This window comes from Saccharicrinis sp. GN24d3, from assembly GCF_052400645.1.
In the GTDB taxonomy this organism is placed as follows: domain Bacteria; phylum Bacteroidota; class Bacteroidia; order Bacteroidales; family Marinilabiliaceae; genus Saccharicrinis.
On sequence record NZ_JBQTGI010000009.1, the window covers coordinates 1 to 57,671 of the forward strand.

Sequence of the window (57,671 nt, forward strand, 5' to 3'; positions counted from 1 at the left end):
CAAAGTAAAACAAAATAAACGAAAGCGGAGAAATAGAGCTATAATTGAAACGTTTGAAAATAAGTCTCAAGTTTTTTAATGGAGTGAGTTCTTCTTAAGGCGCAGGTAACGAGTTGGATATATGTGTTTGTTGTTTTTGTTTCATTTTTTTTACCAACTCACGCAGCATTTAAGTTAATAACTACGTCTTGGGGGGTACAATCAATTTAACATGAGTTGATAATTCAGCATATTAGTGTTTGTTTTTCTAGGGGACAGCAAGGATATGGCGAGTTTCATTTTCTTCTAACAACAAAATATGAACACATCAAACCGGTGTAATTGGACATGGAATAGTAGTTTGTTCTGATTTTTAAGGTTTACTAATTTTTAGACTTATGAAAAATAATATATCATACGTAGGCTTAATTTTGTTATTTGGACTTTTGGCATGTAACAATAATGACGATAATAATAATCCGGAGCCTGAAATAGATTCGCAGTTAAAGTTTGCCACTACCCCACCAACTGCAGCAAATGTAAATGCTGTAGATTTTACTTTAACCAATGTAGGAGTATATGACAACTATCTTTTTTCCAACATTGAATATGTTGGAGGTAATAAATCGCATGAATTTTCTGTTACATGGAATGGTGAGGTTGGAACCGAAGAAGAAAATAAGATGATTAGATTGGATATTTACCATTTAACTAGTGATGATGATGGTACGAGAAATGTTGAAGACTCATTATATATAAGTCTGGACGATTTAAATATACCAGAGGATTTATTGACTGATGAAAACTTATACTTTGATGTAGTAAATACTACCAATACGGATAATCACTTTGTAGTAAAAGGATATGAGGAAGAAGTGGTTGTGCCTTTTGAGGAACCACAAACTTACATTCACTATTATAACTACGAACTTAAAGTTGTAGATGCAGAATGTAGTGAGATTGGTAAATGGAATAACAAATGGTTAAAGAGTGCTTCAAGCGATTCGATACAGTATTTTATACCTGTAGAAATTGATGAAGAAATAACCTATGAAGCCAAAGTTGATGACTTGGTAAAAGTGAAGTTGCAATATTTGTCTATTGATGACATTGGAGGAGGCCATACTTGTGATTTTATTACCGATGAAAATGTAATAGCCATTAAGATAAAGGAAATAGAACAAATAAAAGAGTAAACAAATCCATTTACTATAAGGTGCCTTTATACGAAAGCTCAGATATAAAAAAGTTAAAAAAACTACTTAAAAGATGCTCCAAGGGTAATAAAAACGCCCAGGAGCATCTTTATCGTATCTATTATGGGTATGCGATGAGCATTGCTTTGCGCTATTCTAAATCACGCATTGAGGCAGAAGAGATATGTAATGACGCATTTTTTAAATGGTTCACAAAAAAGGGACAATGCTCCAATGTCGAAAGCTTCAAACCATGGTTTCGTAGGATTATTATTAACACTGCTATTGATAGTTATCGTTCCAAAGTAAATCAAAACCATCTTGTATTGCTCGAACAAATTGAAGTTGTTGATCAAGCTAAATTTGATTTTAAGGCCATTGAAGCCGAAGAAATTATTGCGTTAATGCAAAGTTTAACTCCTATGTACAGAATGGTTTTTAACTTATATGTTATTGAGGGATTTAATCATGAAGAAATTGCCGAAAAGTTAAATATTACAGCGAGTACATCACGCTCTAACCTTACCCGTGCTAAGCAAAAATTACGTGAACTTATAAATGATTATTATTATGAGCAGGCCAGGTGAAGATCGTTTAACAGATATGATCAAGCATAATCTTGATGGTTATGAGCCGGCCTATAATCCTGAGGCCTGGAACAAACTGAATGCAAGACTGAATAGTCATGTAACACCGGTTCCTTTAATCTATAAACCCTGGTTTTTAGGTTTTGCTTCGGGAATAATATTTATGGTGGTAGTTTATTATTTTTGGAGGGATTACGGTGGTATAAGACATACAAACGATAACAATTATGTAACAGAAGAGCTAGAGCGTTTAAAGCATGAAATTCATCAATTAAAAGAAAATGATTCCATTCATTATCATCAGAGTGTCCGGAGAGCAATGGAATCAAGAATGTCTGAGGTTTATGCAAAAAAAGAAAGTGGCTTTTATGAACCAATGATTACAAAGAGGTATGTTTTTATAGACACTCAAAATAAGGAAAGTGGAAATAAAAGTATGTATGAAAAGGAAGGTGATTTATTGCAAAAATTGCCATCTATTCCATCGTATTCAAATATTCTATATATACTGTTACAAGATAGTCTGCCACTTCATCAAGATGATTTTTTAAGTGAGAGAAAGAAAACTAAACACAAGAAAACCTTTCATATCAATTGGCCTACTATCAGTTTTAAACAGGATGCCTACGAAAAATTTACCGGACCAGACCGGATTTATATGTCATCATCATTGGAAACGGAAAGTAACATAAATGGAATTAAAGGTCTCTCTAAATCAGTAGGAATAGGTTTGTCAGGGAAGATTAGCCAGCAAATGAGTATTCACGGAGGTATTAATTTCGGTCTTAATTCAGGAAGTAAGAAAGAAGCATTGTGGTACAGTCAAATCATAGAAAAACCTGATACATCCTATTTACAACTTGTTTCTGATACAACGGTTGTAGATAGCCATAAATGGAATTATTTGGATATACCAATAGGGATTAACTATCAAGTACTATCAAATGATAATCATAGTTTAGATGTCTCATTATCTGCACTGTCGCGTATTTTTCTGAGCGAGAAATACACTCATATTCTTGATATAACCAATAAACCCAATGTGGAGACAGAAAAGAAGATTGATGCAGGTGAAAATAGTCATTTGTTTGCAAAACTTCGCTTAGGATTTAAATATACTTATCACATGAACGATAGGTGGAGTATTGCTGCTCATCCTTATTATTCAATGCCACTGCAAAAGTACAGTTACCTCAAAGTCAAAAATTCCGGATGGGGAGCAAACGTTAATCTGGTGTACAAACTGAATAAAAATAAGGATTAACCGATCGGCTTTATACCAGGTGCTATTTTTTGGTTCAGACGGCATAGGAATGAATTGTTGTAAATAATTCTATTTGTTTTGTCGGGTTATCGAAGAAGTTACTATATTCTAAATGGTTATTTACCGCAAAAAATTGAGGGAACTTTAATTTTATTCGTATTATTTTAAGGTTATCATGTATTTGCACGCCAATTTTTGATATTTTGTACTCAGTATAAAATATTATAGTTAAATGAATTTCATATTATATCTTAACCTGTTAATAATTAATATTGTGGCATGGCTAGCGATTAGCTATTTCTGGAGTTTCTGGAATTTTAAACTTTTTAAACCTTACCAGTGGTTAGAGTTGGTAAAAAAGAAAAAAGTACCTAAAGTCATCGTACAAACGGAGCGTAAGTTTAAGGACCGAAACCGTTTTTATAGTTTTTGGTTTGTTTTGGAGGGATTAAAAAACAAGAAAATTGATGGAGACATAGCTGAAGTAGGTGTTTTTAAAGGAGAAACGGCAAAAATTATTCACCATTTAATGCCGGATAGAAGGTTGTATTTGTTTGATAGTTTTTCCGGTTTGCCTACCCAGGTAATCAGAGAAGATTGCGATGGAACAGTGCGGCCACAGACGGTAAATTTTGAACAAACCAGTAAAGATGAAGTCGAGAAATATATCAAGGGAAATCATCAGATAGATATAAGGGAGGGGATTTTTCCTGACACGGCCAAGGGTTTGGAAAACAATGTGTTTTCCTTTGTGCACTTGGATGCTGATTTATATCAATCGACACTGGACGGATTGCAGTTTTTTTATCCAAGGTTATCTCCAGGGGGTTCTATTTTGATACACGATTATAACCATAACTGGGAGGGAGTTAGAAAGGCTGTTGACGATTTTGAACTAACGGTGCCCGAACAATTTGTGGAGCTATATGATATGTATGGATCTGTTTTGCTGACCAAAAACAAATCATAAAACGATAACCATGCTTAAATCAGTTAGCCTCATTACCATTATCGTTTTTACAGCTGTTGCCGCATTTGCCCAGGAGGTTTTTACGGAGGATGATAGGCCGAAGATAGGCCTTGTCCTGAGTGGTGGCGGAGCAAAAGGGATGGCGCATATTGGTGTGTTAAAGGTTTTGGAGGAACTGAATATCAGACCAGACTATATTGCGGGAACCAGCATGGGAAGTATCATGGGGGGGTTATATGCGATAGGTTATTCCGCGCACGAACTGGATTCAATCATTCGTTTGATGGACTGGAACACCATGCTGAGCGATAGGATCCCCTTATCGGAAGTCGTACCCGAGGAAAAGCATGATTACAATCGATTTCTATTTCAGTTTGACCTTACCCCCAAAGGGCCGAAATTACCTAGTGCCGTTGTTGAGGGGCAAGGTATTTCCGAGCAAATGAACTATCTGACCTGGCATGTAGCCGGAGTCGAAGATTTTGACGATTTCGAAATTCCTTTCCGCTGCGTGGCATCCGATTTAATATCAGGAGAACCATATGTTTTCGAGTCGGGCAACCTGGTGACAGCAATGCGCGCCAGTATGGCCATACCATCAGTTTTTTCGCCGGTGCGATTAGATACCATGTTATTGGTTGATGGAGGTGTTTTGGATAATATCCCGGTGGTTACCTGTCGCGAAATGGGAGCCGATATTATTATCACGGTCAACGTTGGTTTCCGGGAAAAACCGAATTTCGATGATTTTAAGTCGATAGGAGATATCCTGATGGGCTCTGCCATGATTAGAAGCAATTATGAAGCAATAAATTCATTGAAAGAAACTGATATTCTTATTGCACCCGATTTGACGGGTTACAGTTCGGCCAGTTTTTTTGATGGTGAAGCCATTATTGAGTTGGGGGAAATTGCTGCCAGAGAGCGGTATGACGAACTGGCTTCGCTTGCAGACTTTCTGAGTCTGTACCCGAAGAAACCGGTGTCGAAGCCAGAATTGCTGGATAAGATTTATATTGAGGACATTAAGGTAGGAGAGCTTAAATATTTGGATAAGACCTTTGTTCTGGGGAAATCCGGACTTGAAAAAGGCAAGTGGTATACAAAGGATGAAATTAACAGTGGCCTGCATCAACTTATGGGAACCCGATATGTGCAAAACATTAACTATACCCTCGCGCAAGGAAAAACCGGCTATGTGCTTACCCTCCTGCCTAAAGAAGCCTATAGAAGCAAATATAATTTCTCGGTCCAATATGATAATATTTATAAGGCCGGTGCCATTTTTAATGTGGCGTTCCGAAATAAGTTAATAAAGGGATCTAAATTTGCCATGAGCCTTAACTTTTCGGAGTATCCCATATTTAATGCCGAGTTTTTGGATTACAGAGGCCAGAGACAGAAGATGGGTAATTATCTTAAAACCAGGTGGGAATTTAATTCTGTGCCTTTCTTTGCCGATGATGGTGATGAAGTTGGCAGAATAAAACAAAATTACCTGAATGTGGAAGGCGGTTTTTTTTATGCACCCAATACCAAGAGTATTGTCAGGGGAGGTGTTTATTTCAGAAGGCAGTTGAGTAATTCCGGGAAAGGTCTTTTAGACCTGTTCACGGATGATGTGGATAAGTTAGGTAATAATTGGTGGGGGTTGACCTTGAATTACAACAGGAATTCTTTTAACGACCAGTTTTTTGCCACTAAAGGGAGCAAGCTGGATATCCGGTTGGCACATCCACTGGGGTTTGGTACCATATATAAGGGCTCCGATAGTTCATATGTTACTTTCGATGATCTTTTGGATATTCCGAAAGAAAGCTATCTGAAAGCTAAGGTAACCTTTGAACATATTATACCTGTAAATTCCAGGTTTAACATTGCATATTCATTGGCTGCAGGTGGGGCTACAGAGCGATTAGGCAGCGCTCAAAGTTTTTATTTAGGGGGATTAGAATCGACTTCGCGCAGTGGAGATATCCCTTTTCCGGGAATGATTTCGAAAGAAGTTTCGGCCCGGCAATTTGTAATGGGATACATCAATCTTCAATACCAGGCTTTTAATAATTTTTACGCCAAGCTATCAGGCGGAGCCATGGATTACAGAAACGAATTTGAAAACCTGAGTTTTATCCCTGTTCAAAGCCTTGTTTCGGAAGGCGTGGTTTTTGGGGTAAATTTAATTTTTGCTTATAATTCCATCATTGGGCCCATTGAGTTTGGCTATGGCAGGTCGAGTTTGCACAACAAAAGCCGATATCATTTTACCGTAGGGTTCCCGTTCTGATAAACTTTTAAGGGGATATCTTGTTTAACGCTTATCTAACAAATAGTCATGAAAAGAGATCTATCACATATAAGGAGTGATTATACCAGGAAAAAATTATTAGCCAATCAGTTAGACGTTGACCCAATTAACCAGATTAAAGCATGGCTAAGTGAAGCTATCGGTAAACGAGAGCTCGAGCCTACGGCTATGACTTTATCAACTGTTTCGGGAAGTGGTATGCCTTCTTCGCGTATGGTGCTTCTTAAAAATATAGATAAAAATGGAGGTCTGTGGTTTTTTACCAATTACAACAGTAAAAAAGGAAGCGATTTAAAAGAAAACAACAATGCCGCGGTCAACTTTTTTTGGCCGGGTCTCGAACGTCAAATTAGAGTAACTGGTGTGGTTGAAAAAATATCTGAAGTTGAAAGTGAAGCTTACTTCAACTCACGCCCTTTTGATAGCCAGGTGAGTGCAATCGCCTCTCCTCAGAGCCGGGTGGTGGAAAGTAGAGAACAGTTGGAGCATTGGTTTAAGGAAGCCAAAGCCCAGGAAATAAAAAGGCCTGTGAATTGGGGCGGATATGCTTTGTTACCTGCCGAAATTGAATTTTGGCAGGGACGGCCGGGGCGCTTGCACGATAGAATCAGGTATCGATTGATAAAGGACGAGTGGGTCAGAGAAAGGTTGGCACCCTAATTAACGGGTTAGGGGTGCGACTGTTTGTAAGCTGTAAATGCCTCGCTCCCATTTGTAATGGCAAAGCAATGTTGACCAATGTGCGATGTTACTTTACCTTCGTCAACTCCCTAAACACATCTTCCATACTTTTTTGGTCTTGTGTGAGTGTGATAATTTTTTGGTTATTGGCTACTGCGCAGTCAAAAATTTCCGGCCTGATATCTGAGGATGCGGAGATATGATATTTATTGACGGTCAGGTTTTTAATCTCAATTAAACCTTCGATGTTATCGAAAATGCTTTTTTCAACAGGGTTTAAGAATTCACAGGTAAACTCAAAGTTGTTTTTTAATGAAGTATTGGTCAGGTCGCTGGCTTTTTCGTTGGCAACAATATTTCCTTTGTTAATGATGATTACCCTTTCGCATATGGCCTGAACCTCTTGCATGATATGGGTGGACAACATGACTGTTTTTTGTTGGCCCACTTTCTTTATCAGATCCCTAACTTCTATAATTTGATTGGGATCTAGTCCAGTAGTCGGTTCGTCCAGGATAAGAACTTCAGGATCAGGTAAAAGTGCCTGGGCCAATCCTACCCTTTGGCGATAACCTTTCGATAAAGCTGAAATTCTTTTGGTTCTTTCAGGGGAGAGACCCGTCATATCTATAATTTCTTCTACCCGTTTTTTGGTGTTCTTGCCAAGCTTATAAATACCTGCAATGTGCGTCAAATACTCCTTCACATACATATCTAAGTAAAGCGGGTTGTGTTCGGGTAGGTATCCAATCTTGGTCCTATACTCCAATGTGTTATCAGTAACATCCAGTCCGCAAACCATTACCTTGCCTGTTGTTTGTGGAAGGTATCCGGTAATAATCTTCATCATGGTAGATTTGCCGGCTCCATTAGGTCCTAAAAATCCTACCACCTCACCCGAGGCAATTTCAAACGATACGTTATTTAGGGCTTTTTGAGTTCCAAACTCCCTTGTTACTTGCGATACTGATATAGACATGCTTGTATTTTAATTGGACGGGTAAAGTTAATGGAATACCTATTACAATTCAAAATATCCTTATTCTTTAATGACTTTAATTACAACTGTATCACCGTTAGAAGCTTGTATTCGAACAAAGTAGATTCCTTTGGGTCCAACCATATTAATACTCAAATGATTTTGGTTATTAAATGTATAATTGCTTAGCGTTTTGCCCGCTATATTTATAATCTCCACTTTTAGCAAAGCATAATTTCGTTCTAACTCTATGTTAAAACATCCTTCTGTAGGATTTGGGTAAGCACTAAAATCAATCGATGCTTCATCACCTACTGAACTATCATCATCCTTTTCATCAGTATTCCTTACTGCTCTCACGTAATTATTTACATAGCGAATGTCACCCTGAGGTCCAAAGTAGTCTGGATAAGTGTCACTTCCCATTTCTTTGGGATCGTTTCTTGAGGCTCCTGCTCCATGGGTATCGTATATAGCCGCTACATTGGTGGGGGGGAAGGACATTTGACCTTGCGCTTCTCCAAAACACATATAAACAGCATCTGTATATGGCGTAGGGCCATCCATCAAGGGTGAGCTGGTCCAATAGTACCCATAGTTGGCATCTCCATCCGGATTATTAAATGATGAACAAGAAAACAGAGGATCTATAGCTGGCGAATTGGTCACATCAGGACAACGTGTGTAATCCAAAATACTATGCAGTTCTTTGGCATTGGGTAATCGCCAATCCGAATGTCCACCATGTGTTAAGTCTTCGCAATATTGTAGGGCATCTTCCCAGTTTCGAGCAGTTCCATCATCTCCTTGCTGCCACATTAAGCCTGTTGCTAAATCCGTTATGGTGCCATCTCCATTATCCACAAAATTATTAATACCATAATCCTCATTACCCCTTACCATTCTAAAATACATGGTATTTGCCTCTCCTGTAGACTTCACATATTTTGGATAACCTTTTAAACGTCCATCCACAAAATTATAACCAAATACAGCCGTGTCACCTCTCATAATTAAACCAGTATACTGCGTACTCGACCATGTTTGGGCATCAATTTCACGTTCGCCAATAGACGTATCCCCAATGGGATGATTGAAATAATCGGTATCAATAAATAAATCTACTGCATTATCACCAAAACATCGACCCGTAAACTGAGCCAATGAATACAATTCTTTGATGGTAGGTACCCGCCAGTCACTATAACCGCCCAGGGTTGAATTTTTTGCTTTCACAAATGCATCCGCATAGGATATCTTTTCTCCCATGTCCTGTTCCCACATCAATCCGGTTACATTATCCGTAATCGTACCATCTCCATTGTTGGTGTAAGAGGGTTGATTGCCACTATAATGTGCATCCTGACCGCAAAATGGCTCACCACTAACCGGGGTTGAAATAATAGAATTATTATCGTAAAAATCGCTTACTCCCGTATCTACTATGTTATATTTATTTGTTGGAATACTCGTGCCATCATCCGAATCTTCATCCTCAAATGATATCCCATTTATGGCTAACATTTGTTGCTCTAAATCCAATTTCGCACTCAGTTGATCCGTAGTTAATTCACTTAATAATAAGTTGTTCGTTTCATACGGGTCAGCGCTTAAATCGAAAAATTCTTTATTTCCTTTTACATCATAAATAATTTTGTATTGCGCATTCCTTATTGTATATACATCCGTTGAAACGGTTTGGTTAGCCCCCAGTTCCATGTAATTATAAGTTCGTTTTGGTTCTGAACTATTGCTTAACAGGTGCTTAAAACTATAACTGTCGTTTACTTGATTTGTAGGATATGCATCGGGTTCTGCTATTTGCGCAATGGTTGCATAAAAGTCGCTTACGTTAATCATCGCATCCTCTGTTTCGTTTTGTCGACTTACGCCATTCCCGGAAACAATCAATGGCACATGAATACCTCCTTGATAAACGGTATTTTTCCCTTTGGGAGATGGGTAGCCTTGCAAGATATTGCCAGCTGTGCCATTATCACCTACAAACATAATGACGGTGTTGTCTAGTTCTGTTTGAGGGATAGAATCTAATAGACGTCCAATTTCGTGATCCATAGCTTCTATCATGGCTATAAATTTCTGCAGGTTTGAATTCACATCTTCGGAAGTATACAAGTCACTTGGCGGCACATGAAAAGGCGTATGGGGAGCAACATGTGCAAACCACATAAACCAGGGTTTTGTCTGTTCTTTAATCCATTGCGCAGCATAATCCGTAAAATATGATGTGGTGTAATCCGTACAAGCTGATGTATCTTTATTTTCAACTTTTGTCCAATTAAAATAATCATCAACACCTGCACCATTTACCCCCATAAAATCATCAGCGCCATGCAAATAGGGATGATCAATGTCTTTAGGACGAGCATTGTGCCATTTTCCGATGACACATGTTTCGTAGGCTTTATCCGTAAGCTCGTTAATTTCCTTAAAAATAGATTTTTGATCCGTTCCTAAAATTCCGGGTACTGTATTAATCCCACTATTTGCACCATATTTACCTGTTAGCATGGAGGCTCTGGTTGGTGCACATGCTGGACAAGCCCATGCATTGGTGAACGTTACTCCTGCATTGCGTAATTCATCTATATGAGGCGTATTGGGCAAAATTGTGCCAATATCATAACCATTGAGGGCATCAACACCCATGTCATCAGCAATGATTAAAAGTATATTAGGCCGCTCATTTGCCTGGCATATTTTACTAACCAATAGCGTGAACAAAATAATTATGGTGATGAATAATTTATGCATAGTTTTAGATTAAAATAAATGAGATATACTACCATAAACTACAATAGTTTAATGGGTTATTCTTACTATGACTTATCTTTTATTGTTGAACTTTTGAGATGCATTTGTAAGTTCACTCGAAGAAATAAAACCATTGTTATCTGAATCCATTTTATCAAAATTCTGTTTGGCTCTTTCTTTGGTGAGCCTATCACCTTGTCGTTTCTTCATTTGAGTATACAATTCTTCGAAGGAAACTAAACCATCCTGATTGGTATCCAAACGTTTCATACGGTCATTTCCTCCTTGTGGTTTCCTTTTATTATTCCTGTTACCTTTATTCATTCCATAGGTTCTGGAACCACGGTTCTCATCTTCCATTCGTATGGTGTACTCGTGAGCTAAAGGCAAACACATTTCTGATGTACATCCAAAATAATCTAACTCTAACTTAATCTCCTCAAATGGTTTTTCGGAAGTAATATCCACCCAAAACTGGCGTGGTTTCGTATCACTATCTCCTTTGCCTTTTTTGGCTGAAGCTTCTGCAGGAGTAGCAGTCACCCCTTCTGTCAACGTAAGTTTATATTTCATTGGTGGAGTGAGGTTGTTCCAGTGCGCATCGTGAATGGGATCGGGGTAAAATCCCAGAAAAAGCCTTCCTGTTCCGGTAGTCAGGAGGGCATCGTCTGCTTCGGCACGCAACTTTACATAGTAGGTTTCTTCAGGGGAGGCGGGAACTATGCTTAGTATTGATAAACCCTCAGGACGAGCTACGCCCCATTCTGAGTCTTCATTGACTAACTTTCCAGGTCTGGAGATTACTGGTAGATTAAGGTCGATTGTCTTGGTTGGTGTCGCGACGGGCCCTACAGCTTTCGACAAAGCGTCACGCAGGGCCTGTCCGTCAATTCTGCCTGAAGCGTACACAACCGCTCCTTCGGGCGAAATAAGGTAAACAGACCAGGAGCCTGAGCGTAATCCAATACGGATATCGTCTTCCATAGTGTCAGCAATCCATGGCGCTTTGGTTCCCAATTTCTTCCGTGCTTCTGCCAACTGAAGTAAACGCTCTGATATATTTTGGGCTTGCACATAACCATCAAGTTCGGGATGCCTTAAGGATTTGTAGAAGTAAAAAAACTGAACGCCTTTATCCTTGTAATCGGCAAAGGCTGCTTCTATTTGAGGGTAGTTTTGGTGAAAAAGTGGACAAGATAAACATCCCGCAGCAAGAACGGTATATTTCCCCTTACACAATTCTCTGACCTTAATGGGTGCTCCTTCTGCTGTAAAGGCATTCATATCGGGGATTAGTCCGCTGCTCAGAACGCCTTCGGCAGGGACATTTAAATAAGAATTAGTAGTAACTGCTTTTGTATGTTGCTTTTGAGCTAGAGTACATACTGCTATCGAACTGAAAATTATAAGAAATATTAGATTCTTCATGATATATTTTTTATTGATTAATAAAAGAAAGCACTGGAATGGTTGTAAATATGTATCTCATATTTAAATTATTAATCGATTAAAAAGGTTAACTTGAATATAAAGGTTGTTTATGCCAGTATCATTTTTAGTTTTTCAAAATGATACAGCTAGAGCACAAAATTATCATCAATATACCCTTGCAATTTTTCTTTATATTGCTCACTTACAGGTATACGAACATCTTCAAAAATAATTTGAGAACGTTCAAGCATCGTTATTTTTTCGAGATTTACAATGTAGGAGCGATGAACTCTGATAAACCTGGAAGGGGGCAATTTCTCTTCGATTTTTTTCATGCTTAATAAAGTCATTACGGGTTTTCCATGCTCCATAAAAAAGCGCAAGTATCCTCTGTTTCCTTCTATATAAATAATATTATCTAACTCTATTCGAACTACTTTGTATTCTGATTTAATAAAAATATGATTTGGTCCTGAACTTAGATGCTCCTCTTTATTCTCAAGTAATTTGAAATGAGTCAATGCTTTATTAGCTGCTTTTAAAAACGAAGGATAGTCTAATGGTTTTAACAAATAATCTAAAGCATCTAATTTAAAACCATCAATAGCATATTGACTATAGGCTGTTATGAAAATTATCTGAGGTTGATGTGTCAACGATTTAACAAGATCTAATCCGTTTAACTTAGGCATTTGAATATCAACAAACATTAAATCAACGGGATGACTGTTTAAAAAATTTAAAGCATCCATGGCATTTCTAAAAGTCCCCACCAAATCCAGGAATAACGTTTCTTTGATATATGCTTCGATTTGCCTCATGGCTAAGGGTTCGTCATCAATTGCTATGCATTTAATCATTGTTCAAAGGTATTTTCAGGTTAACACAGTATGTCTTTTCAGTTTCAATAATGTCTAAATTGTAATGATCACCATAGAGCAATGCTAACTGTTTTTCTAAATTAATAAGCCCTAATCCAGTTGTTTCTTCTTCATGCTGCACCTCCGCTTTGCTATTGGATATCTCAAAAAATAGTTCGTCGTTTTTGATATTAGCCGTTACAGTTACAAAGGATTCTTTGGTGTCGTCGATGCCATATTTAAAGGCATTTTCTACCAATGAAGTAAAAAGCAGAGAAGGAATAGTCCTGTTATTTTGTTCTACATCAAGATGAAGGGTGATTTTTACATTGTCGTAAAAACGAATTCGCATCAAGTTGATGTATGACTTAATAAATTCAAACTCCTCTTTAATGGTTGATGTCCCCGTTTGAGAGTCATTGAGCAGGTGCCTCATCAAGGTGGATAATTGGATCACTGATTTTTGAGCCTGACCTGTATCGAAACTTATTAAAGCATGAATATTATTCAAGGTATTCATAAAGAAATGAGGACTAATTTGATTCCTCAAAAAGGATAGTTCTGTTTGCAAATGAATTTTGTCCTTTTGCTCTCGAAGCTTTTCTTCTTCTTCCCTTTGGATTAAAAGTTTAATGGCATTATTAAACCCAATGACCAGAAAGGAAATTAATATATTGGTGGCCATTTTGTATTCAGAAGACCTGGCCAATGCCCTGCGGGGAGCAGTTCTCTGCACTTGTTCAAACGAATCAAACACTACGTTTTGTAGAAACTTTAACAAGGGACTTGCTAAAGTGACACACGTAACAAGCAAGGTAACTAAAATCAAATAGTATAGTGTCCGTTTTTTATGCAATAATTGAGGAACAAGAATGCTATTGTTGATCACAAAAATCAAGAGAAAAGGGATTAGACGAATCCATTCCATATAAACTCTCACCTGGCTAAATTCCCGTCCTCCTTGCAAGGTATATACGGGAAGCGCAATTACAATGGACCAGATAATTAAATAGGCTATATTTTCTCTCTTGTTCTTAAGCATATCTTATTTAAAATCACGCACCATTCGTACATAATTATTAATTCGTATCACATCGCCCTGAGGACCGTGCCCTTGTGGATAGTCATTGGGATCTCCAACTTTTGGGTCACTTCGTTGGGCACCTGCACCGTGCACATCCATTAAAGTAGTTTCATTTGTACGACGGTTTTTCATGAAACCCAAAGCTTCACCAAAACACATGTAAATAGCCTGTTGTCCTCCTCGTTGTCCAACGAGTGTTGTCGATGACCAGAAAAATGGATAATTACTTGAATTGGCTTCATCCTTTATTTCACTGATTGCAAATATAGAATTAATAGCAGCTTGATGATTGAACTGAGGCGCATTTGTATAATCTAACAAACTATGCAACTCCTTGGCATTTGGTAATCGCCAATCGTCGTGCCCCAGATAATTTTCCGCGTTCTTTTGTTCTACCCAAGCCAATGCTTCTTCCCAATTCATACCCTTTTCACTATCATTTTTCTGCCACATCAAGCTGGTAGCCAAATCGGATACTGTACCATCGTAATTATCCTTGAAACTATTTAGTCCATAATTAACATTACCCCTTACAAAACGAATGGTATGTTTCTTATCTCCGCGAGGAGTGGAAATAGGATAACCTTTTATTCTTCCATCAGCCAGGTTAACGCCAAAAACCGTTGAATTACCTCCCATGGTTTTTCCTTTATATACGGTTGATGACATCATTTGTGTATCGATAATCCGGTCGCCGTTTGCCCCATATTCAAAATCGAAATAATGGGTATCCACAAATGGTTTTGCACTTTTAGGCACTTCATACATTTGACGACTACTGGCATCAACGCCGCTAAAAAGCATTAACGAATAAGCTTCTTTAATACTCGGAATACGCCAATCGGTGTGATTTGCCAGGTTAAACGCTTTCACTTTCTCTATGGCTTCGTCATAACTCATGGCCTCGAAACCTTTTTGCCACATTAAACCGGTGACGTTGTCAGTAATTGTTCCATCACCATTATCGGTATAAGAGGCTTGATTACCATCAAACTGTGCATCCTGTCCGTAAAATGCATTTCCTTTTGCCGGGGAACTAATCTCCGCCTCGTTGTTATAGCACTTTTGTTGTTGAGTATCGACTATTTTATATTGGCCAACTGCCGATGTAGTTTGTGCATTTATCTGCAAAAAACCGGAAGTAAGCACCATGATTAGTGTGAATATTTTTCTTCTCATTTTTTATCCCCCTTTATATAATTTACGGTTTTCATTGTTTACTGTTGAAGCGTAAAAACTTCTCCATCGCTTGAAACGGTTAAAAAGTCTTCTGCAATAATTATTTTACCTTTAAATTGTTCGGCAATCTTTGCTTTGGTAGCTTCTTCGTCAATGGCCGCACCCGAAAGATGTGTAATCACAAGGGTCTTTACTCCGGCCTCCGCTGCCATCTTGGCGCCTTCTTCTATGCTGGCATGGGCGCTATTTCCTTTTTTATTTCTTGCTCGCCTGTTTTGGCTTGCTCCTTCCCGAATAATTTGACAGTCGAGCACCAGTATATCGGCATCCAAGGCCAACTTTGCCAGGTTTGGGGTGTATGAAAGATCTCCTGAAATGACAATTGATTTTCCGTTGGCATCAAAACGATAAGCGAGTGTATAAATAGAATGTGGAACCTGGATGGTAGAGATTGTTACATCCTTAAAGCTGAATGTATTTTCGCCTGCCAGCTCTTTTACTGTTGCCTTGGTGTTGTTTGTATCAAAAGTCTGTCCTTTATTGCTTCTTCGATATTCAAGGTCTTCTTTGTAAAACTTCGTCACATAATCTGTCATCTCTTTTATGGGAGCAGGGCCGGCTACTAAAAATTCTCCGGGAGACATGTATTTCTGATGAACCATTGGTATAAACTCCTCGTTATGATCTAAATGATGATGGGTTATCAAAAGCGCATCCGGACTGTTTCTTCTGGTGAATCCCAGCTGCTCCAATTGTGCTCTGGTCCCATTTCCCATGTCCACAAGAAATTTCACTCCGTTATGCTGCACTAAGGCCGATGGTCCGGAACGATCGATATTATATTGAGGATTACCTGAGCCAATAATCGTAACGCTCAATTCGATATTATCTATTGCTCCCTTTGGATAAATCGAATGGGGTGCGGTATTCGCTGCTTTCGTTTTGGAGTTTGTTGTATTTTGGGCATTCAAATGAAATATCATTAAAATGGCCAACATGAAAGTTATAAAGTACTTCATCGTTTTATTTTTAAGTTTCCTGTTTCTTAAACAAACAACGTACTTTTGTGAACAAATAAAAAGTGTAATTGACGTTTGAGGGGATTTTATCAACAAACAGGGATTTGCAATGGATTTTAATAATTAAAACTTCGTGGGATTATTATTCTCGTGAGGTAAACATTTCCTGTTGTTTAGGGGCATATAACGAAGATCTCTTGCTGAAGAATTGTTAACGAGTATCAAAATGGTATTCTTTCACTTTCATCAATTCAATTTTTATAACAATACATACCTGCCAGTGGTTTATATAAGTACGGGTATTTTGAGACAGCTTGTAATTTGGCGTGAAGCTAGAATGGTACTTATAAAACGGCTGGATTTTTTGCCGGATTGTACAGACTCTCTTTCTTACTATTTGTCGGCCTATCATTTTTGAAGGATGTTTTAACCCGCAATATGCATTAGAAAATCTATTACACATTGAAATTGTTTCAAAACAAGACACTCCGCTGCTTCACTTCAACTCACCATAACGATGCGATGCCTCGTTTCAGTAAAGCCTTGTTTTATTGCACTTTCAAAGTTCACGACGAAGTTCCAATGCATAATCCGGGTTTAAAAAAGTTTGTGGGGTTTCGCCCAAGGGGTATTTTAATGAAAATTAGCACCCCCTTAAAAAAGTGGTAGTAGCACTGTATTTGCGTGAGTAGCACACCTTCATTTGCTTGTAGCAAGGGCATATTTATCCGTAGCACAGATATATCATTCAGTAGCAAAGTCCCATACCTAGGTAGCAACATCATATTGACGAGTAGCGACCTTGCAATGTGGAGTAGGGTGGTATCATAGTTGGTTGCAGGAGTACATTTAAATTTATCAATCGAAAACCTTACTTTTGTGAAGTTCTAAAATTGCATAATAATGAGCAGTTCCGATTATTGCATCGACATATTTAATTACTCGAGATATAAAACTTCTGAAGTACAGATAGGTAATTTACGTTTGGGAGGAGACAACCCTATTGTAGTTCAATCCATGACTACAACCAATACCAACGATACCGAAGCCACGGTTAAGCAGATAAAAAAAATATTTGATGCCGGGGGGCAGATGGTTCGCATGACAACACAAGGACAGCGCGAAGCGAATAATCTTGAGTTTATCAATAAGGAATTAAAGCAGCAAGGTTATAATGGCCCCTTGGTGGCTGATATTCATTTTAACCCAAATGCCGCCAATATTGCGGCACAGCATATCGAAAAGGTGAGGATCAATCCGGGAAACTTTGTGGATGGTGCCAAAAAGTTTGAATCCATTGATTACACCAACGAAACGTATTACGAAGAATTGGAACTGGTGAAAAAGAAGCTCATCCCACTGTTGAATATCTGCAAGCAAAAAAATACAGCTATTCGAATTGGAACAAACCATGGTTCTTTGTCCGATAGGATTATGAGCAGGTATGGCGATACGCCCATGGGAATGGTGGAATCATGTTTGGAGTTCTTGCGGATCTGTCAAAGTGAGGATTTTCATCATATTGTTTTAAGTATTAAGGCTAGTAATGCCCGAATCATGGTTCACACGGTTAGGCTATTGGTTCAGAAAATGCATGAAGAAGGGATGAATTATCCATTGCATTTGGGTGTTACCGAAGCGGGTGAAGGTGAGGATGGAAGAATTCGTTCCGCGGTAGGAATAGGCACTTTGCTGGCTGATGGGATTGGGGATACCATCCGGGTCTCGCTTACCGAAGACCCTGAAAATGAAATTCCGGTGGCCAATGACCTGATTGCCTATACTCATGAAAAATCAAATCACGATTTGATAACGCCTGTATTGGATGCGCAGTATTTTCCTTTTAAATATGTAAAAAGGGAATCAAATGCGGTTAAAAATATTGGAGGTAACCATGTTCCCGTTGTTGTTGGTAAAGAAAAAACATTGACAGACTGCCCGGATTATATTTTTTCGGCAAATGGTAGTAATTCAAAAGCCAATATTGTTGAATTAGAAAGGTGGAAAAAATTAAACGATAAGATAAGTTGTTTTCCTCTTTTAGATGTTCATCAAATAAGTAGTTTAAAAGAGATAAAAACAGAGCTGGTATTTGTAACTGTTGTTTATTCGGATTTTAACCCTGAATTATTAAGTGAGTTAAAATCTTACCAAAACGTTGTGCTTGTTTTAAAAACGAACAATAATAATAGTATCGCTGAGCAAAGAGCTGCATTTTTGATGTTAACGGCGCATGAAATAAAGTGTCCCGTTGTTATCTATAAAAAATACCGGGAGTTGTTTAATAATCATAGCCAGCTTATGGCCTCCTGCGATTTTGGTCCCTTGTTGTTGGACGGCTTTGGAGATGGTATTTGGATTGATTACAACGAAGAAGCAGAACCCGGAATGGTGAATAAAACAGCATATTCTATATTGCAGGCGGCGAGGGTACGCTTTGAAAAACCTGATTATATTTCATGTCCGGGATGCGGAAGAACTTTGTTTGGCTTGCAGGAGACTACTGCCAAGGTGAAATCCCAAACGGCACATTTAAAAGGGTTGAAAATAGCCGTTATGGGGTGCATTGTCAATGGTCCGGGCGAAATGGCAGATGCGGATTACGGCTATGTGGGATCGGGTCCCGGTAAAATTACTTTATACCATCAGCGTGAGGTGGTTAAAAAAAATGTAGAAGAAACAGAAGCAGTCGACGAACTAATACAACTTATTAAACAAAATGGAGACTGGACGGAGCCCGTTTAGAGCTACTGAGTTAAGCGTTTTATGTTTGTTGATAGTAAAAAGTGTATAATTCATCATGTGTTAAACGAAAATAGTGTATTTTAACAAATAGTGTTGTATCTTTTTTTGCACGGTTGATTATGTTTTTCTAAATTGCAAAACTCAAGATAAACCCCATTATTGAAATCAATGAAACGACTGTTATACACTATTGTGCTCTTTACCCTTGTGTTTTCTTCGGCAAAGTCGGAGGAAATTGTATTATCTGGTACTTTTCAAGGAGATAACTTATTTGTGAAAAATCCTTTTGCGCCAAGTGGTGTTGGTTTCTGTGTTTATGAGGTTACTGTAAATGGTCTTACCTCAACCGATGAAATCAACTCGAGTGCATTCGAAGTGGATTTATCGGTTTATGGTTTTAAACAGGGACAGCCCCTTACAGTGGGTATCAAGTTTAAAGAAGGATGCCAGCCCATTGTTTTAAACCCGGAAGTTTTAAATGCCCGTGCTACCTTTGAAGTCACTAAACTTGCTGTGGATGGAGATAAGGTAAAGTGGTCGGCTGTTAAGGAAGCAGGCAGTATACCTTTTGTGGTAGAGCAGTTCAGATGGAACAAATGGATTGAAGTCGGTAAAGTAAATGGCAATGGGGCAGCGGAGGAGAGTTCGTACGAAGCGAAGGTACGTTTCCATTCAGGGGAAAATAAATTCAGGATTAAGCAGACCGATTATAGGGGTAAGCCAAAATATTCAAAGGAAGTTACATATAATTCAAACAAACCAGAGGTGAGTTTTTCGCCGAACAAAGTGGATGACGTACTTCATTTTTCTGCACCAACTTTGTACGAAATCTATGATGAGTACGGAGGAATCATATTTAAAGGGTACGGACAAACCGTTAAGGTTTCCGGATTGAAAAAAGGAAAGTATTATTTAAATATGGATAATAAATTAGCCATGTTTAGTAAAAAATAAATATCACTCTAAAGTGATATCAGGGCCGGATTTTTATCCGGCTTTTTTTGTTAAAAATATCCAATAATTGGGAACGTAACCCCAACTTTAGCAAACAATTCATTAATTTTACGGCCTTTAAAAAATAAGTAATTACAAATGGAACAAATACGCAGAACAAAAATAGCCGATGTCCTAAAAGAAACGGAATTCGGAAAAGAAGTAAATGTAAAAGGATGGGTAAGAACCCGAAGGGGTAATAAATTCGTAAATTTTATTGCACTTAACGACGGGTCGTCTATTCATAATTTGCAAATTGTTGCCGATGTTCCAAAGTTTGACGAAGAGCTGGTAAAAAGGATTACGACAGGTTCTGCTATTTCGGTGAACGGAATCTTGAGTGAATCTTCGGGTAGTGGGCAAAAGGTGGAAATACAGGCCACATCGATTGAGGTAGTGGGCGATTGTAATGCCGACGAGTATCCATTACAACCTAAAAAACATTCATTGGAGTTTTTAAGGGAGATTGCGCATCTGCGTTTCAGAACGAATACTTTTGGTGCTATTACGCGCGTGCGTCATGCCATGATTTTTGCCGTGCACAATTTTTTCTCGCAAAAAGGATTCTATAATATCCATACTCCCATTATCACCGCCTCGGATGCCGAGGGAGCGGGCGAAATGTTTAGGGTGACTACACTTGATGTGAACAATATTCCCAAAACGGAAGAGGGAGACATTGATTTTAGCCAGGATTTCTTTGGGAAATCGACCAACCTTACTGTTTCAGGTCAGCTGGAAGGAGAATTGGCGGCTTTGGCGATGAGCGAGATCTATACTTTTGGGCCTACATTTAGGGCCGAGAACTCCAATACGACGCGACACCTAGCAGAGTTTTGGATGATTGAGCCGGAGATGGCGTTTTATGATTTGAACGATAATATGGACCTGGCGGAAGAATTCACCAAGTACCTAATCAATTATGCACTTGAAAACTGCATGGAAGATTTGGAGTTCTTGAGCAAGCGTCTTCAGGAAGAAGAAAAAGGAAAGAAAGTGGAAGAGCGTTCGATGGAATTGATTGAAAAATTACGCTTTGTGGTTGAGAACGATTATATCCGACTGACATATTCCGAGGCGATTGAGATTTTAATGAACTCTAAACCGCAGAAAAAAGGTAAATTCCAGTATCCGGTTAACGGATTCGGAAGCGACCTGCAAGCAGAACACGAACGTTTTTTGGTGGAGAAACATTTTAAAAAACCGGTTATCTTAACGGATTATCCAATGTCGATCAAAGCTTTTTATATGAAGCAAAGCGAGGATGGTAAAACGGTAAGAGCCATGGATGTTCTTTTCCCGCAAATAGGCGAAATCATTGGAGGATCGCAACGGGAGGAAAGCTACGAAAAGTTAGTGGAGCGCATGAGAGTGCTTGATTTGCCTGAAAAGGAAATGTACTGGTACCTGGATACCCGACGTTTTGGATCGGTTCCCCATAGTGGATTCGGATTGGGATTTGAGCGATTGATGTTGTTTGTTACCGGGATGACCAATATTAGGGACGTAATACCATTTCCACGTACACCAAAAAACGCTGAGTTTTAGGAAATAATAAACGTAAAAAATTAGAGGAAAGCAGCTTGCGGAAACGTAAGCTGCTTTTTTCTTTCAAAAATTAGGCCAATTTATTTTTATTCTTAATGTAGATACAAAAATAGGCTCAAATTATTACATATGTAAGCGAATTATCTTAATTTTGTTGTGATGCTGTGCGTGTGTCATTTATTTACACGTGCAATTTATTGTTGAATATGTTGCATCTTTCAACTGCTTGAAGAAAGGAAAATATGTTAAAACAGAGTTTACAACAAAAGTTGCTTCAGAAATTATCACCTTTGCAAATTCAGGTGATTAAACTGTTGGAGATTCCTGCGGCACAACTTGAGCAACGCATCAAGAAAGAAATTGAAGAAAATCCGGTTTTAGAACTTGATGGCGAGGGTAAAGATAACGATTCTGACGAGCCCGAGGTAAAAGAGCAGGAAGTTGAAAAGGATGAGCTTTCTATTGACGATTATATTCAAAATGAGGATATTCCAGCTTACAAGCTTCAATCCCGAAATTTTTCCAAGGACGATAAGCATGAAGATATTCCATTTTCGGATGGCACTACTTTTCATGAATTTTTGACAGATCAATTGGGGCTGCGTATTTTAGATGAGCGGCAGCGCCTGATGGCCGAGCACATAGTCGGTAATATTGATGAAGACGGATACCTCCGCAGGGAGATAGATGAAATTATCGACGATATAGCCTTTAGCCAAAATGTGGAATTGGAAGAGCGTGAGGCGTTGGATGTGCTCGAAATAGTTCAGGACTTCGAACCTGTAGGTGTTGGTGCCCGGGATTTGCAGGAGTGTTTGTTACTTCAATTAGAAAAAAAAGACAGAAGTTTTCCTGCTGTTGAGGATGCTTACAATATCATTAAGTACCATTTTGAGGAGTTCACCAAAAAGCATTACGATAAAATAACCAAACGCCTGCATCTGGAAGAAGCAGATGTGAAAGACGCGATAGAGGAAATACTCAAGCTCAACCCTAAGCCGGGAAGCTCATATAGTAACCCCATGCACAAAATGGTTCAGCATATCATCCCCGATTTTATTTTAGAGATTAAAGATGGTAAGCCGGAGATTTCGTTAAATATCCGTAATATTCCAGAACTTAGGATCAGCCAAACGTATTCAGATATGTTGCAAGATTATTCCGGTAACAAAAAAAACCGATCCAAGGATAAAAAAGAGGCTGTTATGTTTGTGAAACAGAAGCTCGATTCCGCCAAATGGTTTATCGATGCCATCAAACAACGGCAGAATACCTTGTTGGTAACTATGAATGCTATTCTTCAATACCAGAAAGAATATTTTTTAGAAGGGGACGAAACAAAGTTGAGGCCTATGATATTAAAGGATATAGCCGAAATAACAGAGTTGGATATTTCCACAATTTCAAGGGTTTCCAACAGTAAATATATCCAAACACACTTTGGGATTTTCCCATTAAAGTTTTTCTTTTCCGAAGGTATGCAAACGGATTCGGGTGAGGAAGTATCTACACGCGAGATCAAAAAAATACTCTCGGAATGTATCGAAGCTGAGGATAAGAGAAAACCTTTAACCGACGATAAACTATCGCAGATATTAAAGGAAAAGTCGTATAACATTGCCAGAAGAACGGTTGCCAAATATCGCGAGCAGTTGAACATTCCAGTTGCCAGGTTGCGCAAAGAGTTATAATGGGTAAAGAATTATTTTAAATGGTCAAAAAAATTGCTTCCATTCTTTCTTTGTTGCTACATCCACTTTTAATGCCCACCATTGGTTTGTTGGTCATTTTTAGTACGCAAAGCCATGTTACATTTATTCCTTTTGAATATCGAAGGATGGTTTCAATTATAGTGTTAGTAAGTACCTGCATTTTACCGTTGAGCATAATGCCCTTGTATTTGCAAACCGGTATGGTTAAGTCTATACAAATGGAAACGGCCAAAGAACGCATTGTTCCTTTGTTGACCACTTCAGGTTTTTTTCTTTTGGGGTATTTCTTCCTTAAAAAATTTCAGTTGCCCGCCTTTATTCCTTTGTTCTTTTTAGGTACGCTGGTAGCTGTACTGCTTTCCATGAGCATTTCATTTTTTTGGAAGATAAGTATTCACATGGTGGGCATAGGCGGTTTATTGGGTGCCTTGGTTTCCATGTCCTTAAAATATGGGGTAAACACCCATCTTTGGATGTTAGCTGTTATTTTGGTAGCAGGGATGCTAGGTAGTAGCAGGTTAATTTTGGGCGCACATAGTCCAAGCCAGGTATATTCAGGTTTTGTGTTGGGGTTAATGGTTATTTGTACAATTGTACTTATATAAAAGGAGACCTCCGGTTGCAGTAAAAGGATTTTTGTATTGAAAGTAGTGGCCTTACTATACCGATTTTACCTGCTTTTTCGCATCCAGCGCGGCGCAATTCCGTTCGGGGTACGTTGTCCAAATGCATAACTATTCGCGTTAACCGTCCTAACATCCTCGATCGAATAGAATGCTCTAGGATTAAACTTTTGTATTAGCCCAATCACTTGTTTTATTTTATTGCGCGAAACAATGGAATAGATCACATGCACAGCGCCATCTTTGCCTTTTGCATCTATAGAGGTAACCCCAAAACCACCTCCGCGTAGCGTTTCAATTAACGTGCTGGCATCGCGCGACGTCACAATGCGAATCATTTGAATACCAATAGCCATCCGCTCCTCAATTCTCAAACCCACATAGTTGCCTGTCGCAAATCCTGCTGCATAAGCCACATAACAGGTCCAGTTGTCCAGGTTTTCAAAGATACGCGTGATGGCAATCAACCAAATAAGTATTTCAAAAAATCCCAAAATCGGTGCGACCACTTTATTCCCTCTCGAAACAAAAATGATACGTATGGTATCCATACTTACATCCAGAATTCTAGCAAAAAAAATCATCAAAGGAACGAGGATGTATATAAATAAAAACGAATCGTAAAATGCTGCATCCATATTTGCCGGTTGTTGTGGAATTGATTTGTGGCCGCTTGCAAACTTGCGGAACGATAAAGGCCACCAAAAATGGCAGCCTAAATCAGTTTATTTTTTACTCCAATACCAATTATTGGATTACTACATAAGAGCGTCAAGCTTTGAAGCCAAAATGGTTTTTGGAACAGCACCTACTTGCTTGTCAACAACCTCTCCGCCCTTAAAGAAAAGGATGGTTGGAATGTTTCTGATACCAAATTTAACCGATGTGCCAGGGTTACTGTCTACGTCCATTTTAGTGATCACTGCTTTGTCACCATACTCGTCGGCCAACTCTTTTACTACAGGAGCTACCATTCTACAAGGGCCGCACCATTCTGCCCAAAAGTCAACCAATACAGGTTTGTCCGAGTTTAAAACTACTTCTTCAAAATTTGCGTCTGTTACTTCAATAGCCATAACTTGATATTATAAAAATTTATACTTTAATTTTCCAATTGTTCTAATACAAAAATAGTAAATAAGTTTGTCCTTTGGCAAAATAATACCGATATGTTAATGATATTAGCTTTAAAATCACTTCATATTTAACGCTTTCATTCATCATCGGCATAAGGTCAAGGGCTTAATATTTAGTCAAAACGGTATAATGTCCAAACATAAACATATATAATTCCCTGTATGTATATATTATTTATTTTGGGTTTATCTATTGCAGTATGAATATACTAATTAAATATGAATCACCAATCACCCGGATAAAATAGTTGACCATACCTTTTTACTATGCTATTTGGGGTTTAGCTCAAGCAGCGTCGAGATGGGATAATGGTCGCTGTGGTAAACCTTTTTTCTTTTGTAATTATATCCTTTGAACGCCGGGTCGTGAAAAATAAAATCTATCCTGAAGGATGGCAGGTTACCATTATATGTCCCTCCGAGACCATTTCCCGATTCAATAAAAGCATCCTTTAATTCTCCCCGTACCTTTCGATAAACATAAGATACTGGAGTGTCATTAAAATCGCCGCACACAATAGCAGGGTATGGCGAATTTTGAATATGGCGGCCTATAGTTTCTGCTTGAGTAGCGCGGTGTGCAAATGCGGTGTTTATTTTCGTAAAAATTTCGTAGGCCCCTTTCCTTCTTTCTTTGTCGCTCTTAAATTCCAGGCTGTCGATAAAATTATAATTTTCTCGCTTCAGGCGAATAGATTCTAAATGATTGTTGAATATCCTAATTTTTTGCCCGTTTATGTTGATGTCGGTTTGCGAACTGAAATTGGTCGTGTTTTCGAACATCAATGGTTTTTTATCTATGATAGGGTATTTGGAAAACGTGGCCAGGCCATACTTTTTGCCGGATTCTGTTTCGATATTGTATTCCAGGTGTTTGTATTTGAATTGCTTAAACTTTGACAGTATATAGTTTTCGGAATATTGCTGGTTATCGTTATTGATATAGAATTCCTGAATGCAAAGCACATCAGGATTCTGATCTTTTATAAACTGATAAATTTTCTGTGGTGTAGCCAGGTCACCCGTCCAAACATATTTATCAAACATCCGCACATTGTACGACATTATGCTAACCGGCTTTTGCAGCTCCGTTTTATCCACCTTTTTACCTGTGTTAATGGTAAAGACGGCATGCCATTGTGTCCATGTTATGATGAGGGCCAGCAATGAGAACACCAAGCGTTTTCTTTTCTTTAAAGCCCAGTAAACCACAAAAAACAAGTTGGTTAACCAAAGCAAAGGAAAGGCAAACCCTACAAACGACAGAAAACTGATATGTGCTGGGCTAACATAAGCTCCCAGATAGGCGAGTCCAATCAGAACAAGTGCTATCGTGTTGATAAGCGTAATAAAGGAACGGGTTATTTTGTGAAAGATCTTAGGCATTAATTATTGCTTGCGTTAAACAAATCATCTTTTTCTTGTTTGGTCAAGCTATCGTAACCGCTGGTTTTTATTTTGTCCAATATCCTATCAATATCACCTTGTTTCTTTTTTTTGTTGGCGTTGTAATCCAAATCGCTCACGGGGCGTTTTGAGCGTGAGTGTGTGACCGTCATTTTGGGTTTGCGCGAAAACATGGAAGCCAGATTATCCATGAAATGATTAAAACGTCTCGTGATATCTTTGTTTTTAACAGCCCTTGATGCGAAATACATGCCTAACAAAGCCCCTCCGATATGCGCCAGATGTCCTCCTGTATTTGAGAAGGATGGAATGGCAATTAAATCCAAAACCAACAATCCAATGGCCAAATACATCAGTTTAACAGGGCCAATTAATATTAAGTGAACTTTATAGTTTGGCGCATAACTGGCAGCGCCAAAAATAATGGCCATCACCGAAGCCGAAGCCCCCATCATAATGGGTGATTCGGTAAAACTGTTTAGTGCGGGAAAAATGTTGTACGAAAGAATATACAATAAGGCTCCAGCCAACCCACCCATAAAATACACCCCTAAAAGTTGTCGAGAATTAAAGTATTGTAAAAAGATTCTGCCAAACCAAAACAAATAAAGCATATTGAAAAGGATATGCATAAAATCGAAATGCAGGAACATGTAGGTGAAAATACTCCAGGGCTTAAACAGCAATGCTCCCGGATCGGCTGGTACAGAAAACCAACTTTTTATCATATCGACCAGATGGCCTTGTTGGGCCAACGAAAAGAAAACATCTAAAATTAAAAATGCCAAAAATACACCTATATTAACATAGATAAGTCTGGTCACAACGCCGCCTCGTCTAAAAGATTCCCTAATTTCGTCTGCAATTGCCATATTTTTAAAAATAGCTATTTTGTTGATGTAAATAAATAAAAAACGATTAAAATTGTTTCTTTCGCCAAAATCTTATCAAAATAAATCCGAAGAGCATTCCGCCCAGGTGAGCCAGGTGAGCCACGTTATCGCCCGGATTGTTCTGCATTAAAAGAAATATCTCAAGTCCGCCATATCCCATTACAAAATATTTTGCCTTCATTGGAATAATCATATAAAGGTATATCTGCTCGTTAGGAAACATCATACCAAATGCCAATAACAAACCAAATACCGCTCCCGAAGCCCCAACCATGGGCACGTTAACCAGGTGGTTGAGGGAAGCCGCTGTTTCGTTCACATAGTTCTTTCCACTTGATAATATCGAATGGCCTTGTGCATATATTTCAGAAACTATTTCTGGGGGTAAGCTGGCGGCCATCATTTTTGCCCTGATAAAAGCAACCAATACATATAATACTCCTGCACCTAGACCCGTGACTAAATAATAAAACAAGAATTTTTGGGGTCCCCAGGTGCGCTCCAGTATTCGTCCGAACATGAATACGGCAAACATATTAAAGAATACGTGCGTAAAATCCCTGCTGCTATGCATAAACATATACGACAAATACTGGTAAAAGCTGAACTGCTGGCTTCCCGGAGTGTATAAGCCAAATATTTCGTTGAAATCAATTCTTGTATAACCGATCCCCGGAATATTAACACCTTGTACAAAAATATATGTAGCAAAGAATATTAACACATTAATGATCAGTAGGTTTTTGACGACCGGTGGTATGTTACTAAAAAAGCCTTGTTGTTGATACATAAAAGTAGTTTCAAAATTGTTATAGATATCTAATAGCGATTCGTTAATGAAATAAGCGTTAAATTTACTTCGTATTTAACGCTATCATTAATCGTCGGCATTATACTCTATGTGCTAATCTTATTCAATAAATGGTATAACAAGCATTAAGCCAAATTGATTTGTGGTTCATCAAATTAGTGATTAGTGCCACTTTGTCATACCGGTGTGATTCTAAAATGCCGCAATACCTTATTCCGTTTGTAATCCGTCCTGAAAAATCTATCAGCATTATACATATGGTGTTAGTTTATTAAAATAATATCATTTAAATCGCATTTCTATTTCATCATTCGACAGGATGGAAATCACAGGTTTGCCATCGGGAGAATAGTTGGGTACCTGACAGGCAAAAAGTTGGCCAATCAATTCGTCCATTTCCTGATTACTGAGAAACTGGCCCGATTTAATGGCTGATTGTTTGGCCATGGAACGCGCAATCCTTTCTTTTAAATCAGCCTCCAGGTTAACCTCGCCCAACTTGTAATCGTGTATAATTTCATCGAGCAGCAATTTAGGATTCATTTTTTCCATGTTAACAGGCATTCCCCTTACTTCAAAGGTATGGTCACTGTGTTCGGCCATATCAAGACCAAACAACTGAAGGTCTGGCAGTAATTCTTTCACTACCAAGGCATCCTCGGCATTAAACTCCAGTTGTTCCGGGAACAGGCTTTGTTGAGTCATACTCTGCTTATTGGTGATGGATAACATCAAGCGTTCAAACAAAATCCTTTCGTGGGCTCGTTTTTGATCCACCATCATTAAACCTGATTTACCGGAGGTAAGAATGTACTTGCTCTTAAACTGGAAACACGAAGCACCAGAAGCAGCTTCTATATCGGTATTGCCCGAAAGAAAGGTTTGTTGTTGAGGTTCGGGTGCCGTTTCCCAATTTGATGTAGTTACGGTTTGGCTCGGTTGTGGTATGTCAAATGGCATGTTGCCTTTTTCCGCTTCAAAGTCATTGTACAACTGTTCCCATCCTTTGGGTGATGGTGAAGAAGTGCGTGTTCCGCCTCCACTGTTTGTTGCAGAAGAACTGCCTGCCCCAAAACCGGAAGGATCAGGGATGGGTGTGTCAAAAGGATTGAAAAAAGGGTTGACTTCTATCTCCGGGTTTTCTTTTTCAGCGTCTTTGTCACTAACCGGAATATCCACCATATCAGCGGTGTCAAAATCGATCGTTGGAATCATATTGTGCTTTCCCAGACTCTCTTTGATAGTGGCATTTAATATGTGCCAGATGGCCCGCTCATCCTCAAACTTGATTTCTGTTTTGGTGGGATGAATGTTGATGTCGATAATTTTAGGATCCACTTCAAAATATAAAAAGTAGGCAGGAATTGTATTAGGCGATATCAGGTTGGCATAGGCCTCGGTAATGGCCTTGTGCAAATATGGATGGCGCATATAACGTTGGTTCACAAAAAAGAACTGGTCGCCCGATGATTTGCGCGCTGCCTCGGGCTTGCCAACATAACCGTGAATCTTGACTAATGTAGTGTCGGTTTCTACAGGAACCAACTGGCTGTTCATTCCCTTGCCCACCATATTGATAATCCGCTGTCGTAAATTTGATACTGGGAGCTGAAACAGGGGCATTTTGTTATGCTCCAAGCTAAAACTGATGTCGGGATTGGCCAATACGATTCGCTGGAATTCGTTGATGAGATGTCGGAGTTCGGTACTGTCTTTCTTTAAGAACTTGCGTCGGGCTGGAACGTTGTAAAACAGGTTGCGGACGATAAAGTTACTCCCTGTAGGGCAATTGATAACTTCCTGATTTTCGACCTGTGAGCCTGAAATAACCAAATGGGTTCCCAGCTCGTCGCCATGTTTTTTTGTTTTTAGCTCTGTTTGTGCCACGGCTGCGATAGAAGCCAAGGCCTCACCTCTAAATCCCATGGTACGAATGGCAAACAAATCGTTTACGTCTTTTATTTTTGAAGTGGCATGCCGTTCAAAAGCAAGGCGGGCATCGGTGGCGGACATGCCGCAACCGTTGTCAATCACTTGTACCAGTGTGCGCCCCGCATCTTTAATAATGACTTTGATATCGGTGCTGCCTGCATCAATGGCGTTCTCAACCAGTTCCTTTAACATGGAACCTGGACGTTGAATAACTTCGCCCGCTGCAATTTGGTTGGCCACAGAGTCGGGCAATAACTGAATAATATCTGACATAAACTAACCTTGTATATAAAAGAAAACACCTGCTAAACAGATGTTTTCATGATCAAATAGGTATTGAAAAATCGTATTTTGAGTGAAACCGAAGAATTACATATATTTAAGAATCCACTCCGAGCTCGACATAAGTAAATAGTAAAATACGATCATTAATCCAATGAGTATGATCGCTAACCTTACATTTGATTTTCTCTTTTCCTTACGGGCAATATCAAAGCTGCCCTTTATTTTCCGGCGCATTTTACCCCGTATCCTGTCTTCAGCGCTTCTATCGTCATCTTCAACCTCAACGCCAAGTTCTGATTTAATTCTTCTGGCTCTTTCTTCACGTTCCTCCTTGGCTTCATCATAATAAATTGGTGTATGATGAAACGTACGGTGCCTAGCTGTTTTGATAAAGGAAAATTTCATTGTTAAATCTCGTTGAATGAATGTAAATCAACTGAATGTCAACCGTGTAATGCAATTGTTCAGCTTATATTTACATTCAAATATTATTCCATTACGAATTTTTTATTATCGATATACAAAGATACAAGTATTATTTTTATTTGCAGCCAATGTTGACAACTACTCTACTAAATCGTAACCCATATTCTTCCCTTTTTCAACAGCGGGAATTCCATATTGCATCCAAACGGGAGCAGGTTTCCCTTTGAGGTAATGGTCGAAAAATTGCATCATACGAATGCTTAGGTCAATGGAGTTAGCCCTACGGGTCAAGTTGTGTTGCTCGTTGTTGTATGTAAGCATCCAGGCAGGTTTATCCAATCTTCGCATGGCCACAAACATTTCTATGCCCTGATACCAGGGTACAGCGCCATCATTGTCGTTATGCATCATTAATAGCGGGGTTTCAATTTGTGGGGCGTAAAAAACGGGTGAGTTTTCCACGTATTTCGAGAATTTATCCCAAAGTGTTCCCCCAATCCTGGACTGGGTATGCTCATATAGGAACATTCGGCTCATACCGCTTCCCCAGCGTATTCCGCCATAGGCACTGGTCATATTGCTTACTGGTGCGCCTGCCATGGCAGCTTTAAACATATTGGTTCGGGTAATCATATAAGCGGTTTGGTATCCTCCCCAACTTTGCCCTTGTAACCCCATATTTTTTTCATCTATGAAATCAAATTTCTGAGTCATGGCCATTACGCCTCCCATAATTGCCTCGTATGCGCACAAGCCTGGATCTCCTGTTCTGTATGCTATGTCCGGGATGAAGATAACATAACCGTTACTTGCATACATTGTCCAGTTAACTGTCGATCGACTCGGGCGAGGTGAATGGTGGTAGTTCAGCCTATCAGAACTCCGCTCGTAATAATAGACAATCATGGGATATTTTTTACTTGTATCCAGATCTTCGGGCGTAACCAATAAGCCTTGATATTTTTTGCCATCCAGCGCAGTGTAATCAACCAGTTGAATATTACCCCAATTGTAGTCCTTTTGTTGAGGATTGGTATTTGAAAGTACTTTTTCATTGGCGAAATCCAGGGCACTAAGGTATAATTCGGGATATACATTAAACGTGCCTTTCCGCCATATTAACTGATCCGATTTTTTCGCCTTGACAGGAGTTTCAAGATATGAGGCTTCATCTAAACCTTTATTCCAGATGCCATTCTTTAGCCAGCCGTAACCCTGGTTTTTGCTTGATTCGTTAAAGGTGTTCAACAAAATACCTTGGGTTTCATCAATATATTTGATATCCTTATCCAGATTTTTATATCGGTACCTGGTGGTGTGTTCACGCCCCATGCCTCTGGTCAGGTTCAGAGGTTCGGTTTTCATTTTAGTATCGAACTTCCAGATATCATAACGGTCGTAGATGTATACATGAGCGCTTTCGGGACTCCATCCGGCTACACCATATGCTTGTGGCGAATTAGGGACGTCGTTCAGCTCGTCGTAAAAGGCAACGTCCAACTTTTTATTTAAAGCGATTTGAGTTTTTTTACGAATATTATTCAGGTGCCATAGACTGTCTTTTGGATTGAACCAGCATAAATATTTCCCGTCTGGCGAAAAGCTGTATTTATTGGTCACCTTCTCCTGGACCAATGTTTTTTTTCCCGACTTTAAATCAATTGTATAAATATCCCGGGCAAAAACACCGTTCCATGAAGATGCTTTTTCATAAGGTGATCGGTCGTAACCAATAGCAAAATCCCAATTTCCCTTATCGGGTATGTCAACCGATTTTAATTGTTCCGTTTCAAGTTGCCGGATGATGCCTTCCTTGCAAAGGTATGCAGCAACATATGCCCTGTCCTTCTCTTTTGAAATATTTTTTTTCTGCATGGGTTGCAAGCGGGTATCTTTCCAGTTCCATACATCGACAAATACTTTTTCATCTTTTAACAAGGTATCTTTTGATTCTTCCTTTGGCCTTTTGCCTGTGCCAAAAAACAGCTTATCCCCATTTTCAGAGAACCACAATCTTCCTTTGGTGTGGGCACACCATCCAACAGGAAGATCATTATGTGCCGTGTCGACCACAGTGGTAAGCTCATTCTTCTTTTGGCGCCAGTAATACAATCGGTATGTCTTGGTTTTTACAGTATCTGGACTAAATAAAAAACCAATCTGCTCAGCTTTGTTATTTGCGGTTAATGCATGTAATTTTCCTTGTTTGTGAAATAGGCTATCGATAATTAAATTGTTCGTATTTAACCTTTTTATCTTGGTTTCTTCCAGGCTATCGCCTACCGATTGTGATATAAACAGGGCATCACCAAACTCGGGCACAAAGTATTTGCTTACATTTTCAAAAGAAATACTGTCGCCCATTGTTGGGTTTAAATAAACCAATTGGGTACCTTCCGTTTTGAATTTCTTTGCTGGTTTCTTCCTATGTCTTGCAGAATCGGGCTTGTTTTCGGTGGATTTGCTTAATTTTTTTTTCAAGGTGGCAGCAGTTGTGTCCTGCGCTGTGGTGTCGGATTTCTCTCTTTTTTTTGGGGCCATACTTTTATGAAAATGGGCTGCAAGCCAGTTCCCCTGTTTTTGCGGTATGGTAAAAGCTTTTATCCTTGGATAGGTTTTCTTTTCTCCATTTAGTAAGTTCCACACGCACAAGGTGTCTTTGGGCATTTTGTCGCTTTTTGTTTTTTTCAGCTGAAGTGCCCTGATGGTATCGGCTTGGGGGATAACTTTAAAGGCAATAAAGTCGTTCTCAGGGGAAAAAGTAGCCTGCTTGCCGCGAGGTACAGAGTCAAGTCGTTGCGAGTCAACATTGTACAGATAAAGGTAACCGTCCCCTTTTTGCGGATTTATTTCATAAGAGATCCATTTGCCATTGTTCGATATTTTTTGATTAGACAGTGATTTCCAATGGTCATAGTCCTTGAAGGAGAGGGTTTTTTTATGCTGGGAATTACCAAGACTTGTTATTAGAACAAGTGATAGAAAAAGGGATAGCCTTGTCATAGTCACGATGAATAAGTTTTTAATAGAAGAGCCGAATATAATCAATTCATATATTAACCCATGTGATTTTTAACAAGAATGCCTAATTTATAACAGAAACATAATATCAGTATTTTAAAAGTATTTCTCGTAAGCAGCAAAGATTAATTTGTCCAATAAGAGATGTCGATGTAGGCTCCATATAACACTATTTCGTTATTGCGGATGTCCGAACGCAAATGTCCTTTAATTTGAATCAACCTAATGTTGCCGCTATCGTCAATAATCCTAACCTGAATAATTTTAGTGGTGTCGCCGTTAATCCATTCGTTAAACCCTTGCACAAAGCGCTGTAAATCGGCTACTACTATTAGCGATTTAAAACTACTGAAAGCACAACTGGTACATTTATCCAAACCTAAAACATGCTTAATCCCATCGGAAAGTTGTAGGATATCCTCTTGCACGTTATACATCCAATAGCCAATAGCTCCCTGTATATTGGGAGATTCATTGTATTTTTCCGATTCTGACACTTTGGGCATTATTCTGTTTTCTAACGTCAATTAACTATGGCATTGGTTTATTATACGGCATCAATTTCGAAAAGGTTACGGGGCGTATATGTATTATGAATTAACTGAGAGTCAATAATCTCGACGGGGATAATACATTCTTTGGCCGATAGTATTCCACATTTGCAATCATCTTTAGGGAATTTGATGCGTAAGGTAGTTCAAGTAACCGTGGAGGGATAATTAAAAATAAATATTGGGGTGCTTAATTTAAGGAAACAAAAGGACGGGTTTATCGTACATATAATATGTTGATGATTTAGATTCTAACTTTGCTATGATATTGAATTGATAGACAGTTCATCGATAATTTAACGTAACGAAAAGAAAAACAGTACGTTCTGGTAGTTGAGGTTTCTGATTGAAGCTATCGTAAAACTTGTTGAATCGAAAACTTTTTATCAAGAGAATGGATAAAAGCTTATATGCCAATTGGCACGATCAAATGTTAATGCTTAAGAAACTAACCGATGCTTCGGTGGTCTTTTTAGCTGAAATAATAGATAACGCTGTAAAAGTTGTTGCTTCATCAAAAGAAACTGCAAGCGCATATAATGTGGGTGCGATAATTAAACTACAAACTTTCCAGATTGACATAGCTATTCAAAAAAAGCGTTGTATTGATTCCATCCAGACTCATTCTTATTTTACTTCACCCATAATACTTTCCAGCAATGATGTTTGGGGCGCAATTGTTGTATTGCTAAATAATTCTCCAACAAAAACAAATCAACTTAGTCTGCCTGTTTCTACGTTTAATAAAACCATTAGTGACCAGGTTGAGCTATCCTATCTCAAAAGTCAAAGCGATTTCAAACTAAAATGTAATTTCGATATTTCTACGGTTAATTATCTTTTAGGGGTTATGGGCGGTGTTCCTTGGTGTTTGGATTATAACTCGGGACAATTTAAATATATTGGAAGCCAGGCGGAACAATTGCTTGGATATACGCTGGACGATTGGAATAGCTTAAAGGATTGGAAGGAGGCCATCCATCCTGATGACCGAAGCAGAGCGATTGAATATTACTCCCGGATAAAAGATGGCGGTAAAGATCATATTCTTGAGTATAGGTTTATAAAAAAAGATGGCTCGGTGATCTGGATTCAAGATGTGGTTAAGGTAAATGTTGACCAAGATGATCAGGTGAATGAACTTGTTGGATGTATGGTGAACATCAGCCAGGCCAAAGAAAGAGAACAAGGTTTGGAATTTTTAAACAATCAACTGCGCAATGTATTAACCGCCACCAATGCGGTACTTACTATTAGCAGTGAAGAAGGAGATATTATTTTTCATAGTCACGAGGATATAGCAAAGATTGACAAAAGGTGTTACCAGCAATTTCGCGGAGCAGATGAAAGGTGCAATCAATGTCCGACCAGAAAGGATATAAAATCAAAAACAACTTTTCAATACTGGGATAAAGGGAAAAACTTTCAGGTAATAGCTTGCCCTTACGAGGTTGAGCCTGATGTTTGGCACATAGCCGAGGTTCGTGTAGATATTTCTAATCGTGTTTCAGACGATAACGGAATTGCAGAATTGAAGGACAGGTTAGAGTTTGGCATGAAATCGGGCAATATTGCCTATCTGGAGTATGACCTTCAAGAAAAGGTACTTAGGACTAACTCTATTTTTGAAAATGTTACCGGGCTTAACCTGAACAACGAAGTAGTGGATTTAGTGTGGATGAAATCCAGGATTCACGAAAAGGATTACGATTATATACTTGAAGTATTTGACCTTGCCTTAAATTCGGACGATAAGAAATTAACCGTTGAATTCCGTTTTTTAAGGGTAGATAATAAATATATATGGGTACGGTTTACAGGTCAGTTGTTGATGGACGAACAGGGAGCCAGCGAAATTTCGGGAATATTAATTGATATCTCCGACACCAAAGAATTGATGAATGCCCTAATGCTTGAACGTAACAAAAGTTTACAGGCTAGTGAAGCAAAATCAATGTTTTTGGCTAACATGTCGCACGAAATCCGCACTCCCATGAACGCTATCATCGGTTTTTCGGAGTTGTTAAGCAAACACATTGTTAAAGCTCCGTTAAACGGGTATCTGAATTCAATAAAAGCCAGCGGTAAAGTTCTGCTGGCCTTAATAAACGACTTGCTTGATTTGGAAAAGATTGAGGCAGGCAAGATGGTCATCAGAAAGGAGAATACCGATTTTGTAAGCTTGCTAAGAGAGATTGAGCAAACATTCTCCATGAATTTCGCCGAGAAACAGATTGATCTTCTGATCAAGCCTCAGGTCAAGTTTCCAAAGTTAATATATGTCGATTCACTTAAAATAAAGCAGATATTGCTTAACCTGGTAAACAACGCCCTTAAGTTTACGAGCAAGGGAGAAGTGGAGGTGCAAAGCTTCTTTAAATTTAACGAGGATGAAAAAAAAGGAACCCTGTCCATAAAGGTGTGTGATACCGGGATTGGTATAGCACAGAATAAGCAGAATAGCATTTTTGAACCATTTATCCAAGATAAAAACCCTAACGAAAAAGAACATCAGGGTACCGGACTGGGTTTGTCCATCGTACAAAAATTAGTTAGAATGATGGGCGGCCTTATTTCACTGGAAAGCGAGGTGGGCTTAGGCAGCACCTTCTCCATTGTCATTCCCGATATTGAGGCAACCGATGATCCCTTTTCTGAAATTGAAGGGGAATTAGAAGGAAACATCAAATTCAATCAGGAAAAGGTTCTGATAGTTGATAATGTTGAAACTAACCTTGAGGTGTTGAGCGCTATGTGTTCTAACCTTAACCTAAAAAGTATAGTCTGTGCGCATGGTAAAAGAGCCTTGGAGCTTGCTTTAACTGAAAAACCTGAGGTTATTATTATGGATCTCCGCGTGCCAAAACATAATAAATTTAAAAGCCTAAAAGATATTAAGGGGTCTGAAGATATCAAACATATTCCTGTCATTGCAGTTTCTTCATCGAGTAATATACACGAAGCCGAATTGGCCGGAAAAGCTGGTTTTGACGGTTTTATTTCAAAACCAATACCTGAGCACAAACTCATTCAGGAGATATGTAAATTTGTTTTGCCCAATGAGGAAGAAGGTGCTGATGAGAGCGTGGAAAACAATGAAGCAGCGGCTAATTTAAGCATGGAAGACATAGAATTTATTAAGGCAACGGTTAATGATACTGTGCTCCCCCTATGGCAAAGTTTAAAAGAGATCTTGTCGTCTGAAAAATTGAGTGCGATGTTGTATGAACTAAATGGGCTGAAAAAGAATATAACATGGCCTGCACTGGAAAGGTACACCGTAAAGTTGGATACTGCAATAAAGTCATATGATTTTGAGACAATTCAGAAACTGATTTATCAATTTGAACCCCTATTAGAAGATTTAAACTGATTTAATAAAAAAATATAATTAGCTAACTATAACTTTTTATGAACGATCGAGTACTTGTTGTTGACGACAATCCTAAAAACTTGCAAATTATTGCTGCATTGCTTTCGGAGAACAACTATACAGTTGAAGTTGCCCTGAATGGGGCAAGTGCGATTAAATGGTTGAATGGAGCAACATTTGATGCTATATTGCTGGATATTATGATGCCCGAGATGAACGGGTTTGAAACCTGCGACATCATCAAACAAAATCCGGATAATGTTAATATCCCTATTATTTTTCTTACCGCAAGACAAGATATAGAGAGTATAACGGAGGGCTTTGAGAAAGGAGGGGTTGACTTTATTACCAAACCGTTTAATCAAAAGGAATTATTAGTACGGTTGAGTACACACATCGAACTGAAGAAGTCGCGGGAGAAACTGATAGATGTTAACGGTTGGTTGAGCACTGAGGTGGAAAAGAAAACGCTGGAGCTGAAAAAATCAAACGATAAACTTACAGAAGCCAACGAAAATCTGAAAATATTGGATGTGGCTAAAAATGATTTCCTGAATTCGATAAGTCATGAGCTTCGCACCCCATTAAATGGGATTGTAGGTTCTATTAACCTTCTGAAATCCCTGACACATGATGAGTATATTCAAGAAATTGTTTCATTGCTTGACTCGTCCGTTAATAATTTGGAGAAATATTCTTATGCGGCCCTTCAAATATCAAACCTTCAGTTAAAAGGGGAGTCTCAACTCAACTTGAAACCAATTGATTTACTGCCTGTAATTAGAACCGTACTAATCGGGTTTTCCGAAAAGGCAAAGTGCAAAGAAATAGAAACAAAGTTTATAACCGAATGCCCAGAAGCTGTGGTTGAAGCTGACCAGGAATTTATTCAAAACGCTATAACCGCTTTGCTTGAGTGTTCGTTGATTTTCACGAAAAAAGGATTTGTTAACGTACTTGTGTCAAACGAAGATGAACATATTAAAATTAAGATTGTAGACTCAGGTAGTTCGTATGAAGGACAGGAGCTAAATCATTTTTTCAAATCGGTTAGCAGTCAGAATTACCGGTTTGAAAGAAATAACGCAATGGAACTATTTTTAGCCAAGATGATTATTTTGTTGCATAAAGGAAGGATTGAGTTTGAAAATATGGAGGATAACAGCGGTGCCGCTACCATATTTTATATGCCGCGAAAAACTTTTTAGGATTTTATGTGCATAAAGAAAGTATATATTTTACTGCTTTTGTGGTTAGTGAGTGTAGTTCAGGCATTACTAGCTGAGGTGCCTCAAAGGGTGCTGTATATCAGCTCCTACAACTCTAGTTTTCCGACTTACTTTGATCAGGTGGAGGGGATAAGATCTGTTTTGGACACGGTTCATGTTGAAATTGATATCGAAAACATGGATAGCAAACGATTTAGTACGGAATGCAGTTTGCGATTATTTCATCAGTGGCTAAAAAATAAAATAGACAAAGGGTTAAAGTATGACGCCATATTGGTTTCCGACGACAATGCGTTTAACTATGCTTTAAATCAAAAAGATAGCCTTTTTAAAGATATTCCGATCGTATTCTTTGGGGTTAACAGTGTTGTTAAGGCCAGGCTTCAAAACTTTGAATCGAATATAACTGGTATAGTGGAAGCTATTTCTATTAAAGAGACTGTCGATTTAATGCTGGAATTGTTTCCCGATAATCAACAAATCTGTGTTTTGGCGGATGCTTCCTATACCGGAATGGCAGATTTGATGCACTTTAGAAAAATAGCCTTCTCAAAAAACAATATTAAAATAATTGAATTATCACTGGCGGATTATTCATTTGAGGAAATTAAAAGGGAACTTCAAAAAATTGGTAACAAAACACCCGTTCTTCTGCTATCTTTCTTAAGGGATAAAAACAATGAGATAAAGAGCTTTGATGAATCATTGATGTTTATTAAAAAAAACCTGAAAGGTCCTTTGTTTCATTTGTGGCATCACGGTATTAACAATGGAATATTTGGAGGCAGGGTCATCTCTCAAAAACATCAAGGTGAAATGGCTGCATCATACGTGTATGAAATATTGAAAGGTAAAAATACAGACAGCATCAGGGTTGCCACCGAAAGCCCCAACAAGTATATATTCGACTATAACGAGCTGGATAGGTTTGGCATAGATGCGTCATTATTGCCAGCCAATAGTTTGATTATAAACAACCCCCAGAAAGATTTTATAGAATCATATAAGGGTGAACTTTTTGTGGGGCTTATCTTTGTTTTAATTCAATCAGTACTTATTTTTTATTTGCTAGTTTCCATTAAAAGGAGAAATAAAGTAGAAGGTGACCTGAGAAGTCAGGTAGATGAATATCATACTTTGAACGGTGAATATGTAAGCCTTGCTCAAGAATACCAAAAAAACATTGAAGAGCTATGCGATTCCAATATAGATTTAATTAATGCGGAGAAAAAACTGAAAGCTAACATGGCAGAGTTGGCAAGCAAACGTGAAGAACTCAGACTTAGCGAAGAACGTTTTAGATTAGCCATAAACGGCACCAATGAGGGAGTCTGGGACTGGAATGTAGATACCGATGAATTGTTTTTGTCGGCACGATGGAAAGAAATGTTAGGGTATTCCGATGAAGAGTTGGACAATAAATTAGGCATCTGGGAGAACTTGTTGTTTGAAGAGGACAGAGATAAAGCTTTATCAAAGATAAAAGACCTTGTAAGTGATAAATCAGAGGTGTATGAAGCACAATTTAGGATGAAGCATAAATCGGGCAAGCTGGTGCATGTTTTGTCCCGGGGCTTGGCCATGAAAAACAGCCAAGGTAAGGTGTATAGGATAATAGGAACACATCAGGACTTAACAGATCGTTATCTGTACGAACAGCGCTTAAGAGATCAGGTAGAAGAAAACCTTTCGTTGTACGAGGAATACAGGACCATTAGTGAGGAATTGAATGGGAAAAACAGGCACCTGTTAGAGGTTGAAGAGGAGCTTAGAATTTATATTGCCAAACTAAATCAGAAAAACGTACAACTGGCAGAGAGTGAAAAGAAATACAAGCAATTATTTAACCATTTGTCGGAAGCCTTCGGGTTCTATGAGATTCTTTTAGACGAAAAGAACAAGCCAACAGATTATATTATCCACGATGTAAATCCTAAATTTCTGGAATTGCACCAGCTATTATATGATGAAGTGGTGAATAGAAAGGCTAGTGAGGTGTTCCCATACAAGATTGATCATTGGCTCGAAGGTTTTGGCGGCGTAGCAGTAAATGGTGGAACTAACAGGTTTGTCGATTATCTGCCTGAGCTCGATAAGTATTTTGAGTTCCATGTTTTTTCGCCACAGCTTAACTTTTTTGCGGTTATATTTGATGATATTACAGAAAGCGTTCAAGCAAAGAATGCTTTAATGATGGAAAAAAGCAGAAATGAGGATATACTAAAAGGAACCAATGCGGGCACCTGGGATTGGAACCTTAAAACATCCGAATTAATTATAAATGATAGATGGGCCGAAATAGCAGGTTATGCAAAAGACGAACTGGATCCAATCAACGGTGATTTGGCCCTGCTTCTGATGAACCCGGAAGATGTGTCACATGTTAATGAAACCCTCAATAAGGTATTTAAAAAAGAACTTGATTATTACGATGCAGAATTTAGGTTTAAACACAAAAACGGGCATTGGGTCTGGATTCATTCAAGGGGAAGTATTGTTGAGTGGGCCAGTGACGGATCACCCATTCGAATGACAGGAACCCATATCGACATTACCGATAAAAAGGAAGTTGAGCTCGCGCTGGTGGAAAGTGAACATAGGTTTAAAACTATTTTTGATAAGAGTAAAACAGTAATGCTTATTATCGATCCTGAAAACAGTTTAATAGTGGATGCCAATGATACCGCTGTCGATTTTTACGGATATGGGAAAACCGAATTAATTGGCCTCCCAATGAGTAAAATAAATTTACTCAGCACGAGAGAAATTGAAGTTGAAATGAATAATGCGCTGGGCGAGAAAAGAAACCACTTTAAATTTCAGCATATCCTTAAGTCAGGTGACATACGAGACGTTGATGTTTTCTCAAGTCCGGTCTCCGTTAACGATCATCAGTTATTGCACTCCATAATTCTGGATACGACAAAATCGGCTGAGGCTGAACTGCAGATTCAGCAGGTGAATAAACGTTTTATGGGGCTGGAAAATATTATTCATTATAAGGCCAACTCTATAAACGACCTGCTCGATTTTACACTAAAACAAAGTATGGATTTTACAGGTAGTGATGTAGGTGCTGTATACCATTACGATCAAGAAAAGGGTATATTTTACTTAAACAATTGGTCCGAAGAGGTAAATTTAACGCATCCATATACCAATGGAGATGAGAGTATTGAAAACATGGATTGCTTAAATAAAGCAGTGAAGTTAAAGGAAGCTGTCATCATCAATAATCCTGAAGTCAACTATCCGTTTCAAAAAACATCAATGCTTGACGGAGGTATGCTGAAGTCAATCACTATTCCGGTTTTATTTGACGATAAGGTAGTTTCATTATTTTGGTTGGCAACAAAAAACAGCTTGTACTCAAAGTTTCACGCTGAGCAATTAATGTTGTTGCTCGATACGGCCTGGATATTGGTGGAGAAACAAAGGTTGCAGGATCACAAAGGGTAAAATTAGATACAGTTGCAGCGCATTATCGCCCTACAGGGCGATAATGGATGGTGTATTATGTATTAAGAATATTTTTTGTATACTGTAATGTACATAATCATAGTGGTATAGGGGTGCACTAGTTGGCGCTTCTAAATTGTGGCTTAGCATTTGATAATTATCAAATATTGCTGAATGATTCGGTGATCATAACTCTAAACTAATCAATATGAAAACATTTCGGTTCCTCATTTTATTACTTTTCGTACTTGCATTTTCTTTTCAAGAAAATTTTGCACAACAAAATGGAGAAACATTTAAAGGTTACTGGTATTCCTCTAGCATTAACAAAAATGATAAAGTATTAAACTTTACAAGGCAAAATAATGATAGCGTCTATCTTCAATGGAATTTTCTGGGGAAAGATTCTTTGAGGATATCTAAATGCGAGATTAAAGATTACTATAAGAAAGAGCAAACACATTTAGTTATTGCATCAGGTGGAGGTATTGACAAATGGAGTGTTGATGAATCAAACAGTATATTATCTGTTAAATTGTTAAAAGGTATTCAGACTTATGGAATTTTGACAGCTAACGCTAATAATTTGCGATTAGAAAAGAAGGAATTTACTTCAACTAAAAAAAGAGATGTGTTCTATTTTTTAGATAATGATGTAGATAAAGCTGTTTCAAAAAAGGATACCTTGGTTTTTTCATCAACAAGGGTTAATCGTTCATTTCCCAGAATTGAATTAAGGAAAACCAACCAGTTTATCATTCATCATGACATTAAGTTAGATACAATTACTAAGAAAATGCCTGATGGAGTTTATATGGAACAGATGGTTGAAAATTCAAAAAAGATCCATGGTATATGGAAATCGAGATATGCAGTGAAACGTATTCAACTTGAATTTGGTAAAGATGTTTGCAATGATTATGATATTAAGGAAGTAGGTGAGCGAATATATTTTATAAAGCGATAAACCCTAGTCCGGTAATACAAACTAAAAGCCATCCCGAATTAACGAGATGGCTTTTTTATATCTGAATTTTAGACTGCTCCGAAAAATTACTCGGCAGCTTGAAGCAATAAGTTCAAGATGTCGGTAGCAGCTTTTGAAACGGATGTTCCGGGACCAAAGATAGCTACGGCACCAGCTTCATATAAGTATTCGTAGTCTTGCGCCGGGATTACCCCACCGCAGATAACCATGATATCCTCACGACCTAGTTTCTTTAATTCAGCAATAATCTGCGGAACCAATGTCTTGTGGCCAGCAGCCAATGAAGAAACACCCACTACGTGAACGTCGTTTTCAACTGCTTGCTTAGCCGACTCGGCAGGTGTCTGGAACAATGGCCCCATATCCACGTCGAAACCAATATCGGCATATCCCGTTGCAACTACTTTGGCACCACGGTCGTGACCGTCCTGTCCCATTTTCGCAATCATAATACGAGGTTGACGGCCTTCTTTCTCAGCAAATTGTTTCGCTAAGCTACAAGCTTTCTCAAAATCATCATCTTTTCCAGCTTCGCTAGAATACACACCACTAATTGAACGAATCACAGCTTTATATCTTCCTACAATTTTTTCACATGCGTCAGAAATCTCACCAAGAGAAGCCCCTTTTTGAGCCGCATCAACAGCTAGTTCAAGCAGGTTGCCATTTTCTGTTTCAACAGCCTTGGTGATAGCAGCAAGAGCAGCCTGACAATCGTCTTCGTTACGCTCGTCTCTAAGCTTTTTTAAGCGCTCGATCTGCGAAAGACGTACAGCTGAGTTGTCGATATCTAAAATGTCGATTGGATCTTCTTTCTCCAAACGATATTTGTTGGTTCCAACGATAGTTTGCGTTCCGGCATCAATTTTAGCCTGCGTACGCGCCGCAGCTTCTTCGATACGCATTTTAGGTACACCACTCTCGATAGCCTTGGCCATACCGCCCAATTCTTCAACTTCTTCGATTAATGCCCAGGCCTTTTCAACCAACTCGTTAGTCAAAGATTCCACATAGTATGAGCCAGCCCAAGGGTCAACGGCTTTACAAATTTGAGTTTCGTCCTGGATATAAATCTGCGTGTTACGTGCGATACGAGCAGAGAAATCAGTTGGTAAGGCAATGGCCTCATCCAATGCGTTGGTGTGTAACGACTGCGTGTGGCCAAGTGCGGAAGCCATCGCCTCAATACAAGTACGACCAACGTTGTTAAATGGATCTTGCTCAGTTAACGACCAACCTGAAGTTTGCGAGTGGGTACGCAATGCCAACGATTTCGGGTTCTTAGGATTGAATTTCTTTACAATCTTAGCCCAAAGCATACGACCGGCGCGCATTTTTGCAATCTCCATAAAGTGGTTCATTCCGATAGCCCAGAAGAACGACAAACGCGGAGCAAACGAATCGATGTCCATACCGGCATTAACACCGGCACGTAGGTATTCCAAACCATCTGCTAAAGTATAAGCCAACTCAATATCCGCGGTTGCACCAGCTTCTTGCATGTGGTAACCAGAGATAGAAATAGAGTTAAACTTAGGCATGTTTTTAGAAGTGTACTCGAAGATATCAGCGATCACTTTCATCGAGAATTTAGGAGGGTAGATGTAAGTGTTACGCACCATAAACTCTTTCAATATATCGTTCTGAATAGTACCGGAAAGCTCTTCTAATTTAGCACCTTGCTCTAAACCTGCAACAATGTAAAAGGCCAATACCGGGAGTACGGCACCGTTCATAGTCATCGATACCGACATCTTATCCAATGGAATACCATCAAAAAGAATACGCATATCTTTGATAGAGTCGATAGCCACACCTGCTTTACCTACATCACCCTCTACGCGCTCATGGTCAGAATCGTAGCCACGGTGCGTCGCCAGGTCAAACGCTACAGAAAGACCTTTCTGACCAGCAGCAAGGTTCCTTTTGTAAAATGCATTTGATTCCTCTGCCGTAGAGAAACCGGCATACTGACGAACAGTCCAGGGACGCATGGCATACATACCAGAGTATGGTCCACGTAGGTATGGAGGTAAACCTGCCGCATAGTTCAGGTGCTCCATCCCTTCTAAATCGTCTTTTGAGTAAACACTCTTAACAGGGATGCGTTCCGGGGTTATCCAGTCCTTCTTAATCCCATGTTTCTTCTCCCACTCTTTGGCGTTAACACCGCCACAAGGAGAACTTTTTTTGAAATCTATATTTTTAAAATCTGGTCTTGCCATTTTATTTTAGATTATTAGATGAACACTGAGGCACAGGGACACAGAGAATTATATTTCTCCATTAACCCGACGTCTGATACCTCGTTTTAAAATGGGTTCATTAAAATTAATTAATAGTCCTAGCTTCTTATTGGCTAATTTAAGTAAGTAACCAACTGTACTTCATGTACAGGAAGTATATCTTCTGCACACTTCAATTCGATGGCAACTAAATCTTCAACCAATAAATTCAGAAAGAAATGTTTATTTAATTCTGTGCCTTTATATACAAGAGCTTGCTTTACTTGAGATTCTACTTTTAAGTTTCTGCTTTCTAATTCAAATATTAAGCATTGTTCATATGCATACTCCAGCATACCTGGCCCCATTTGTTTGTGGACCTCAATTGCAGCAGCTATAATTTCGCCAGATATTTTATTGTAAAGCGCTAAACTCATAATCTCTCAAAAGAAAACTCTGTGTCTTTGTGTCTCTGTGTTCGTATTATAAACCAAGTTCTTTGCTAAAGCCTTGCAATGTCTCTAATACGTTAGAACGAACGTTGACAAAGTTAGTGATGCCTTGTGCTTTTAGGTCATCAGCGCATTTCGGTGCACCGGCAACCACAAAGATGGCTTCGCCGTTAATGGCTTTAAAAGCAGCTGGGGCAGCATCAACATACTCGTCATCGGATGAACAAAGAACGATAATGTCGGCTTTAGCTGCTTTGGCCGCTTCAACACCGGCTTCAACAGTGTCGAACCCGTTGTTGTCAATTGTTTCGTAACCCGCACATGCAAAGAAGTTAGAAGAGAATTGAGATCGAGCAAGACGCATATTCAGGTTACCATAGGTAAGCATAAACACTTTAGGCGTCTTTCCGGATTTTTCGGTTGCTAATCGAAGGGTTTCGAATTCTTCAGCACCGCGGAATTTCTCGATTGGTTCAATAACGGTGTCTCCTTCGCAACATTTTGTACCACATTTTTTTCCGTTGGTTAAAGCATCAGCAACTTTCTCTGTAAAGTTAGGGAACTGGTTGGTACCTAACAGGTTTTCGCGACGGGTAGCGATGGCTTTCTTACGCTTGTCAGCAGTTTCCTTAACTTTAGCCTGAACAAAACCTTCTTTTAATGCAGTTAAGTACCCACCTTTTTCTTCAACTTCGACAAATAAAGCCCAGGCTTGTTGTGCGATGCTGTTGGTAAGGTTTTCGATATAGTAAGAACCGGCTGAAGGGTCAGTGATTTTATCGAAGTGAGATTCTTCTTTTAGCAATAATTGTTGGTTGCGGGCAATTCTTTCAGAGAAAACATCCGACTCTTTATATACAGTATCAAAAGGTTGAACAGTTAACGAGTCAGCTCCACCTAAAGTAGCGGACATGGCTTCTGTTTGCGTACGCAGCATGTTAACATAAGGGTCGTAAACCGTTTTGTTCCACTGAGAAGTTTCACAGTGAACAGCCATTTTAGTAGGCTCTAATCCAGCAGGACCATATGATTTAACGATGGTAGCCCATAGCATTCGTGCAGCGCGTAACTTAGCAATCTCCATAAAGTAGTTGCCACCCACCCCAAAGTTAAACTTCATAGCTGAAGCAGCGTCGTTTACGGTTACTCCTCTTTCAGTTAGTTGAGCTAGATACTCGTTACCCATTGAAAGGGCAAAGGCTAATTCCTGAACGATAGATGAACCTGCGTTGTTGAAAAGACGACCGTTTACACAGATAGTTCTGAAGTTAGGAACGTTGGCTCCAGCTTCAACCATTTCTTTAGCATGGTCGAACATCTCGTCGAAACCTTTGCAAGTTTTGCCCGAGGTAGTTAAGCAACCTAAGGTGTCAAAGTTTACCGAACCTTTAACTTTCGTTAAGTCACGGTTGGTCTTTTTAAGATAAGCAACAACAGCATCCATTAGTTTTTTGCTGCCGTGGCTGGTTGAAAAGTTGATTTCAACATCATCAGAAATAATGTTTTTCAATACGGTTGCAATTTCAGTATTAAAATCCTCTACCTCATTGCAATAGCAAAATCCTAACGAAGTAATGCCTTTGGTTAAAACTTCCAAAGCCTTTTTGTTTGAAGCAACAGCATTAACCACCTTAATGTCTTGGCGAACGTACCAGTTGTTGTCTTTTTTTGTTCCGCGTACATATGGGAACTCACCAGGAAGACTGTCAAGGTATTTTACCTCGTTTAAATCTTCCGAACGATAAAAAGGACGAACGTTAAAGCCTTCATTGGTTCTCCAAACCAGCTTTTTCTCGAAGTCAGCGCCTTTTAAATCCGCCGTAATTTTGTCCATCCACTGCTCTGTGGTAATGGCCGGAAAATCACTTAATAACGGTTTTTTAGTTTTATCTGCCATAATATAACTGTATAACTGTTTGTTTTTTGAGACCGCAAAATTAAGCCTTTTCAATAAATTAAAGAACAAAATCACTTGTTTTATACCTGTTATGTAGCATGATTATCAGTATGGTAAGTTTTTTTGAAGAATTATTTCTTTAATATAGGGGTGTAATTGTATGATTGATAGAAAGATATCGGAGTTTTTGGTCTTAAATTATTTCGGATGATAAAATTAGCTGAAGTCAATCTTTCAGTTTTATCGACATAAATCCACGATCCGTCGATTTTATTTCGGGTTCAGTTCTTTATTAATTATGTTAGCATCTTCAAACAAAATAAAACTGAAAAATGAAACCGAAGAGGAGAAGCGTTAGCACAGCTATTTCCCTTTGGTGGGAGATATAGAATCGTGTTTTATAAATTAAGAGTAGAAACAGGATGTGCCAACGGGTGCATCCTGTTTTTTTATATAAAAAAAGCTCTAATATCTTAAGAGTATATTGATATAAAACGTGTTAGGTTCAATTCCGCAGATAAAAAAGGACGTTCCGTCGATTACAATTTCCATGCTTGTTTTTTGTTTCTTTCTTTGAAATACAAACAGGAACAATTCGGTTGTTTTCAATTAAAATCAATCAAGTAAGAAAAAAAATTTTTTAATGTAAAAGTTAACAAAACTATTATTTAAAGTTTAATATTAATTTAAAAATGATGAAAATGAAAAATTCAGTAGGCAAAAGTTTAAAAGCACTCATGGTGATGGTGGTGGTTTTATCATGCGGTATGGTTTCGGGACAGCCACAAGGTGGTGAGCGAGGCGGACAGCAAGGTCCTCCTCCAATCCCATCAACAAAAGAAATTAAAGCTATGGTAAGCGATTTGGCTGATGAGTTGGATATAACGGATGATCAGGAAACCAAAGTGTTGGCAGTATACCAAAGTCACTTTAAAGAGGTGAAAAGTAAAATGTCATCGAGCTCAAGACCAAGCAGAACGGAGATGGAGAAAATGAAGGCTACATTTGAAACAAAAGTAAAGGAGCTACTGACCAAAGAGCAACAATCTAAATTTGCAGCCTACTTAAAAAAGCAGGCTTCTCAGAGACCTTCCTGAGGATAATGTATTTGAAACAAAAGAACTTAGTTTAGCATAATTATATATTTACAGAACAGCCTGGTTTTTTGGAAAGCCAGGCTGTTCCTGTGTATATACAATAACAACATAAGCAGTATTTGGCATATAAGGCCTGGAACTCGTATGTAAATATATCGAAATCTTGATGTAAGAGACTGTTTCGTAGATGAAAAAATGCTAATTGTCGATTGTTTTATTATTTCCCAATTAATATCATTTCCTTGTTAAGTGTAAAGTCGGAGCGTTGAAGACCAAAGAGTATCAATTGCAAATGACTTATTAAAGCGTGTGGCCAAAGCTAATAACCATACCATTCGAATTTGAGCACTGAGTCCTGGGTTCACGGAGGATTCTCAAATTAGGCAAATTCCTACCACCGAAAATTGATTCGGAGACGCTGTGACAATAGCAACAAGTCACAATATAATATTACGTAATTACTAAGATGGGTTAATCAAAATCAAAACAAAATGAAGGATAGGTATAAAACATACAACAGGTATATTGAGATTTGTTTGGTACTGACAGGAATTTTAGTTGTGATTTTATGGATGCAGCTATTGTTATTCTTTTAATTTGTTGAAAAAAGAATAAGGTTGGTCGATTACTTTTTTTATTGCGTAAATATATCATTCCCTTAGATTATCTATTCAGTTTAATCCAACATAAACAATACAACCATGGAAATACGAAGAGTAAATATGTTATTTGACGCCCTATCTTCATTTTATATTAGCAACTATTATAAATATACGAACGATATTTTTAGAGGGAGGAGTCTATTGCCGAGTTCAGAGGAAATCAAACAAATGGTACTAATGACCACAAAAACCACTGGGTTAGATGTACAACAGGAGCAGGAAATAACTGAGTTGTTCCTTAAATATTTTAATCAAGTGATCCAGAGAGTTGAGTTTGGAATGGCTGATGAAAATGAAATTATAAGGATCAGGCATGGTTTTGAAAAAGAAATGGCCTACTTTTTTGGGGAAGGGCAGCATATCAATATTAAACCAGCTCAAAATTTAAAAGATATGGACAATAGATGATTCTTTTAAAATTGGGTTAAATGAACATAAATTATGAATATCAGAAAAAGGAAGGTTCGGCTGAACATTCATGGATAAAATAATAAGGTTGGTCGATTACTTTTAGTATTGCATAATTATATCATTTGCTTAGTGTAATATTTATAGTTTAATCAATTAAAAACAACACGAACATGAAATTACAAAGAGTAAGTATGTTGTTCGATGCGTTAACAACATTTTTCACAACAAATTATTGCGTACGGGAGAACCAAGAGTTTCAGGATGAGGCTTTGTTGCCAAATTCTGAGGAGATTAGAGAAATGGTAATTCTTACGACTAAAAAAACAGGATTAGACACTCTACAGAAAGTTCAAATCACGGAGTTATTCCTTACCCATTTTAATAGAATAAGAGAGGTATTAAAGTCTGGTTGTCCTGACATGGGAGAAATAAAAAAACAAAAGAGTCAATTCAATATAGAAGTTGCCTACTTTTTTGGAGATTATCAGCCTGCCAATATCAGAACATCTTGAAATACTAAAATTAATAAGCTTAGGTTTAAGTTAATATTTGTGTAATACCACCTATGGAGCAACGGCTTATAGGTGGTTTTTTATTTTGTGGTATTTTAAACCGCAATATGCATTAGAAATTCTATTACCCATTGAAATTACTTTAAAACAAGACACTTCGTTGCCTCACTTCAACTCACCAGAACGATGCTCCCGAAAGTAATCGGGAAAAGTGATGCCTCGTTTCAGTAATGCCTTGTTTTATTGTACTTGCCATGCTCATGACGAACCTCCAATACATAATCCGGGTTTAATCATCCCAACTTGGTCGAGCCAATATCAATCGGGTTTTGTCTAGTCCAGATTGTTTGGCAAAATTTTGATATGATTATTGCGCCGTTCTGCATTGTCTAAGCAGGTTTGGCACTGCCCACACTAACTAACACTATCGTGATTTTCAAGGATAAAACATGTGGTGGCCATCTAAAATATAAAATGGTGAAAATCTCTTGTTTAACGAATACTATGAACTGTCTATAAAAACTCATGATTTGTAGATTGCTTTTCATAGAGCCCTTACCGGGCAGTACATTTAACATGAAATTAACAATACGGCAACGAAATCGTAAAATTAAAACTGTCATGAGATCCTTGAAAACTAAAAAATTTGATTCTATTCAATTAAGTGAGATGGAACAGGTTAAGTTGATGAACCGAGTTGATAAAAAGTTCTGGTTCCATACGAATCAACTTCCTGCACTCCTGGATATGATTAGTCAAGACTATTTTTTGCTTCATATTAACGGACAGAACTTGTTGCAGTATTCTACGGTGTATTTCGATACGTTCGAAAGCCGGATGTTTGCTGCCCATCACAATGGTAAACTCAACCGGTATAAAATCAGGCGCCGAAGCTATGTTTCATCTGGCATTAGTTTTTTCGAAGTCAAGTTTAAAAACAACAAAGGCAGAACCATAAAAAAGCGCATCCCGTCTGATTTTGAGGTGTCTGATTTTACAGATCAGGAAGTGGATTTTATAAATGAAGTTACACCTTTCTGTCATGACGAATTAAGGCCGTCGTTAATCAATAATTTCTCAAGGTTAACCCTGGTTAATAAAAACTTTAAGGAGCGTTGTACCATCGATCTCAACCTCCAATTCCATCAGGGGGACAAAACAGTTTCTCTTGACGATTTGGTAATAGTTGAGGTTAAATCTGATGGCCGTTCTTCAGCATCACCATTGCTTACGACCTTAAGAGACCAGCGTATTAAGCCCGCCGGGTTTAGCAAGTATTGTGTAGGCCGGACGGTTACGGACACGGGTTTAAAGCGAAATGCTTTTAAGGGAAAAATAAGGAGTATTGAAAAGGTATTACAGACGGAAAACAAATTATATTATTAAACACAAAATCTATGATTAATTTAGAATTCATTGCCGACAAAATACAAAGCAATGTTATTGCGAATCCTCCAACAAAACTTGAGCTGTGGGAAGACGGTTTCAGGTTTTTGGATATCAAAATAATAAACGTAGTCGATTTTACAGAACTAATTGTTCGTTTTGCTTTTAACACGCTACTCATCTTTATGGTGGTGCATTTTATGTATGCCAAAAACAGCAGACGGAAAGACTTTTATTTTAGTTACCTATCCATTGGTGTTATCGTCTTCTTATTAAGCTTTTTGCTCAATAGCGTAAAACTCGAATTAGGATTTGCACTTGGGCTGTTCGCTATTTTTGGAATTATACGGTATAGAACCGATGCCATCCCCATAAAGGAAATGACCTATCTGTTCATCGTTATCGGAATATCTGTAATTAATGCGTTGGCCAATAAAAAGGTAAGTTATTCTGAATTGATTATTACAAACTTTGTAATTGTATTTGGTCTTTGGGTACTCGAAAAGCGACTGATGCTAAAGCAGGAAGGATCCGTCAGACTTATCTACGAGAAAATAGAAAATATCCATGCTTTAAACAGCGATGTCCTTCTACAAGACTTAAAAGAACGAACAGGAATAAACATCAAACGCTATGAAATTCAAAAAATAGATTTCCTGAAAGACGTCGCCGAAATCATCCTCTATTTCAATGTAAACGGAAAGGAAAAAAAAGCCATTAATTGATAAGGGATGGCATCTTTAGGTGTAAGCTGTAAATAAGATGCTATCCTTTACTATAATTCTGAAAATTAAATTATGAAACCAACGAAGTATATAAAACCAGGATACTTGCTTATTGCCCTGTTGATGGTAAGTAGTATCGCCAAAGCACAAGAAGTCGAAAATGAGTTTCAAACCCGTACGTCGGTTAAAATGAGCTTTAAACCTTTGAAAAAGGTAAAATTCAATATTATACCTGAATTACGTTTCGATGAAAATTTTACGCTGGACAAGAGCCTGATAGAAGCCGAGCTTGAATACAAGGCATTCAAGTTTTTAACCCTTGGGGCAGCTTACCGATATATTGCGAACCAAAGGGAAAACAAGGACACTGAGTATTTAAGTCGTTTTTCGTACAGCGCTACTGCCGAAAAGGATTTTAATCGGTTTGAAGGGTCATTTAGGTTAAGATATAGCAACTATGCAGATGAGGAGGACGATGATGCCTTGGATTTTCTGAGGTATAAAGTTGGACTTAAGTATAATATCCCAAAGTGTAAACTAACCCCCTCCGCGTCTGCCGAACTGTTTCAGGACCTCTCCGGATCATCTTTATATAAAATGAGATATTCCGTTGGGGCAGATTACAAATTGTTTAAAAAGAACTATGTGGGCTTGAGCTACAAGTTCGATTATTATAACAACGAATATCGCAACAAGCATATACTTAGTGTCGGATATAAAATCAAGTTTTAAGTTAGTCCACAAATTACACAGATTTAGTTTTATTAATTAATAAAATCAGTCCCATGAAAAAACATATTTTAATTCTATTTGCCTTTACGGTTATAACCTTTTCTGCCTGTCGGGATGATGATATGGTAACAGAAACAGAAACAGAAACAGAAGAAGAAGAAGAAGACGTTGATAGAACGGATTATTCCGATTGGACAGATATAACTCACGGTAACGATGTTGAACCAGATTACTCTATCGTTTTTAATCAGACCGAGGTACTCCGTTTCGACATCGAAATAAGCAGCTCAGATTGGTCATCCATGCAATCCAACTTGTCATCTATATTGAGTTCTGGAGGTAGTCGTCCGGGTATGAGTACTTCGTTTGACGACCCAGATTGGTATAAGTGTTCTTTTAAATTTAATGACATTGAATGGTATAATGTGGGAATACGCTACAAGGGTAATTCCAGTCTTCAGTCTGCCTATCAATCGGGAAACAAAAAATTATCCTTCAAGCTCGATTTTGATGAGTTCGAAGATGATTATCCGGCACTGAAAAACCAACGGTTTTACGGTTTTAAACAACTTAATCTGAATAACAATTACGACGATGCATCGCTCATGCGAGAGAAAGTAGGAGCCGACTTGTTTCGTCAGTTTGGATTGGCAGCTTCTCAAACAGCCTTTTGTGCAGTGTATATCAACAAAGGCTCTGGTTCGCAATATTATGGGGTGTATGCGTTGGTGGAAGAGGTGGACGACACGGTGATCGATACACAATTTGCCGATGGTTCCGGGAACCTGTATAAGCCCGATGGTGATGCAGCTTCATTTGCCAGCGGAACTTATGATACCGACGAAATGGAACTGAAGACCAATGAGGAAACAGCAGATTATTCTGATGTGAGGGCTTTATATGATGTGATCAATAGCGCCACCCGAACAAGTGATGTGGAAACCTGGAAAACTAATCTGGAAAGTGTTTTAGATGTAGATAACTTTCTAAAATGGTTGGCTGCCAACACAGTTATTCAAAACTGGGATACCTACGGTAACATGACTCATAATTACTACCTGTATAATAATCCTGAAAACAATCTTTTGACTTGGATTCCATGGGATAACAACGAAGCGTTTCAAAACGGAAAGCGAAGTGGGACACTGAGCTTTTCTATGTCGGAGGTGAGCAGTAGTTGGCCGTTAATCCGTTATTTAATCAATCAGGACGATTACAAACAAACGTATGAGGGTTACCTACAGCAATTTATCGATGAGGTATTTGTTCCAGCTGATATGATTAATACCTATTCAACCTATTATGATCTGATAAAAGATTATGCATACGCCGAGGAATCTGGGTACACTTATATTTATAGTGATGCATATTTCGACAGTGCCGTTTCCACATTAAAATCACACGTTCAAACCAGAAACGATGCGGTGAATAGTTATCTGGATTAAAACATAATATAAAGAAATCAACCAACAGTAAAAATGAAAAAAATACAATTTATTTGGATAAGCTTATTGATGATCGGCCTAACCGTAGCATGCGAGAGAGATATCGACAGCGATTTGGATACCGATACGGAAATTGAATCGGATAACGACGATGACGACGACAGCGATGATGATGATGATGACAGCAGTGATGTAATTGATGATTCCGGGAATGTGGTTGACCATGAGGCAGATTCCGATTATGTTTGGGATAGTTCTGATATTTCAACGATAACATTGAACGGCAGTTCTATTGTGGTTTCCGGTGAAGGTGCGGTGGCAGATGCCAGTATTGTAACTATTAGTTCGGCAGGGAACTACGAAATATCAGGAACCTTATCGGATGGACAAATTATTGTTGATACCGAAGACGAATCTATTGTGAGATTGATTTTAAAGGGAGTAGATATCAATTGTTCATCTAATGCACCCATATATGTGGAGCAGGCAGAGAAAACCATGATTGTATTATCTGAAGGGACCGAAAACAAGGTATCGGACGGAAGTTCTTATGTTTCCAGCGAGGAAGATGCCAATGCTCCCATTTTTAGTAAAGACGACCTGACTATCTATGGAGATGGAAAACTTACGGTGGATGGAAACTACAACGATGGAATCACAGGTAAAGATGGGCTGATTATAGCAAGCGGAAACATAAGTGTGGAAGCAGTCGATGACGGGATTCGAGGAAAAGACTATCTAATTATAAAAGGCGGCAATATTGTGGTTGATGCCGAAGACGACGGATTAAAATCGGATAACGACGAAAACACCGCCAAAGGATACATCGCAGTTGAAGGTGGGGTACTTAATATTACATCAGGAGGCGATGGCATCCAGGCCGAAACGGATGTGATAATATATGATGGGGAGATAGAAATTTACTCGGGGGGAGGTAGCGATGCCTATTTAAGTTCCGATGCGTCTGCCAAAGGAATTAAGTCTATCGTTAGTACAATTATTTATGATGGAGAGATAACGGTGGATGCTGCAGATGATGCTTTGCATTCTGATGGAGAGCTTATAATTTATGATGGACTTTACGAGATTGCCGCAGGGGATGATGCGATTCATGCAGAATACGATCTTCTGATTGCTTCGGGTGATATCAATATAACGGATGCATACGAAGGCTTGGAGAGTGCTTTGGGAGCTATCACCATTGATGGAGGTAATATTTACATAAAGGCAAGCGATGATGGTATTAATGTGGCTGCAGGAGGCGGATCTTCTGGCGGACAACGTAAAAGTGCTACCGTAACATCCAGTGATTATGCCTTAAATATCAACGGAGGTTATATTTATATCGATTGTGATGGAGACGGACTCGACTCTAACGACGAATTGAATATAAATGGAGGTACCATGTTGGTAAATAGTTCATCTGCTAACTCAAATAGTGCTTTGGATTATGATGGAGCCTGCTATATGAATGGAGGTTTTTTATTGGCAATCGGATCATCCCAAATGGCCGAGGCTCCAGGGGCTTCATCTACTCAATATTCTGTGTTGGTAAATTTTAATTCATCAATGTCAGCAGGTACTTTGGTTCATATTGAAGATGAAGATGGAAAGAGCGTGCTGACCTATAAAACGATTAAAACCTTTCAGTCCGTAGTGTTATGCTCGGCCGAACTTGAAAAGGGAACTACCTATAAGGTTTATACTGGCGGAAGTTCAACAGGTACGGTAGAAGACGGGTTATACACCGATGGTACCTATAGCCCTGGTTCACTATATACTAGCTTTGCTATCTCAAGCACAGTAACCACGATAAATTAGAAGTGAACATTAAGTGGTGAATTCGATAAAATTAGTGCTTCCCCCTTGAAAAAGGGGCGGTACATATAGATGTTGCGATAAATATAGATTCAGGGGGATTGAATTAATAGGCCGTAATCTTCCAAAATCTCACCTAAAAGATAGGTTCAAAAATCACCTGTTTAACCCGTTTTAGTCATGAGGAATCATGAATAAATCGGGTTAATACATCTTTCTTTATGAGTGATATTTTAACCTTCGCCAGTAGAATTTCCAACACAATCTGTTTGAACAACCATCAAAACAAACAAAGAACCGTTCAGGAGTTAATGATACTTTGGAATGGTTCTTTTTTGTTCGGTCGACAAAATACCAGCTTCTGTCGATTGCCTTTTAAGTAGTTAACAGGTTATTATTAAGTTTGTTTGTAGAAATAGATATAAACAGCAATTAAAGTGAGAAGAACGCAGCGTCTTTGTGTCCCCGTGTTCAACTAATAATCTAATATCTAATATCATGTCAATAAAAACAATAAAGGGCTGTATCGGCTGCGAAACATGTGTAAAAACATGTCCTACCGATGTAATTCGAATGGATAAGCGTTCGGGTAAAGCCGTGATCATGTATCCGGCCGACTGTCAGATTTGTCATTTGTGTCGTATGTATTGTCCGGTAGATGCGATAACGATATCGCCGGAAAAATCTATACCAGTAATCGTTTCATGGGGTTGATGATGGAAAAGCTATTAAAAAGATATAACGTAGTTGTTGCAATCGTAATATTCGCAGCATTGCCCATTTTAATCTGGGCATTAGGAGGTTCTTCTCAACGAGGGGTTTTAAAGGAAACTATCTCGGTGGTAACTATTGTTTCGTTTTCAATGAT

44 protein-coding genes (1 of these 44 running past the window's edge) are annotated in these 57,671 nt (G+C 38.5%); 25 read left to right on the plus strand and 19 right to left on the minus strand.

The annotated features are described in order from the left end of the window. Positions 1-377 precede the first annotated feature (377 nt). From ACT29I_RS11780 to pdxH, 6 genes are all read left to right on the plus strand, one after another. Positions 378-1,175 carry a hypothetical protein gene (locus ACT29I_RS11780; RefSeq protein ID WP_430931824.1) on the plus strand — a complete coding sequence of 266 codons (798 nt, stop codon included), beginning with the start codon at positions 378-380 and terminating at the stop codon, positions 1,173-1,175. Between the two features lie 20 nt (positions 1,176-1,195). Then, on the plus strand, positions 1,196-1,762 hold the full coding sequence (locus ACT29I_RS11785) for an RNA polymerase sigma factor (RefSeq protein ID WP_444793545.1): 567 nt from the start codon (positions 1,196-1,198) through the stop codon (positions 1,760-1,762). After that, positions 1,746-3,026 (plus strand): hypothetical protein, encoded by a 1,281-nt coding sequence (locus tag ACT29I_RS11790; RefSeq protein ID WP_430931826.1) that lies wholly within the window; start codon positions 1,746-1,748, stop codon positions 3,024-3,026. The genes ACT29I_RS11785 and ACT29I_RS11790 overlap by 17 nt, the downstream gene beginning before the upstream one ends. 232 nt (positions 3,027-3,258) lie before the next feature. Then, positions 3,259-3,996: a TylF/MycF/NovP-related O-methyltransferase gene (locus ACT29I_RS11795; RefSeq protein WP_430931827.1), complete on the plus strand. Its 738-nt coding sequence runs from the start codon at positions 3,259-3,261 to the stop codon at positions 3,994-3,996. Positions 3,997-4,006: 10 nt separating this feature from the next. After that, complete coding sequence (locus tag ACT29I_RS11800; protein WP_444793546.1) at positions 4,007-6,280, plus strand: patatin-like phospholipase family protein; 2,274 nt, start codon at positions 4,007-4,009, stop codon at positions 6,278-6,280. Positions 6,281-6,328: 48 nt separating this feature from the next. Beyond that, positions 6,329-6,961 (plus strand): pyridoxamine 5'-phosphate oxidase, encoded by a 633-nt coding sequence (gene pdxH, locus ACT29I_RS11805; protein ID WP_444793547.1) that lies wholly within the window; start codon positions 6,329-6,331, stop codon positions 6,959-6,961. Positions 6,962-7,049: 88 nt separating this feature from the next. Here the strand turns inward: pdxH and gldA are convergent, their stop codons facing one another. The 7 genes from gldA to ACT29I_RS11840 all read right to left on the minus strand — a co-directional run bounded on the left by gldA (position 7,050) and on the right by ACT29I_RS11840 (position 16,309). Continuing rightward, positions 7,050-7,961, minus strand: a complete 912-nt coding sequence (gldA, locus tag ACT29I_RS11810) for a gliding motility-associated ABC transporter ATP-binding subunit GldA (RefSeq protein ID WP_430931830.1) — start codon at positions 7,959-7,961, stop codon at positions 7,050-7,052. Positions 7,962-8,021: 60 nt separating this feature from the next. Further along, complete coding sequence (locus tag ACT29I_RS11815) at positions 8,022-10,736, minus strand: sulfatase-like hydrolase/transferase (protein ID WP_444793548.1); 2,715 nt, start codon at positions 10,734-10,736, stop codon at positions 8,022-8,024. Positions 10,737-10,808: 72 nt separating this feature from the next. Continuing rightward, entirely contained in the window at positions 10,809-12,164 is a 1,356-nt protein-coding gene (locus ACT29I_RS11820; RefSeq protein WP_444793549.1) for a hypothetical protein, read from the minus strand. Between the two features lie 149 nt (positions 12,165-12,313). After that, positions 12,314-13,027 (minus strand): LytR/AlgR family response regulator transcription factor, encoded by a 714-nt coding sequence (locus ACT29I_RS11825; protein ID WP_430931833.1) that lies wholly within the window; start codon positions 13,025-13,027, stop codon positions 12,314-12,316. Then, entirely contained in the window at positions 13,020-14,069 is a 1,050-nt protein-coding gene (locus ACT29I_RS11830) for a sensor histidine kinase (protein ID WP_444793550.1), read from the minus strand. The genes ACT29I_RS11825 and ACT29I_RS11830 overlap by 8 nt, the downstream gene beginning before the upstream one ends. A gap of 3 nt (positions 14,070-14,072) precedes the next feature. Beyond that, positions 14,073-15,290 carry an Lcl C-terminal domain-containing protein gene (locus ACT29I_RS11835; protein ID WP_444793551.1) on the minus strand — a complete coding sequence of 406 codons (1,218 nt, stop codon included), beginning with the start codon at positions 15,288-15,290 and terminating at the stop codon, positions 14,073-14,075. A 38-nt stretch (positions 15,291-15,328) separates the two neighbouring features. Next, positions 15,329-16,309, minus strand: coding sequence for an MBL fold metallo-hydrolase (locus tag ACT29I_RS11840; protein ID WP_430931836.1), 981 nt, complete (start codon positions 16,307-16,309; stop codon positions 15,329-15,331). 903 nt (positions 16,310-17,212) lie between these two features. Here ACT29I_RS11840 and ispG point away from each other — a divergent pair. From ispG to ACT29I_RS11865, 5 genes are all read left to right on the plus strand, one after another. After that, on the plus strand, positions 17,213-19,054 hold the full coding sequence (gene ispG, locus ACT29I_RS11845; RefSeq protein WP_430931837.1) for a (E)-4-hydroxy-3-methylbut-2-enyl-diphosphate synthase: 1,842 nt from the start codon (positions 17,213-17,215) through the stop codon (positions 19,052-19,054). 168 nt (positions 19,055-19,222) lie between these two features. Then, a complete protein-coding gene (locus ACT29I_RS11850) occupies positions 19,223-20,008 on the plus strand; it encodes a hypothetical protein (protein ID WP_430931838.1) in 786 nt (261 codons plus the stop codon). Positions 20,009-20,146: 138 nt separating this feature from the next. After that, entirely contained in the window at positions 20,147-21,595 is a 1,449-nt protein-coding gene (asnS, locus tag ACT29I_RS11855; protein ID WP_430931839.1) for an asparagine--tRNA ligase, read from the plus strand. Positions 21,596-21,837: 242 nt separating this feature from the next. After that, on the plus strand, positions 21,838-23,286 hold the full coding sequence (rpoN, locus tag ACT29I_RS11860) for an RNA polymerase factor sigma-54 (RefSeq protein WP_430931840.1): 1,449 nt from the start codon (positions 21,838-21,840) through the stop codon (positions 23,284-23,286). A gap of 20 nt (positions 23,287-23,306) precedes the next feature. Next, on the plus strand, positions 23,307-23,912 hold the full coding sequence (locus tag ACT29I_RS11865; protein ID WP_430931841.1) for a PAP2 family protein: 606 nt from the start codon (positions 23,307-23,309) through the stop codon (positions 23,910-23,912). Between the two features lie 65 nt (positions 23,913-23,977). Here the strand turns inward: ACT29I_RS11865 and ACT29I_RS11870 are convergent, their stop codons facing one another. From ACT29I_RS11870 to ACT29I_RS11910, 9 genes are all read right to left on the minus strand, one after another. Next, a complete protein-coding gene (locus tag ACT29I_RS11870) occupies positions 23,978-24,568 on the minus strand; it encodes a DUF2179 domain-containing protein (protein ID WP_430931842.1) in 591 nt (196 codons plus the stop codon). Between the two features lie 120 nt (positions 24,569-24,688). Then, on the minus strand, positions 24,689-25,006 hold the full coding sequence (gene trxA / locus ACT29I_RS11875) for a thioredoxin (protein ID WP_430931843.1): 318 nt from the start codon (positions 25,004-25,006) through the stop codon (positions 24,689-24,691). Between the two features lie 330 nt (positions 25,007-25,336). Then, positions 25,337-26,452 carry an endonuclease/exonuclease/phosphatase family protein gene (locus tag ACT29I_RS11880; protein ID WP_430931844.1) on the minus strand — a complete coding sequence of 372 codons (1,116 nt, stop codon included), beginning with the start codon at positions 26,450-26,452 and terminating at the stop codon, positions 25,337-25,339. After that, positions 26,452-27,345: a rhomboid family intramembrane serine protease gene (locus ACT29I_RS11885; RefSeq protein WP_430931845.1), complete on the minus strand. Its 894-nt coding sequence runs from the start codon at positions 27,343-27,345 to the stop codon at positions 26,452-26,454. Before ACT29I_RS11885 ends, ACT29I_RS11880 begins: the two co-directional genes overlap by 1 nt. A 46-nt stretch (positions 27,346-27,391) precedes the next feature. Further along, positions 27,392-28,156, minus strand: a complete 765-nt coding sequence (locus ACT29I_RS11890; protein WP_430931847.1) for a rhomboid family intramembrane serine protease — start codon at positions 28,154-28,156, stop codon at positions 27,392-27,394. A gap of 303 nt (positions 28,157-28,459) precedes the next feature. Continuing rightward, a complete protein-coding gene (gene mutL / locus ACT29I_RS11895) occupies positions 28,460-30,382 on the minus strand; it encodes a DNA mismatch repair endonuclease MutL (protein ID WP_430931849.1) in 1,923 nt (640 codons plus the stop codon). Between the two features lie 96 nt (positions 30,383-30,478). Beyond that, positions 30,479-30,799 carry a hypothetical protein gene (locus ACT29I_RS11900; RefSeq protein WP_430931851.1) on the minus strand — a complete coding sequence of 107 codons (321 nt, stop codon included), beginning with the start codon at positions 30,797-30,799 and terminating at the stop codon, positions 30,479-30,481. 159 nt (positions 30,800-30,958) lie between these two features. After that, positions 30,959-33,823 (minus strand): prolyl oligopeptidase family serine peptidase, encoded by a 2,865-nt coding sequence (locus tag ACT29I_RS11905; RefSeq protein ID WP_444793552.1) that lies wholly within the window; start codon positions 33,821-33,823, stop codon positions 30,959-30,961. A 143-nt stretch (positions 33,824-33,966) separates the two neighbouring features. Beyond that, positions 33,967-34,347 (minus strand): hypothetical protein, encoded by a 381-nt coding sequence (locus ACT29I_RS11910; RefSeq protein WP_430931855.1) that lies wholly within the window; start codon positions 34,345-34,347, stop codon positions 33,967-33,969. Positions 34,348-34,786: 439 nt separating this feature from the next. On the opposite strand from ACT29I_RS11910, the gene ACT29I_RS11915 reads away from it, so the two are divergent. The 4 genes from ACT29I_RS11915 to ACT29I_RS11930 all read left to right on the plus strand — a co-directional run bounded on the left by ACT29I_RS11915 (position 34,787) and on the right by ACT29I_RS11930 (position 43,420). Next, complete coding sequence (locus ACT29I_RS11915) at positions 34,787-37,765, plus strand: PAS domain-containing protein (RefSeq protein ID WP_430931857.1); 2,979 nt, start codon at positions 34,787-34,789, stop codon at positions 37,763-37,765. A 38-nt stretch (positions 37,766-37,803) separates the two neighbouring features. After that, complete coding sequence (locus ACT29I_RS11920; protein WP_430931859.1) at positions 37,804-38,973, plus strand: hybrid sensor histidine kinase/response regulator; 1,170 nt, start codon at positions 37,804-37,806, stop codon at positions 38,971-38,973. A gap of 6 nt (positions 38,974-38,979) precedes the next feature. Beyond that, on the plus strand, positions 38,980-42,453 hold the full coding sequence (locus tag ACT29I_RS11925; RefSeq protein WP_430931861.1) for an ABC transporter substrate binding protein: 3,474 nt from the start codon (positions 38,980-38,982) through the stop codon (positions 42,451-42,453). Between the two features lie 208 nt (positions 42,454-42,661). Beyond that, a complete protein-coding gene (locus ACT29I_RS11930; protein ID WP_430931862.1) occupies positions 42,662-43,420 on the plus strand; it encodes a hypothetical protein in 759 nt (252 codons plus the stop codon). 86 nt (positions 43,421-43,506) lie between these two features. On the opposite strand, the gene scpA is transcribed toward ACT29I_RS11930, so the two are convergent. The 3 genes from scpA to mutA form a co-directional block, all read right to left on the minus strand. Next, a complete protein-coding gene (gene scpA / locus ACT29I_RS11935) occupies positions 43,507-45,666 on the minus strand; it encodes a methylmalonyl-CoA mutase (RefSeq protein ID WP_430931864.1) in 2,160 nt (719 codons plus the stop codon). A gap of 134 nt (positions 45,667-45,800) precedes the next feature. Next, positions 45,801-46,103, minus strand: coding sequence for a GxxExxY protein (locus tag ACT29I_RS11940; protein WP_430931866.1), 303 nt, complete (start codon positions 46,101-46,103; stop codon positions 45,801-45,803). Positions 46,104-46,149: 46 nt separating this feature from the next. Further along, a complete protein-coding gene (gene mutA, locus ACT29I_RS11945; protein ID WP_430931868.1) occupies positions 46,150-48,015 on the minus strand; it encodes a methylmalonyl-CoA mutase small subunit in 1,866 nt (621 codons plus the stop codon). A gap of 701 nt (positions 48,016-48,716) precedes the next feature. Between mutA and ACT29I_RS11950 the strand changes: the two genes are divergently transcribed. The 10 genes from ACT29I_RS11950 to ACT29I_RS11995 all read left to right on the plus strand — a co-directional run. Beyond that, positions 48,717-49,112, plus strand: coding sequence for a hypothetical protein (locus tag ACT29I_RS11950; protein WP_444793553.1), 396 nt, complete (start codon positions 48,717-48,719; stop codon positions 49,110-49,112). Between the two features lie 701 nt (positions 49,113-49,813). Further along, positions 49,814-50,182: a hypothetical protein gene (locus tag ACT29I_RS11955; RefSeq protein ID WP_430931872.1), complete on the plus strand. Its 369-nt coding sequence runs from the start codon at positions 49,814-49,816 to the stop codon at positions 50,180-50,182. A gap of 173 nt (positions 50,183-50,355) precedes the next feature. Further along, complete coding sequence (locus ACT29I_RS11960) at positions 50,356-50,697, plus strand: hypothetical protein (RefSeq protein ID WP_430931874.1); 342 nt, start codon at positions 50,356-50,358, stop codon at positions 50,695-50,697. A gap of 621 nt (positions 50,698-51,318) precedes the next feature. Next, the gene (locus ACT29I_RS11965; RefSeq protein WP_444793554.1) at positions 51,319-52,083 is read left to right on the plus strand and encodes a polyphosphate polymerase domain-containing protein; all 765 of its coding nucleotides are present in this window, start codon (positions 51,319-51,321) and stop codon (positions 52,081-52,083) included. An 11-nt stretch (positions 52,084-52,094) separates the two neighbouring features. Next, complete coding sequence (locus ACT29I_RS11970) at positions 52,095-52,808, plus strand: DUF4956 domain-containing protein (protein ID WP_430931877.1); 714 nt, start codon at positions 52,095-52,097, stop codon at positions 52,806-52,808. 72 nt (positions 52,809-52,880) lie between these two features. After that, positions 52,881-53,540: a DUF2490 domain-containing protein gene (locus ACT29I_RS11975; protein ID WP_430931879.1), complete on the plus strand. Its 660-nt coding sequence runs from the start codon at positions 52,881-52,883 to the stop codon at positions 53,538-53,540. A gap of 53 nt (positions 53,541-53,593) precedes the next feature. Then, the gene (locus tag ACT29I_RS11980; RefSeq protein ID WP_444793555.1) at positions 53,594-54,985 is read left to right on the plus strand and encodes a CotH kinase family protein; all 1,392 of its coding nucleotides are present in this window, start codon (positions 53,594-53,596) and stop codon (positions 54,983-54,985) included. Between the two features lie 33 nt (positions 54,986-55,018). Further along, the gene (locus tag ACT29I_RS11985) at positions 55,019-56,806 is read left to right on the plus strand and encodes a carbohydrate-binding domain-containing protein (protein ID WP_444793556.1); all 1,788 of its coding nucleotides are present in this window, start codon (positions 55,019-55,021) and stop codon (positions 56,804-56,806) included. Positions 56,807-57,301: 495 nt separating this feature from the next. After that, entirely contained in the window at positions 57,302-57,517 is a 216-nt protein-coding gene (locus tag ACT29I_RS11990; protein WP_430931885.1) for a 4Fe-4S dicluster domain-containing protein, read from the plus strand. After that, positions 57,439-57,671, plus strand: partial view of a ferric reductase-like transmembrane domain-containing protein gene (locus ACT29I_RS11995; RefSeq protein WP_430931887.1) — the 5' portion only. The gene runs 493 nt beyond the window's last position; the window shows 233 of its 726 coding nt (coding positions 1-233); the start codon lies at positions 57,439-57,441; its stop codon lies beyond the right edge, outside the window. Before ACT29I_RS11990 ends, ACT29I_RS11995 begins: the two co-directional genes overlap by 79 nt.

Bases quoted from the DNA above. Each gene is read 5' to 3' on its own strand.
- ACT29I_RS11960 (WP_430931874.1), top strand. From the start codon at position 50,356: ATGAAATTACAAAGAGTAAGTATGTTGTTCGATGCGTTAACAACATTT.
- ACT29I_RS11985 (WP_444793556.1), top strand. From the start codon at position 55,019: ATGAAAAAAATACAATTTATTTGGATAAGCTTATTGATGATCGGCCTA.
- ACT29I_RS11820 (WP_444793549.1), bottom strand. From the start codon at position 12,164: ATGAAGAATCTAATATTTCTTATAATTTTCAGTTCGATAGCAGTATGT.
- ACT29I_RS11970 (WP_430931877.1), top strand. From the start codon at position 52,095: ATGATTAATTTAGAATTCATTGCCGACAAAATACAAAGCAATGTTATT.
- ACT29I_RS11980 (WP_444793555.1), top strand. From the start codon at position 53,594: ATGAAAAAACATATTTTAATTCTATTTGCCTTTACGGTTATAACCTTT.
- ACT29I_RS11890 (WP_430931847.1), bottom strand. From the start codon at position 28,156: ATGTATCAACAACAAGGCTTTTTTAGTAACATACCACCGGTCGTCAAA.
- ACT29I_RS11965 (WP_444793554.1), top strand. From the start codon at position 51,319: ATGAGATCCTTGAAAACTAAAAAATTTGATTCTATTCAATTAAGTGAG.
- ACT29I_RS11865 (WP_430931841.1), top strand. From the start codon at position 23,307: ATGGTCAAAAAAATTGCTTCCATTCTTTCTTTGTTGCTACATCCACTT.
- mutA (WP_430931868.1), bottom strand. From the start codon at position 48,015: ATGGCAGATAAAACTAAAAAACCGTTATTAAGTGATTTTCCGGCCATT.
- ACT29I_RS11840 (WP_430931836.1), bottom strand. From the start codon at position 16,309: ATGAAGTACTTTATAACTTTCATGTTGGCCATTTTAATGATATTTCAT.
- rpoN (WP_430931840.1), top strand. From the start codon at position 21,838: ATGTTAAAACAGAGTTTACAACAAAAGTTGCTTCAGAAATTATCACCT.
- ACT29I_RS11815 (WP_444793548.1), bottom strand. From the start codon at position 10,736: ATGCATAAATTATTCATCACCATAATTATTTTGTTCACGCTATTGGTT.
- ACT29I_RS11990 (WP_430931885.1), top strand. From the start codon at position 57,302: ATGTCAATAAAAACAATAAAGGGCTGTATCGGCTGCGAAACATGTGTA.
- ACT29I_RS11830 (WP_444793550.1), bottom strand. From the start codon at position 14,069: ATGCTTAAGAACAAGAGAGAAAATATAGCCTATTTAATTATCTGGTCC.
- ACT29I_RS11920 (WP_430931859.1), top strand. From the start codon at position 37,804: ATGAACGATCGAGTACTTGTTGTTGACGACAATCCTAAAAACTTGCAA.
- trxA (WP_430931843.1), bottom strand. From the start codon at position 25,006: ATGGCTATTGAAGTAACAGACGCAAATTTTGAAGAAGTAGTTTTAAAC.
- ACT29I_RS11870 (WP_430931842.1), bottom strand. From the start codon at position 24,568: ATGGATGCAGCATTTTACGATTCGTTTTTATTTATATACATCCTCGTT.
- ACT29I_RS11795 (WP_430931827.1), top strand. From the start codon at position 3,259: ATGAATTTCATATTATATCTTAACCTGTTAATAATTAATATTGTGGCA.
- ACT29I_RS11900 (WP_430931851.1), bottom strand. From the start codon at position 30,799: ATGAAATTTTCCTTTATCAAAACAGCTAGGCACCGTACGTTTCATCAT.
- ACT29I_RS11825 (WP_430931833.1), bottom strand. From the start codon at position 13,027: ATGATTAAATGCATAGCAATTGATGACGAACCCTTAGCCATGAGGCAA.
- gldA (WP_430931830.1), bottom strand. From the start codon at position 7,961: ATGTCTATATCAGTATCGCAAGTAACAAGGGAGTTTGGAACTCAAAAA.
- ACT29I_RS11850 (WP_430931838.1), top strand. From the start codon at position 19,223: ATGAAACGACTGTTATACACTATTGTGCTCTTTACCCTTGTGTTTTCT.
- ACT29I_RS11885 (WP_430931845.1), bottom strand. From the start codon at position 27,345: ATGGCAATTGCAGACGAAATTAGGGAATCTTTTAGACGAGGCGGCGTT.
- ACT29I_RS11950 (WP_444793553.1), top strand. From the start codon at position 48,717: ATGAAAAATTCAGTAGGCAAAAGTTTAAAAGCACTCATGGTGATGGTG.
- ACT29I_RS11800 (WP_444793546.1), top strand. From the start codon at position 4,007: ATGCTTAAATCAGTTAGCCTCATTACCATTATCGTTTTTACAGCTGTT.
- ACT29I_RS11955 (WP_430931872.1), top strand. From the start codon at position 49,814: ATGGAAATACGAAGAGTAAATATGTTATTTGACGCCCTATCTTCATTT.
- mutL (WP_430931849.1), bottom strand. From the start codon at position 30,382: ATGTCAGATATTATTCAGTTATTGCCCGACTCTGTGGCCAACCAAATT.
- ACT29I_RS11940 (WP_430931866.1), bottom strand. From the start codon at position 46,103: ATGAGTTTAGCGCTTTACAATAAAATATCTGGCGAAATTATAGCTGCT.
- ACT29I_RS11930 (WP_430931862.1), top strand. From the start codon at position 42,662: ATGAAAACATTTCGGTTCCTCATTTTATTACTTTTCGTACTTGCATTT.
- scpA (WP_430931864.1), bottom strand. From the start codon at position 45,666: ATGGCAAGACCAGATTTTAAAAATATAGATTTCAAAAAAAGTTCTCCT.
- ACT29I_RS11910 (WP_430931855.1), bottom strand. From the start codon at position 34,347: ATGCCCAAAGTGTCAGAATCGGAAAAATACAATGAATCTCCCAATATA.
- ACT29I_RS11835 (WP_444793551.1), bottom strand. From the start codon at position 15,290: ATGAGAAGAAAAATATTCACACTAATCATGGTGCTTACTTCCGGTTTT.
- ispG (WP_430931837.1), top strand. From the start codon at position 17,213: ATGAGCAGTTCCGATTATTGCATCGACATATTTAATTACTCGAGATAT.
- ACT29I_RS11790 (WP_430931826.1), top strand. From the start codon at position 1,746: ATGAGCAGGCCAGGTGAAGATCGTTTAACAGATATGATCAAGCATAAT.
- ACT29I_RS11780 (WP_430931824.1), top strand. From the start codon at position 378: ATGAAAAATAATATATCATACGTAGGCTTAATTTTGTTATTTGGACTT.
- ACT29I_RS11925 (WP_430931861.1), top strand. From the start codon at position 38,980: ATGTGCATAAAGAAAGTATATATTTTACTGCTTTTGTGGTTAGTGAGT.
- ACT29I_RS11915 (WP_430931857.1), top strand. From the start codon at position 34,787: ATGGATAAAAGCTTATATGCCAATTGGCACGATCAAATGTTAATGCTT.
- pdxH (WP_444793547.1), top strand. From the start codon at position 6,329: ATGAAAAGAGATCTATCACATATAAGGAGTGATTATACCAGGAAAAAA.
- ACT29I_RS11975 (WP_430931879.1), top strand. From the start codon at position 52,881: ATGAAACCAACGAAGTATATAAAACCAGGATACTTGCTTATTGCCCTG.
- ACT29I_RS11880 (WP_430931844.1), bottom strand. From the start codon at position 26,452: ATGCCTAAGATCTTTCACAAAATAACCCGTTCCTTTATTACGCTTATC.
- ACT29I_RS11905 (WP_444793552.1), bottom strand. From the start codon at position 33,823: ATGACAAGGCTATCCCTTTTTCTATCACTTGTTCTAATAACAAGTCTT.
- asnS (WP_430931839.1), top strand. From the start codon at position 20,147: ATGGAACAAATACGCAGAACAAAAATAGCCGATGTCCTAAAAGAAACG.